The organism is Phyllobacterium sp. 1468 (genome assembly GCF_031455525.1).
In the GTDB taxonomy this organism is placed as follows: domain Bacteria; phylum Pseudomonadota; class Alphaproteobacteria; order Rhizobiales; family Rhizobiaceae; genus Phyllobacterium.
Window position 1 is genome coordinate 1 of sequence record NZ_JAVDSX010000010.1, and the last position, 57671, is coordinate 57671.

Consider the following 57671-nt stretch of genomic DNA (forward strand, 5'->3'; position numbering starts at 1 on the left):
CATTCATATTCAACTGACGGAAACGACAGGGCATTGCATCCTCCTGAAAACAAAGAGGGTTTAGTATCTGTTGCAGTTGAAAATAGAATGTGCCCACCAGCGCTTCGAAGATTGCATAATCCATATTATGGAACTAATTGATGCGCCTGCGCTACCAGGTCAAGACAACCTTGCCCGAACTGCCAGACCGCATCGCATCGAAGCCAGACTGGAAATCATCGATCGGCAGCCGGTGCGTGATGATGGGAGACAGATCGAGACCTCCTTGCACGAAGGCGATCATCTTGTACCAAGTCTCGAACATCTCGCGGCCATAGATGCCCTTCAGATTGAGCATCTTGAAGATCACCTTGTTCCAGTCGATCTCGAAACCTGTCGGTGCAATGCCAAGAATGGCAATCTTTCCCCCATTGTTCATCTTGTCGATCATGTCGCGAAAAGCTGGTGCTGCGCCGGACATTTCCAGCCCCACATCGAAACCCTCGGTCATGCCGATATCCTTCATGACGTCGGCGAGGTTTTGAGTCGACGCATCGACCACATGATCTATCCCGAGTTTGCGGGCGAGCGCCAGGCGCGCCGGATTGATATCGGTAATGACGACCTTGCGGGCTCCTGATCGTTTTGCAACCAGAGCGCCCATGATGCCGATGGGGCCCGCGCCGGTAACCAGCACATCTTCGCCAACGAGATCGAAACTCAGAGCCGTATGCACGGCGTTGCCAAAGGGGTCGAAGATCGCAGCTATCTCATCGGATATATCGTCCGGGATCGGTACGACATTGTCTTCCGGAATGCAGACATATTCGCCAAAGGAGCCGGGCCGGTGTACGCCGACACCGAGCGTGTTACGACAGAGATGCCCCCTGCCTGCACGGCAGTTGCGGCAAATGCCGCAGACGATATGGCCTTCGCCAGAGACGCGCTGCCCAACCTTGTATTTCGTCACGGCAGAGCCAATTTCGGCGATCTCGCCGCTGAACTCATGACCCACGACCATCGGCACAGGGATCGTGGCCTCAGCCCACTTGTCCCAGTTGTAGATATGCACGTCAGTGCCGCAAATGGCTGACTTTTTGACCCGTATCAGGACGTCGTTTGGACCGGGCTCCGGAACCGGAACGCGCTCCATCCAGATCCCGGGTTCCGCTTTCGCTTTGACCAGTGCCTTCATCATGTTCGACATGGTTGTATCCTATCTTATGATGCCGAGATCACGCCCGACTTCAGCAAAAACCTCGATCACGCGGGCGACATCTTCCGTGGTGTGGGCGGCGGACATCTGCGTGCGGATGCGAGCCTGGCCCTTTGGCACCACGGGGAAGGCGAAACCGATGACATAAACGCCCTTGTCCAGCATGCGCGAGGCCATTTCCTGCGCCAGCGTCGCTTCGCCAAGCATCACCGGTATGATAGGATGATTGGCGCCGGCCAGATTAAAGCCAAGCTTTGTCATATCGCGGCGAAAGTGCGCGGCGTTGGCGCTGAGGCGCGCGCGCAGGTCTGCGCCCTCGTCAATCAGATCGAACACTTTCAGCGATGCTGCCGCAATGACAGGCGCCAGCGTGTTTGAAAAAAGATAGGGCCGCGAGCGCTGACGCAGCCAGTCGATCACTTCGCTCTTGCCGGATGTATAGCCGCCCGAAGCCCCGCCCAGCGCCTTGCCCAACGTGCCGGTTATGATATCGATACGGCCCTCGACACCACAATGCTCGGCGGAGCCGCGGCCGTTTTTGCCGACAAAGCCCACGGCATGGCTGTCGTCCACCATGACCATGGCACCATATTTTTCGGCAAGATCGCAAACGCCCTGTAGATTGGCGATGATGCCGTCCATCGAAAACACGCCGTCGGTCGCAATCATCTTGAAGCGACTGCCTTCGGCTTTCTTCAACTCTTCCTCCAAGGCTGCCATGTCATTGTTGGCATAGCGGAAACGTTTGGCCTTGGAGAGACGCACGCCATCGATGATCGAGGCATGGTTGAGAACGTCGGAGATGATTGCGTCTTCTTCGCCGAGAAGTGTTTCGAACAGGCCACCGTTGGCGTCGAAACAGCTTGAATAAAGAATTGTGTCCTCCAAACCGAGGAAGCTCGAGATGCGGGCCTCAAGCTGCTTGTGTTCCTCCTGCGTGCCGCAGATGAAGCGCACCGAAGCCATGCCATAGCCGTAGCGGTCGAGTGCCGCCTTGCCCGCTGCGGCCAGTTCCTCGTTGTCGGCAAGTCCGAGATAATTGTTGGCACAGAAGTTAAGTACCTTCTCACCCGACTCCACAACGATCTGTCCGGCTTGTTTGGAGGTGATAACCCGTTCGGTTTTATAAAGCCCGGACTGTTTCAGCCCCTCGAGTTCGGAAGACAGGTGATCGATAAAGGGCTTGGACATGGCTTTTCCTGCTCTGCGCCTGATGACGGGGCAACTTTCGCAATGTCATGTCACGATCGGGCCAATGTCTCAAGCCCCGGCTCTAGAGTTGAACCAGATGTCCTGACGAAACCTCGGCATACTGGCGGATCGGAACTGCGAAATCCGGCGCCCGAACCGGGCTTTTGATCTCGTCATTGGATACAGGTCGCTTTAAACCTCGCCGCGAAGGATCTGGAACGGGCACGGCCGAAATCAGCTTTTTCGTATAGGGGTGCTGGGGATTTTCGAAGATCGCCGCGCGGGGCCCGATCTCGACGATTTCGCCGAGATACATTACGGCGATGCGGTGGCTGACCCGTTCGACCACGGCAATATCATGCGAGATGAACAAATAGGCGAGGTTCAGGCTAGCCTGCAGGTCGAGTAAAAGGTTGATGACCTGCGCCTTTATCGAGACATCGAGTGCCGACACGGATTCGTCGGCAACGATGATCTTCGGGTCGAGCGCCAATGCGCGGGCAATGCAGACACGCTGACGCTGGCCGCCGGAGAATTCATGCGGATAACGATTTGCCATTGCCGGTGTGAGGCCCACACGCTCCAATAGGTCGGCCACACGCTTGCGTGCTTCGGCACGAGTTCCAAGCTTGTGTTCCAGATACGGCTCTGCAATGGCAGCGCCTACGGTCATGCGCGGATTGAGGCTGGCGAACGGATCCTGGAATATCATCTGCATGGTCCGGCGCATGTCGCGCAACTGTTTCGGGTCCATGGTCAGAACGTCCTGGCCGTTGAGCAGGACTTCGCCTGCCTGCGCTTGAACGAGGCGCATTATCGAGCGTCCCGTCGTTGATTTTCCGCAGCCGGACTCGCCGACGAGCGAAAGGGTTTCGCCGGGCTGCAGAGTGAAGGACAGATTTTCGACGGCGTGCACCCGTCCCTCGAGCTGGCCGAACATGCCGGAATGGATGTTGAAACGCGTCGTAAGATTGCGCACGTCGAGAAGCGGCTGTGCTGCCGCTTGCACCGTGTCGGCCGCTTCGACCGGTGTATCGGATGTGCCTGTTGCGCGATCGACTACCGGAAATCGCAAAGGCCGCTCACGCCCTTTCATCGAGCCCAGAACCGGAACTGCTGACAGCAGCGAACGTGTGTAGGGATGCTGCGGCCGTGCGAAGATATCCTCGGTCTTGCCGGTCTCGACCGCCTCGCCATTGTACATGACCACGGTCCGGTCGGCGATCTCCGCCACTACACCCATATCGTGGGTGATAAAGAGGACAGAGGTGCCCTCCTCGTCCTGGAGCAGTTTGATAAGATCAAGTATCTGGCCCTGAATGGTCACGTCCAGAGCTGTCGTTGGTTCATCCGCGATAAGCAGTTTTGGCTTGCTCGCCAGCGCCATCGCAATCATCACACGCTGTCGCATCCCGCCCGAGAAGCGATGGGGATATTCATCGAATCGCGATTTCGCAGCAGGTATCCGCACCTTTTCGAGAAGCCGGATGGTTTCTGCCTTGGCCTCGGCACGCGATATGCTGTGATGGCAAAGTAATGCCTCGCTGATCTGTTGGCCCACCGTGAACAGCGGATTGAGGCTGGTCATGGGTTCCTGGAAGATCATCGCGACATCATTGCCACGGACGCCTCGCATCCGGTTATCCGGCAGGGCGAGAATGTCGTTTCCGCCCAACATGATTTTCCCTTCGATACGGCTCTTGTCCTTCTGCAGAAGCCGCATGATGGAAAGCGATGTGACGCTCTTGCCAGACCCGGACTCGCCCACGATCGCCACAGTCTCGCCGGGCGCAACGTCGAAGGAGACGTTGCGCACGACCGGCCGCCATTGTCCATCGGCCAGGAAAGATGTGGTCAGGTTCGAAACCGACAGAACGGGGGCGGCAGGCTTTTCCATGAGCTCTCCTCCAGTCAATCTGGCCAGCGCATCAAACCCGCGATACGGCGAGCATAACGTTCTTCGAACGGGCTTGCGATAATCTCGTTCGAGGCTCGCGCTTTATTCAGCTCCTCGTCGAGACGGCTCGCCACGATTTTCTCCTCGCCAGGATACAGGTTACATGGATCCATGTAGAAAAACCCATGCTCGGCTTCATGATCGCGCACGATGATCGGGCGTGCGCCTCTCGCCAGCGCGTCGGCAAGGTCCCACGCTGTGACATGCGCTTCTTGCGGGTTGACGGTCACCCGCAAACGGTCAAGCGGATTGTGGGTCGGATCCGGCTCGATCTCTGCACGAACGCCGGGCTTGCCCGACAGCGTCTGCTTCCACAAATTGAGATAACCGGTTTCCTTTTCGCGGATACCGGCATGGTCACGCTTCTCCCAGGCCTCAAGTGCCGCGATAGTGCCCAGGATGCTTTCCTTGCCGAGCTTCATGCCGCGGCCAATGCCCATATTCTGCAGGAACGCATTTCGAACCAGATCCTTGCGCCCGGCAACAATACCGCCTGTTGGTCCTCCGAGGAACTTATGCGACGAATAGAGCGCGATGTCGGCACCCTGCGCGAGGAAGATTTTCAGATCGTATTCGGAAGCAGCGTCGACGATGACCGGAACGCCGCGCGCGTGGCAAATCTCGGCAAACTTCTTCAAGGCGATCAGTCCATATTGGACCGTGTGGTGCGAGACCACGAAGACCGCGGCTGCCGTGCGCTCATTGATGGCACCGTCGAGATGGTACGGATAGCAGGATGTGGCCTGGCCGATGAGTACCGCCTTGGCGCCCGCAAGCCGGATGCCTTGATCAACTGGCGCACCGTAGCTGACGACGTGACCAGTCTGTATGATGACTTCGTCTTTCAGGCCGGTCGTGTCCGGCAGTCGCTCGATTGCGGCGAGATCGCTTCCGGTCATTGTCGCCGCCACGGCGAGACTGATTCCGGCCGAACAGGAAGCAGTGACAAAGCCCGCATCTCCACCGGTCAGACGTGCGATCACCGGGCTTGCCATCTTGTGCAGATCGTTGATTTCCACAAATTGCGGGAGTATGGCACTCATTGCGGCCACCGCCTCGGGCACCACGATCGACGCACCCAGCGATGTCATCGTCCCGGAAACATTGATCACGGGTCTTAGTCCAAGCGACTGGCGTATGTCGGGCTGCACGTGGGAGTCGGTCATGATATTCTCCTCGAAGAGTATTCCGTTTTCTTGGCATATATGCCGGTATAATGTAATAAAGGGTCGAAGGACTTTAGCGATCGTGCCAGGAGTTTGAGAGTGGACGCGAAGACATCAGACATGGACACCCCCGGCAATATTGCCCGCGAGGAAACGACCGCCCGTCGTTCGCGTGTCAGCGGTATCGATCGTGCTCTGCAGGTTCTTGACTATCTGTATGAAACGGGAAGTCCGGCTGGCGTTTACGCAATAGCCAAGGCTATTGGCGCGCCCCTTTCCACCGTCTATGTGATCATCGACGACCTCGTCGAGAAGAACCTTTTGTCCCGCAATGGCGATAACACTGTCTGGCTGGGCGCGCGGCTCTATCACTATGGACTTGCCTATGCGCGTTCGCTGGATTTTCTCAATGTCGCCAATCACGAGATGCACAATCTCAGCCGCGTTTCCGGCGAAACGGTACAGGTCTGCGGCCGCGACGGCGATCACATGATGGTGCTGGCGATGGCTGACGGCCCGGGGCATTTTCAGGTAACGTCCCGCGTCGGCACCCGCGTCCCGCTCAACTGGACTGCATCCGGCCGCCTGCTTGTTGGTCATCTCCCGGAACAGGAACGGCTGGACTTGTTCGAGCATTGTGCGAAGTCCTCTCCGACCGGGCGTGCGGTGATCGATCCGTCCGTTTTGTCCGAGTCGGCCAAACAAGCCTTGCAGGCACGTATTTCCATACAGGCGGGCGAATCCGACTATGCGGTTGCCTGCGTCGCCTCGCCCATCTGCGATGACAATGGCGCGTGTATTGCCACGATTTCCATTGTTCTGCCCGAACAGAAGATCACCGACAATCCCGATCGCTACACAGCCGAGGTCAAGGCTTCGGCGGAGCGGATCGAAACGGTAATGGGCTGGCGCAGTCATTCCTGACCTAATCCTTTAACGAGATGATCGCCTCGATTTCCACGGTGATATTGCCGGGCAACGAGCTGAAACCAACGGCTGAACGCGCATGGTTGCCTGCTTCACCAAAAACATTGATCAGCAGGTCCGAGCACCCGTTGATGACCGAGGGGTGATCGGCAAAATCCGGCACTGCATTGACCATGCCCAGAAGCTTCACCACACGTTTCACCCGCCGCAAATCTCCGAGCGCCGAATGCATGACCGCAAGCAGGTTGATGCCGGTCAGACGCGCATGCTTGTAAGCTTCGTCTACGCTCACATAGCCTCCGACCTTGCCGGTATGCATATAACCGTCGTCTTCGCGTGGCCCCTGCCCCGACAGATACAGCATATTGCCTTCCTGAATGTGGGTAACGAAATTCGCAATTGGGCTCGGTGCCGGGGGAAGAACTATGCCCAGCGCCTTGAGGCGATCATAAGGGGAAACGTCGGCATGGATTGCCGGACTTGATAGGTCACTCAAGGCGAATTCCTCAACGGTATGAATAAGGCGCGATGGCGCCGGATGTTTCAGGCTTGACGGGCTGGTGGCGGCTGGCGGCGATTGGTTCATTGCCGAGCACCGCCCAGCGTGGTTCGAACAGCTTGTCGAGCCGTGCTTCGTAACCCATCGAATCGATGACTGTGAGATCTGAATCGTCGAGTTCAAAGATGGTGAAATCCGCACGCGTTCCGACCGACAGGAGGTTCTCCGTCGGCAGATTGATCGCCGACGCGGGAGAGATTGTCACCGCTTCCACCACCTTTTCGAACGGCATGCCGACACTCAGGAGTTTAGACATCGTCGTGCCGAGGTCCCACACTGCGAAGTTCAAGCTGCGCAGATGAATATCGGTCGAGATCGAAAACGGTAGAAGTCCGCGCTGGATCGCGACTTCCGCCACACGGAACGAGAACGATGCGCCGCCGTGGCCGATGTCGAGACGTATCCCCTCACCTGCACAACGCGCTGCCAGTTCGAACAGATCATCGTCCTCGATGATGCTGCTACCGACCTTGCCGTTGAAGCAGTGTGTGATGATGTCTCCCGGGCCGAGGATTTCAAGGACCTCGTCATAGAGCGCCGGCGGTTCGCCGACATGCACCATCATCGGGATTTTCAGTATCTTGGCGAGCTTCTTGCCGACTTTGACCGGAGTGACACCCCAAGAGCCCGTGATCACATGGCTGGCACGCACCTTCAGCCCGACGATGTGGTCGCGGTTTTCATTGACGCAGGCAACAGTTCGATCGATGTCTATCGACTTCATGTCGCTGAGTTCGCTGACCCGGTTGCAGGCTACCAGCCCGATTGATCCGAGGTTCAGAAACGCCTTGATACGTTCACGCGCCGGATCAATGATGTATTCGCGAAATCCATGAAAATTAGCTTCACCCGCCGAGCCCGCATCAACGATGGTGGTAACACCCCGCTCGGCGCCGCATAGTTGCGGACGCACGGAAATATCCGTGCCGCCATGCCAGATATGCGTGTGTAGATCGACCCAGCCCGGGGAAATCCATGCGCCCTTGCCGTCAACACGCCGCACATCGCCATGAAAATTCAAAGAAGGACCAAACTCGGCGATGTTGCCGTCAGCATCGATCAGGATGTCGATGCTGGACGAAGGTGTATTCGGTCCGAACGAAACCGGTTTGACATTGGTCAGCAGCAAACGCCCTTCCATTGGAGAACCGGCGGTTGCAGAAGATGCAGGCATGATCAAAGATCCTTTCTGAGGCGGGGGTCGAGAAGGTCGCGGAAACCGTCGCCAACCATCTGCAGGGAAAGAACGGCAAGCACGATGGCAATGCCGGGGAACAGCGTCATCCAGTCAGCCTTGCCGATATATTGACGGCCGGACGCGATCATCGTGCCCCAGGTTGGCACTTCCGGGCTGACGCCAAGCCCGAGGAATGAGAGACCCGCTTCCGCCAGCATGGCATTGGCGAATAGGAATGTGCCCTGCACGAGAATCGGCGACAGGAGATTGCGCAGGATATGCCGCGTCATGATATGCGGCGTCGAGATTCCAAGCGATGTCGCCGCCTCCACATAGGGCAGCTCGCGAATGACCAAGGTCGAGGCGCGGACGATACGAGCGAGGCGCGGCGCATAGACGATACTGAGCGCGACAATGACCGTGGTCAGCGAGGGTCCGAGTGCCGCAACGAGCGCAATCGCCAACAGAATATCCGGAAAGGCCATCATCGCGTCGATAAGGCGGGTAATTGGTGCATCGAGCTTCTGGAAAAATCCGGCGAGGATGCCGAGGGTCACACCGATCAGTGATGCAAGCACCACCACGGCGAAACCGACCAGTAGCGACAATCGTGCCGAAAAGATCGTCCGCGAGAAGACGTCGCGGCCGAATTCATCCGTGCCGAAAAACCACTTCATGCTCGGCGGCTTCAGACGGTTAACGATGGACAATTTGCTCGGCGAATAGGGTGTGACCAAGGGTGCGAAGATCGCAAGGAGTACGAAGATAGCGAGAACGATGAGGCCGAACAGCACGGTCTTGCGCCGGATCAAGATCCGGAAAAACTTTGAACGCTCGCTTATCGGGGCGTTGGTTGCGATATCGGCCATCAGTAGCGCACCCTTGGGTCGACGACGAGGTAGAGCATATCGATGGCAAAGTTGATGAGGACGTAAAGTGCGGCGATGATCAGCAGCGCGCCTTGGATGACAGGATAGTCGCGCCGCAGAACCGCCGACACAACAAGACTGCCGACACCGGGAAGACCAAACACTGTCTCTGTGACGACAGCACCCGAGATGAGCACGGCAGCTGTGAGACCCAGTACGGTAAGGATCGGAATAAGCGCGTTTTTGAAGGCGTGTTTCAACACGACCCGGTGCTCGTCCACGCCCTTGGCGCGCGCTGTGCGAATATAGTCGTCGCCGAGTACATCCAGCATGGAGGCGCGGGTGAACCGCATAATAAGCGCGGATGAGACAATGCCGAGCGCGAATGCTGGCAGCACCAGATAGCCAAGCCGGTCCATCAACGATGTTCCAGGCCCGCCATACCCGGATACTGGAAACAGACCAAATCGTACGGCGAATATCTGCATCAAGATGAGTCCCAGCCAGAAACTCGGGATGCTTGCAGCGAGCATCGCTACCGCTGTTGCTGCCTGATCGAAAAATGACCCGCGCCGGTATGCGGCATAGATGCCGATCGGAATGGCAATGACGCTGGCGATCAGCAGCGAGAAAATTGTGAGAAAGAAGGTCGGTTCGGCGCGCTGGGCCAGCGCCTGCAGTACGGGCTGGTTGAGAAAGATGGACTGGCCGAGATCGCCCTTGAACAGATTGCCGATGAAATAGACATATTGCAGCAGTATGGATTGATCGAGCCCGAGTTGCTGACGCAGCGCTGCAATATCTGCCGCAGTTGCCTCCGGACCGAGCATCACGGCAGCTGGATCACCCGGCGTGACGCGTACGATGATGAAAACTATCGTCACCACCAGGAACATCACGATGATCATGCCGATAAAGCGTTGGAGTATGTAGCGAAGCATCCGGTCGGGTCGTTCTCTCTTGCGGTTCACTCAAGAATGGTCGCAGGCTGGGAAGCCCTGCCCGCGACCGTCGGGCCTGCGCTATTGCTTGAGCGACACGTTCCAGAAATAGGGCCATGGCGCCGGCGTGAAACCTTCCAGCTTTGGTGACTTGGCTGAGAGCGCATTGAAATCACCGATCTTGATGATGGGGACTTCGGCATAAATCACCTTCTGTACTTCGGCCCAAAGTGCGACGCGCTTCTTGGGATCGACTTCAGAGTTGAACGCATCGACCGCCGCCTTTCGGGCGGGCGTATCCCAATTGCCGGGCGCGCTGGTCGACATGGCACCGATCAGAGCCGGTTCCGGCAGGAAGGGACTGTGGCTGATATAAATATCCCAGAGTTTCGGGTCGGCACGTCGCTGGGTCAGCGTAGCCCAGTCAACTACCTGCATATCTACCTTGAAGCCCGCAGCCTTCAGATACTCGGCCGCAACCTGAGCCATCTTGTAGTGGAATTCATATTGGCGGCTGGTCAGGATGCGGATTGGCTCGCCATTATAGCCGGCCTTCTTCATCAGTTCGGCAGCCTTTTCCGGATCGGCGACATTATATGCGCCTTCCGTGCCCGCATCGGTCTTCCAGCTATAGCCATCAGGATACATCGACGGATTGAGCGAATAGAAATCCGTACTGCCGAAGGCCGCCGCCATCATGTCTTCCATGCTGAGCGAATCGCGAATTGCCAGTCTGATATCCTGGTTCTTGGTGATACCCATGCTGGTGTTCATGACGAAGACCGGCCAACCGAATGGCTTGAGCAATACGGCTTCAGTCGTTTTCTGGTCCTTCAGCCGATCGTAAGCTTCGACCGGCAGGCTGTCGACGTAGTCGAATTGACCCGAAACCGCGCCTTCGACACGGGTATTGGCATCCGGCACAGGAACAAAGCGGATTTCATCAAGATATTGATGACGAGTACCGCCATAGCCGTTTTCGTCGCCTTCAGGTGATTTATAACCGTCGAAACGTGCCAGCTGGATGTACTGGTCAGCCTTGCGCTCCTTCAGCATGTACGGCCCCGTGCCGACCGGGTCGGTCATAGGGTTTTGCTGCTTCTCGCTCGGGAGGATGATTGCGGCGGCATTGTTGAAAGCCAGCAGCGACACGAGCGGGGCATAAGGCGCGTTAAGGGTGATTTTGACTGTGGCGGGATCGACAGCTTCGATCGAACTGATCATCGAGGCCGTCTGCTTGCCGCGCGAGGCAACTTCCGTCCAGCGCTTTAACGACGCGACGACGTCGGTCGAATCCATATCCGTGCCGTCATGGAACTTGACGCCGGTGCGAAGTTTTATGGTGTAGACTTTGCCGTCGGTCGAAACTTCGGGAAGACTGGCAGCGAGAAGTGGTGTGACGTTCCAGTTTTTGTCGAACGTGTAGAGGGTCTCAAAAATGTGCTGCGAGACGATGCCAACAAGGTCCGCAGTCGAGGCCATGGCATCGAGCGTAGGCGGCTCGCCGATCGTGGCGACATTTATAACACCGCCTTTTGTCTGAGCGAAGGCGGAGGGGTTGAGAGCAATCAGCGCTGAACCAAGAAGGAGTGCAAGCTTCAGTGATTTCATAACAAGTTCCCTTTATTCCACAATAATGGATTATAGTGCTTTATAGTAGAATAAGAACAAATGCTGGCGAGACTGTCAATTTAAAAAACAAAAGGGCCGCGCGATGAAGCGCAGCCCTTGCATTAGTATAGAGAGTGGCTGGGCTAAATTATTCCCCCGCCGCCCGCGACACTTGCCGGTCGTTCTTTACCAACCAATTCGCGGTAACCACTCTTGCGATAGGTGGCAATAGGATCGATCGCTCCAGCCGACCGTCGACGAGCCTCGGCGAGGATTGGTTCGACATCGGTGCGGTAGGCCCTCTTCAAAGCGTCGGAAGCCATCAGCGCATCGTTCTCATCCTGATAGGCGCCCAAGGTCTCTCGATCAACGAGCAGCGCCTGGGCGTAGGCCCGGCGTATTTCATTGGCGCTTGAGATCAGGCTTTCGATCGGATCGGTAACATTGTGCGACTGGTCGATCATGTGTGCGGGGTGGAAGTTTTCTACGCCGCGATCTTCCGCATCGACAAGTTCATTGAAAACGAGGAACAGCCGATAGGGATCTATTGACCCGGCATCGAGATCGTCATCGCCATATTTGGAATCGTTGAAATGGAAGCCGCCAAGTTTCTTGAATTGGATCAGCCGCGAAACGATCATCTCGATATTGGTATTCGGGGCATGATGGCCAAGATCGACAAGACAGTAGGCTTTCGGCCCCAACGTCTGCGCGATGAGGTAGTTTGTCCCCCAATCCTGCACCACCGTCGAATAGAAAGCCGGCTCATACATCTTATGCTCGGAGAAGATGCGCCAATCATCCGGCAGCGCTTTATATATCTCCAACATTGATCCGAGATAACGCTCGAAGGCTTTGGCAAAGTTGCTCTGCCCCGGAAAATTGGAACCATCGCCAATCCATACGGTCAGGGCTTTCGAGCCAATCGCTGCGCCGATCTCGATACATTCGATGTTGTGGTCGATCGCCTGTGTCCGCGTCGCCGCATTCACATGGCTGAGCGATCCGTATTTATAGGAATGCGCCTGATCGGGCGCGTCGGAGAACGTGTTGGAATTCATCGCATCGAAACCAAGACCGTGCGCATCGGCATGGGCCTTCAGATGTTTGGGATCGGCTTTGTCCCATGGGATATGCAACGACACATTCGGTGTTGTCCGCGTCAGTTGCTGGATCACCGCGCAATCGTCGAGCTTGTCGAAGATGCCGCGCGGCTCGCCTATGCCAGGAAAGCGTGCAAAGCGTGTTCCGCCAGTGCCGACACCCCACGAGGGCACGGCGACGAAAAAGTCCGCGACCCTGTCGGTGATTGCATCGATGTTGATGTTGCGTCGCGCGAGATGAGCGCCCAGCGCCTCGTAGTCGCTCTTGTGTGCCGCGAGCAGCCGGTCGTTTTCGGCCGCAATCAGTTCACCGGAAATATGTAGCTCAGCCATGATGTCCTCCCGAGACCGACAGTGCTAGCGCGTAAAACTATGCGCGTTGCCCGCATCAACATTGATGATATTACCAGTCGATTTGGCCGATGCGTCCGAGGCAAGAAAATATATTGCTTCTGCGATGTCTTCCGGCAGCACATTGAGCTTCAACAGCGAACGCTTGCGATAGTGTTCCTCGAGCTCGTCAACCTGCAGATTGGACGAGGCGGCGCGCTGCTCCCGCCATTCGCCATTCCAGATTTTCGAGCCCCGCAGCACCGCGTCGGGATTAACCGTATTGACGCGAATGCCACCTTCAGCGCCTTCCAGCGCCAGACAGCGGGCAAGATGAATTTCTGCAGCCTTGGCCGCGCAATAGGCGCTCGCATTGGGCGATGCGGCCAGACCGTTCTTCGACGCGACGAAGACAACGTTGCCGCCAATCTTCTGCCTGCGGAACAGCCGGAATGCTTCGCGTGAGACGAGAAAATAGCCGGTTGCAAGAATATCGATATTGCGCGTCCACATGGAAAGCTCGGTCGTCTCGATCGGTGCGGAGGATGCTATGCCCGCATTGGAAACGAGAATGTCAACGCCGCCAAACTCCACGGAAGCTTCGGCGTAGCTGCCGATCACTCCCGTCTCGTCTGTCACGTTCAATTGAACACTGCGCACGGCATCCGCCGTATAGCGTTTGGCGAAATCGTCATGCGCCGTCTTCAGTGCTTCGGCATCAATGTCGGCGAGCACGACGCAGGCGCCCTCGCCCAAAAGCCGTTCCGCCGTCGCCCGGCCGATACCGCCTGCGCCACCGGTGACGAAAGCCACCCGGCCTGCCAAGGACTTGGGTTTCGGCATACGCTGAAGCTTGGCTTCTTCGAGCAGCCAGTACTCGATGTCGAAGGCTTCCCGTTCGGGCAGGCCCTGATACTCGGAGACCGATGAAGCGCCGCGCATGACGTTGATCGCGTTGACGTAAAACTCGCCCGCGATGCGCGCGGTCGCCTTATCCTTGGCGAAGGACAGCATGCCGACCCCGGGAATGAGGAAAATCACCGGGTTGGGATCGCGCATGGCCGGCGAATTGTCGTGCTTGCAGTTGTTGTAGTAGCGGGCATAGTCGGCGCGATATGCTTCCAGCGCGCTGTCGAGCGATACGACTACCGCATCCACGTCGGGTTGTGCCGGATCGAAGTCGAGTACGAGCGGCCGAATTTTCGTGCGCAGGAAATGGTCCGGACAGCTCGTGCCGAGGGCCGCCAGAGGGCGCAGGTTGCTCGAGTTGACGAATTCGAGCACGGCTGGTTGATCATCGAAATGACCAAGCTTGCGCTCCAAGAAGCCGATTTTCCCGCGGATTTCCGGCATCAGTTTCGCCGCAATGGCACGTCGTTCGGAGGGGCTCAGACTCTTGACAACCTCCCCGCCAAAGACCGCCTTTCCGGCCGTTTTCCGATCGAACCAGATGATCGCCTTGTTGATGATATCCAGCGTCAGTTCATAGCATTCCTTGGCGTCATTGGCCCAGGTGAAGAGACCGTGGCTTTCGAGCACGACACCTTTAGAATTTGGATGGGCAGCCACATAGGCGCCCAGATCGAGGCCGAGTTGGAAACCGGGTCGACGCCATGGCAGCCAACCGATTTCATCGCCGAAGATTTCCTGCGTCAGTTCGCGGGAGTTTTTCGACGCGGCAATGGCGATGATCGCATCGGGATGCATGTGATCGACATGTCTGAAAGGCACAAATCCGTGCAGCGGCGTATCGATGGAGGCGGCGCGGCCATTGAGGTTAAACGTGCAATGCGGCAGGAAGCCGACCATGCGATCCTCATCCTCGACGCCCTTGTAGAGGGACTTCAACGATTCCAGCTTTTCCATATAGAGCGTGGCAAAACCATCGAGCTTGATCGTACCGACGTCGCCGCCCGATCCCTTGACCCATAATACCTCGACGGGCTTTCCGGTCAGCGGATCGGTTTCGATCACTTTGGCGGATGTATTGCCCCCACCATAATTGGTGATGCGCTTGTCGGCACCCAGCAGATTGGAGCGGTAAAGCAGCTTGCCCGGCTCATCCAGGCCAGCGGCCTTTTGATCGTCCCAACGATTATCCAGAAGTTGGACCTTGTCTGCCATATTCGCCTCCCGAAAAGTCAATTGCCAGCGCAGGACAGATTGTCCGGCCGCTGCTATTTGCGCCTAGCTATGGAGCAGATCGCATTTTGTTGTCAATCACAAACGGTCAAATTCGGTCATAAACTTGCTATTGTGCAGTGCAATATGAAACTATTTGACTGAAGTTGATTGACACTGGCAATATTTTTGCGCCATAGATTGTCACAAGAGGAGAACAAGCATGCACGAGCGTGAGCGCCACCGCATCATTCTGAGCGCTGTTCAGGAAAAGCCGGTTATCACCATTCAGGACATCGCCGAACTGACGGAAGCGTCGGAAGCAACGATCCGTCGTGACATTGCCTCGCTCCATGTCAAAGGCAAGCTGCGCCGGGTGCGTGGCGGCGCCGAAGCTGTGCATCCACCGCAGCTGACACCCCTCGCCGGCCGGCACTTCCATGTTTCCGAATCGGAAAACGCCGACAAAAAGCGCGCCATCGCCCGCGAGGCGGTTGCGCTGTGTGAAGAAGGCGACGCCATTATCATCAATGGCGGCACAACAACATTCCAGATGGTGCATTTCCTTGCATCGCGGCGGTTGCAGGTGATGACCAATTCATTCGCCATTGCTGAGCATCTGGTGAAGAATTCCAAGAGTTCGGTAACCGTGCCCGGTGGGGCGATCTACCGCGAGCAAAGCATCATCCTTTCGCCCTTCGACAATGATGTGACGCGTAATTTCTACGGAAAACGCATGTTCATGGGCTCGCAGGGAGTCGGCCCTTTCGGGGTGATGGAGTCCGATGCGCTCATTATCCAAGGCGAGCAGAAACTGATCAATCAGGCCGATGAGCTCGTTCTGCTAGTCGATTCGACCAAGTTCGCTCGCCGCTCAAGCCTCATCCTCTGTCCGTTGCAGCGGGTTGCCACCATCATCACCGATGACGGCATTTCGGATTCGGACCGGAAAATGGTGGAGGACGCGGGCGTTAAACTCATCATCGCGAGCGTCAATCAGGAAAAATCAAGAAATTCCGTTTCCGTCGCGTGATCGAAACGGTGTCGACCAACAATATGGTTCAATCTCTGGGAGGACAGACAATGAAACTTTTGAAGAAACTCGCATTGGGTTCGGCATTCGCCTTTGCCATGCTCGCATCGCAGGCGTACGCCGCCGATACGGTCAAGATCGGGCTTGTCGTCAAATCGCTCGGCAATGGCTTCTTCGAAGCGGCCAACAAGGGCGCGCAGGAAGCTGCGAAAGAGCTCGGCGGTGTTGAGGTCATCTATACCGGTCCGACATCGACGACAGCGGAAGGCCAGATCGAGGTCATCAACGCGCTGATCGCACAGAACGTCAATGCAATCGCAATTTCCGCCAATGACCCCGACGCCGTCATTCCGGCGCTGAAAAAGGCCATGGCGCGCGGCATCAAGGTCATTTCGTGGGATTCCGCGGTTGCCAAGGATGGCCGCATCATGCACCTCAATCCATCGTCGAATGAATTGATCGGCAAGATGTGCCTGCAGCTCGCTGCCGATCATCTCAAGGACGGTAAGGGCGATTTCGCTATTCTTTCCGCGACGACAACCTCGACCAACCAGAATACCTGGATCGAGGAGATGAAGAAGCAACTGCCTAACTTCCCGGGCCTCAATCTCGTGACGACCGTCTATGGTGACGACCTGTCCGACAAGAGCTACCGCGAAGCACAAGGCCTGTTGACTTCGCAGCCGAACGTGAAAGTCATTGTCGCTCCGACGACGGTCGGCGTACTTGCCGCATCGCAGGCCGTGGCCGATGCCAAGAAGATCGGCGACGTCTATGTAACTGGCCTTGGCCTTCCTTCTGAAATGGCCGGCGCGATCAAGTCTGGAGCGACCAAGGAATTCGCCATCTGGAATCCGATAGACCTCGGCTATTCGGCAACCCAGATCGCCTACCGCCTCGTCAAGGGTGAGACGGACGGTGCTCCTGGTAGCGAAATTGAAGCTGGACGCATGGGCAAGATCAAGGTCGGCGACAATGGCGAAGCAGCCATGGCTGATCCGTTCGTTTACGACGCCAAGAACATCGATCAGTTCTCCAAGATCTTCTGATCCGGACGTATCGTAACCAGCCCGGCAGATTTTCTGCCGGGCGTTTTTTTCCTTCCGGTATATTTGATGAACAAGATTACCCTGCCTGAGCCAATGTCAGAGACGCCTCTCCTGGAGATGCGTGGCATCTCGAAGTCGTTTCCTGGGGTAAAGGCTTTGAACGAAGTCAACATCGCGTTGTTCCCGGGCCGGGTGACGGCGCTGATCGGCGAAAATGGTGCGGGGAAGTCTACGCTCGTCAAGATCCTTACCGGCATTTACGAGTCCGACGAGGGCGAAATCCAGGTCGACGGCAAGCCGGTAGTCTTTGCAAATGCGCAGGATGCAATCGATTTCGGTGTCACCGCTATCCATCAGGAGACTGTGCTTTTTGACGAATTGTCGGTCGCCGAGAATATCTTTCTCGGACATGCACCGAAAACCAGGCTCGGTTTGGTCGACTGGAAAGCGGTCAACGCGCGCGCGCTGGCCCTGCTTCATTCCCTCGAGAGCAATATCGATCCACGTGTGCGTCTGAAGGATCTCTCGATTGCCCAGCGCCATCTCGTGGCCATTGCCCGGGCGCTCTCGGTCGATGCGCGCATTGTCATCATGGATGAGCCGACCGCCGCGCTTTCACGCAAGGAGGTCGACGATCTGTTCCAGATCGTCAAGCGCCTGAAAGCCCAGGGTAAGGCCATCCTGTTCATCAGTCACAAATTCGATGAGGTCTACGAGATAGCCGATCATTATGCGGTCTTCCGCGATGGCAAGGCGGTTGGCAGCGGCGCCCTCGCAGGCGTTGGACAGGATGAGATCGTCAAACTCATGGTCGGCCGGTCTATTGAACATGCCTTCCCGAAAGTCGACATTCCTCTCGGCGAGACGGTGCTTTCGGTCGAAAACTACACACATCCGACCGAGTTTCGCGACATCAGCTTTGCCCTCAGGAAGGGCGAGATTTTCGGGATCTACGGTCTTGTCGGCGCAGGCCGTTCGGAGATCTGCCAATCGCTCTTTGGTGTCACAAAACCATCCTGCGGCACGCTTAAGCTGTCCGGCAAGGAGATCGTAATCGACTCCCCCAGCGATGCCATCAAAGCTGGTATCGTCTACGTACCTGAGGAACGCGGCCGCCATGGCGCGGTGTTGCAGCTCCCGATCTACCAGAACATTTCGCTGCCCTCGCTGACGCGCACCTCCCGTTCGGGTTTCTTGCGCGCTGCCGAGGAGTTCGCCCTTGCACGCAAGTATGCCGAGCGTTTCGACTTGCGCGCTGCCGCTCTTTCCGTGCCGGTAGGTACCTTGTCCGGGGGCAATCAACAGAAGGTCGTCATCGGCAAATGGCTGGCTACCCAGCCGAAGATACTCATCCTCGATGAACCGACCAAGGGCATAGACATTGGATCCAAGGCCGCAGTCCATGCCTTCATCAGCGAACTCGCCGGCGAAGGCCTCAGCATCATCATGGTCTCGTCGGAATTGCCGGAAATCCTCGGCATGTCGGATCGCGTCCTGGTGATGCGTGAAGGATTGTCGGCCGGTATCTTTGAGCGCTCGCACCTCAATGCCGAAACTCTGGTCCGCGCCGCTACAGGCAATGCGTAAAGGTTGAGTATGATCAGACAATTGTTCAAATTTCGCGAAATGCTGCTGGTGATCATTATCGCCATTTTGCTTGCCGTGTTTTCCAGCCGTTCGCCGGGCTTTGCCACGCCGGGCAACCTTGCGAACATCTTCAATGATACGTCGATCCTGATCATTCTTGCGCTTGGTCAGATGACGGTGATCCTGACGAAATCCATTGACCTTTCCGTTGCAGCCAATGTGGCCTTTACCGGCATGGCGGTCGGTATGTTGAACGCCGCCCACCCGGAACTGCCCCTCGTGCTGATCCTCGTTGTCGCTCTTTGCATCGGTGCCGTGCTCGGCGCAATCAACGGAATCTTCGTCTGGAAACTCAACATTCCCTCTATTGTCGTCACGCTCGGAACGCTGACGATCTATCGTGGCATGGCGTTCGTCCTGTCCGGTGGAGCCTGGGTGAACGCGCACCAGATGACAGCCCCCTTCCTGCAGACACCGCGCCAGCTCTTTCTCGGTCTGCCCCTTCTTGGCTGGACGGCCATCATGACCGTAGCGGTCATGTATCTCGTCATGTCACGCACGTTTCTCGGCCGGGCGATCTATGCCTCCGGCGGCAATCCGACGGCGGCTGTCTATGCCGGCATCGATGTCGGGCGTACGCGCTTTTTCGCGTTCGTCATCTCCGGAACGCTTGCTGGCCTCTGCGGCTATCTCTGGGTGTCGCGCTACGCGGTCGCCTATGTTGATATTGCGGCAGGCTTCGAGCTCGACACCGTCGCCGCCTGTGTCATTGGCGGTATCTCGACACTTGGAGGCATTGGTTCGGTTGCTGGCGCCGTACTCGGAGCGCTGTTTCTCGGCGTCATCAAGAACGCGCTGCCGGTCATCAACATTTCGCCCTTCGCGCAAATGGCGATTTCCGGCTCGGTTATCATTGCTGCCGTGATTTTCAATGCCCGTCAGGAACGGCGGCGTGGCCGTATCATCCTGCGCGATCGCGGCGCGTCCGAACAGATCGAGGTGGCAGCATGAGCGCGATACCTGAAAAGCGACTTATCCCCGACCGGCTTGGCACCTCGGCGACGCGGCTATTTGGAAGCTGGGAAGCGCTCCTCTTTGCTGTCGCCGTTCTGATCTTCATCGCTAATTCCCTCGCCTCGCCCTATTTCCTCAATGCGTGGAATCTGTCGGACGCCACGTTCAATTTTACTGAAAAGGCCATGGTGGCGTTTGCCATGGCACTGTTGATCATCTCCGGGGAGATCGACCTTTCAGTTGCGGCGATCATCGCGCTTGCTTCCACTGCAATGGGCGCCGCAGCGCAGGCGGGGATCGGTACGCCTGGTCTCGTTGCCATCGGGATTGGCGTCGGTGTCGGTTGCGGCGTTGTCAACGGCATTCTCGTTGCAGGACTTCGCCTGCCCTCCATCGTCGTCACGATCGGTACGATGAGCCTGTTCCGCGGCATCGCCTATATCGTGCTTGGCGACAAGGCCTATGGCGGCTATCCGGCCTCTTTCGCCTATTTCGGCCAAGGATATGTTTTCTGGGTATTTTCCTTCGAGTTCGTGCTTTTCGCCGTGCTGGCTGTCCTCTTTGCGGTTCTGCTGCATGCGACAAATTTCGGCCGCCGGATCTATGCCATCGGCAACAACGAATTTGCCGCGCGCTTCTCCGGTATTCGTGTCGAGCGCATCAAGTTCACGCTGTTCCTCCTGACCGGCCTGATGTCCGGCATCGCAGCCGTCTGCCTCACCTCACGCCTCGGCTCCACGCGGCCCTCGATCGCACAGGGCTGGGAGCTCGAGATCGTCACCATGGTCGTCCTTGGCGGCGTCTCGATCCTCGGCGGTGCCGGCACGATCGGCGGCGTGGTCATCGCAGCCTTCGTCATGGGACTGGTCACCTTCGGCCTTGGCCTTCTGAACGTTCCTGGCATTGTCATGTCGATCTTCATCGGGCTGCTTTTGATCGTCACCATTACGCTACCGGTCGTTATCCGTCAGTTCCGGCACAGGAAGCTCGGATGAGCGCGATGGAGAAATATGCTTTCACGATGATCCTTAATCCCGGCATGGAAGCCGAGTACAGGCGTCGTCACGACGAAATCTGGCCGGAACTCGTGGATCTCCTGCATGAGGCGGGCGTCGCCGATTATTCGATCCATCTCGACCACGCCACAAACACGCTGTTTGGCGTGTTAACCCGCTCCGTCGATCACACCATGCACAGCCTGCCCGATCATCCAGTGATGAAGAAATGGTGGGCTCATATGGCGGACATCATGGCCACCAATCCGGACAGGTCGCCGGTCCAGACAGACCTCGTATGTCTCTTCCATCTGCCATGAGCGACAGTCGCCGCATAGCCATCATGGATGTTGGCAAGACCAACGCCAAGGTTGTTATTGTCGACGCCGCGACGGGAACAGAAGTCGCCGCGCGCAGCACGCAGAACCGCGTCGCCAAGGATGGGCTCTATCCGCATTATGACATCGAAGCGCTATGGGCATTCTTCGTCGAAGCCCTGGCAATCTTTGCCCAATCGCCCGGCTTCGACGCAATTTCTGTCACCGCCCATGGTGCGGCAGCCGCATTGCTGGGTGAAAATGGTCTGGAGATGCCGGTTATCGACTATGAGCATATCTATCCTGACGGGGTGCGCGCAGCCTACGCAGCTTTGCGGCCGGATTTCGCCGAAACCCGCTCGCCGCTTCTGTCCGGCGGCCTCAATGTCGGTGCGCAAATCCACTATCAGAAGACGCAGTTTCCAGGACAGTACGCGAATGTCAGGACTATCCTGACCTACGCGCAATACTGGGTCTGGCGCCTGACTGGCATTGCCGTGAATGAAGTCACGTCGCTTGGCTGCCATACGGATCTGTGGAACCCGCAAGCGGGCGAATATTCCAGTCTTGTCGACACCCTGGAGCTTCGTCCCTTAATGGCGCCGATCCGCTCTGCTTTCGACCGGATTGGCGATCTGCGCGAGCCGCTCACCCGGGAGATCGGCGTAACCAAACCCATCCCGGTTCACTGCGGCATCCACGATTCCAACGCGTCTCTGCTGCCGCATCTGATCGCCCGCACGTCGCCGTTCTCGGTTGTCTCGACCGGAACCTGGGTGGTGTCTTTTGCGGTCGGCGGAAGGTTGGATCAGCTCGATCCAGCGCGGGATACGCTCGCAAATGTTGATGCCTACGGGAAGGCGGTGCCGTCGGCGCGATTCATGGGCGGACGCGAATTCGATCTTTTGACCGGTGGCGCTACCCTCGAACCCGATGCGGATACACTGAACCAGGTGATCGACGAGCAGTTCATGATCCTGCCGGGCATCGTGCAGGGATCAGGCCCCTACCCCGCGCACGATCCGATCCGGTTGAATGATGGGTCCCGATCGGCCGCCGAACTGAACGTTGCTGCCTCGCTATATTCAGCACTCATGACCAATACCTGTCTCGAGCTGATCGGTGCAGCTGGCCCGACGATTGTCGAAGGACCGTTTTCCCGCAACCGAACCTATCTTGCTGCGCTGCGGTCGTTGACCGGACGCGAAATCATCGCTTCACCCGACTCCACTGGCACCAGTCTTGGCGCTGCACTGCTTGCCGGTGCCAGGTCTCCGGTCAAACCAGTCTCGGACCACGTCGCGCCGTTGAACGCAGCCTTCGCCGTTTATGCACAGAACTGGCGGGATAATCTTCGGCGCAAATAGAAAAAGGCGGACCTGGTGTCGGCCCGCCTTTTACTTAAGCCAGTCTTATTCTTAGCTTGCGAGCGCCAGCGCGTCCTCGTCGGCGAAATCGCCGCTAAGCGCTTGTGCGAGTTTGCTGGTATCAAGCTCGCCTTCCCAGCGGGCAACAACGATTGTCGCTACTGCATTGCCGACGAGATTGGTAAGCGCGCGGCATTCCGACATGAAACGATCGATGCCGAGGATCAGCGCCATCCCGGCGACTGGAACCGCGGGAACAACCGACAGGGTTGCAGCGAGCGTGATGAAGCCTGCACCGGTGATGCCCGCAGCACCCTTGGAACTCAGCATGGCGACAAGCAGCAGCAATACCTGGTCCGTGAGCGTCAGATGCGTGTTCGTCGCTTGCGCTATGAACAGTGCAGCCAGGGTCATGTAGATATTCGTACCGTCGAGATTGAACGAATAGCCCGTTGGAATAACAAGACCGACCACGGACTTCTTGCAACCAGCCTTTTCCATCTTGGCCATCAGTGTGGGCAGGGCGGCTTCGGATGAACTCGTTCCAAGTACCAGCAGCAGCTCTTCCTTGATGTAGCGGATCAGTGCCAGGATGGAGAACCCGTTGTACCAGGCGACAGCGCCCAGAACGACGAGTACGAAAAGCACCGACGTCAGATAGAATGTACCGATGAGGAAGATCAGATTGGCAACCGATCCGATGCCGTATTTGCCGATGGTGAAGGCCATGGCGCCAAAGGCACCGATCGGTGCGGCCTTCATAAGGATCGCAACGAGCTTGAAAACCGGCGCTGAAAGCACCTGCAGAAAATTCGTAACCGGTTCCGCCCTCTCGCCGACCATGGCGAGTGAAAGGCCGAACAGAACCGAGAAGAACAGTACCTGCAGGATATCGCCCGAGGCAAAGGCACCAACGATTGTTGTCGGGATGATGTTCGTCAGGAAGCCGACGACGCTCTGTTCATGTGCCTGTTGCGTATAGGTCGCAACGGCGGCGGGATCGAGCGATGCAGGATCGATATTCATGCCGGCGCCCGGCTGAACGACATTGGCGACGATGAGGCCGACGTTCAGCGCAAGCGTAGAGAACGTCAGGAAATAAAGCATCGCCTTGCCGGCAACGCGGCCGACTTTTTTCAGATCACTCATGCCAGCGATGCCGGTGGTGACGGTCAGGAAGATGACCGGGGCAATGATCATCTTCACCAGTTTGATGAAAGCATCGCCAAGCGGCTTCATGCTGGTGCCAATATCGGGGTAGTAGTGGCCGAGCAGGATGCCGATGGTGATGGCAACAATCACCTGAAAATAAAGGTGGGCGTAAATCGGTGTTTTGCCGCGTGGCTGCGGCGCTGCGGTTATCGTCACAGGACTCATAACTTCCTCCATGGTGCGAGCCGCGTCTGGCGCAATAAGCCTGCCAGCCTCCTGGGCTCTCGTTACAGGGCGGACGGACCGTCCCCTCGTGGGAAGCGTTGCAAGCACCGTGCCAATTTGCGAGGTAAGTGTAAGTTATTGAAATGTAACCATATAAAATTCATAGCGGCAAATTTTCCGATGGAGGTTGTGCGGTTATTCACACGTGGCACTTGAGATTTGTGCGAATATCTGCACAAATGCAGCTCATGGAAAATCGGCTGATGATGCGCTCGGAAAGCAGTCTGCAGACGGGGATGACCAGTCTGCTCGTTAAGATTGTTTATGGGCTCCTCGCTGTATTTCTTATCGCAGGCGCGCTCTTTATTGCCGATGGTTATGGCCGTACGCGCGCCTATGAATCGCTCCACACCCGGGCGCGGAGTGCAGCCGAGCTCAATGCTGTCCTGCTGCGCACGGTGCTTGAGAAACAGCGGTCGTTGCCGTTCGTTCTGTCGCAGGACCGCGATGTGATCAGCGCGTTGACGACGCGCAGCGACAGCCTGTTGCAGCTGGTAAACCGCAAGCTTGAAAGCCTGATCAGCGGTACCCGCTCGTCGGTGATTTATCTTCTTAACGCTGATGGGTTGGCACTGGCTTCCAGCAATTGGCGCGAGCCGACGAGTTTCGTCGGCACCAACTACAGCTTTCGACCCTATTATACCCGCGCTGTCGCCGCCGGCAGCGCCGAGCATTACGCGCTCGGCACCGTCAGCAAGCGTCCAGGTCTCTATATTTCGAGACGCATCGACGGACCATCGGGAATGCTCGGCGTTATCGTCGTCAAAGTCGAGTTCGATGAACTCGAGGCCGATTGGCGCCGGAACAGTGATCCTTCTCTGGTTGTTGACCAACGCGGTATTGTGCTGATCACAAGCCTGCCCGAATGGCGGTTTATGACCGAGGGTCCTATCCTGGCCAGCCAAATGGGACCCATCCGCGAGAGTTTGCAATTCGGCGATGCGCCCCTCGCGCCGCTCGACATCACGCCTGCCTTGCCGCAAGGCCAGCCTGATATTGTCCAGGCGCGCTTGCCCGGTGCGGCGAAGGCTGAAGAATTCGTGCGCGTACAAACGCCGGTTCCCACCACGACCTGGAACCTCCAACTGCTGACCCCGGCGGCTTCCTCGGTATCAGAGGCAACGCGGACGGCGCAGTTGCTGGCGCTCATCGTTCTTGCGCCGCTGCTGGGGTTGACCGCTTTTTTCCTGCGCCGCCGCGGACTGGCACTGCGGCGTGCTCGCGAGCAGGAGGCGGCGCGGCTCGAACTCGAAAGGCGTGTTGCGGAGCGCACGGCAGATCTCAGCGCTGCTCATTCGGAACTCGTCATGCAGGTCGAGGAGCGCCAGAAGACAGAGGCCAAGCTGCAGACGGTGCAGCAGGACTTGGTGCAAGCGAACCGTCTGGCGATTCTCGGACAAGTCACGGCCGGTGTTGCCCATGAGATCAACCAGCCTGTCGCTGCCATTCGCTCCTACGCGGACAATGCCAAGACTTTTCTTGGCCGCAACCAGATCGATTCAGCCAGGGACAACTTGAAGGCGATTGCAGGGCTGACGGAGCGTATTGGTGGCATCACCGACGAACTGCGCACCTTCGCGCGCAAGGGAACGGGTGACGCGGGTCCCATCAGTGTCAGCGATGTGATCGAGGGTGCGTTGCTGCTGCTAGGCACCCGGTTCCGGCAGAGAGCCGGTCAGATCATTACGCAGACACCACCACCGGATATCAAGGTGTACGGCAATCGGATGCGTCTCGAACAGGTTTTGATCAATCTCATGCAGAATGCAGTGGAGGCAACGGAAGGCGGTCCAGCCAGCAGGATCAGCGTGGAAACCGAGGTGGACGACGGCGAGGTCCAGCTGATTGTTTCCGACAATGGGCCAGGTATTCCTGAACCAATCATGCAAGCGCTGTTCACACCTTTCAATACCTCCAAGGATCGCGGCCTCGGGCTCGGTCTGGTCATCTGCCACGATATCGTCGCGGATTATGGCGGGCGCATCGGCGTCAAAAGCAGCAGCGCCGGAACAACATTTACTGTTTACCTTCCAAGGGTACCTTGATCATGCAGCCCAGTGTCGCTTTCGTTGACGATGATGATGATCTGCGCAATGCCAATCGCCAGACCCTGGAACTCGCAGGTTTTACGGTGATGCCCTTTGCCGATGCGATGAGTGCCTTGCACTTTTTGACACCGGATTTTGCCGGGATTGTCGTCACCGACGTGCGCATGCCGAATATCGACGGTCTGGAATTGTTTCGCCGCCTGCACGCCATGGATCCCGATCTGCCCGTCATCCTCATCACCGGCCATGGCGACATCGACATGGCGGTCGAGGCGATACAGGAAGGCGCCTATGATTTCATTGCCAAGCCCTATCCGGCGGATCGCCTTGTCCAGAGCATCCTGCGAGCGGTTGAAAAGCGGCGGCTGGTGATGGAGAACCGCCAGCTGCGCCTCGCGCTCGAGACTTCCGATGACAATCTGCCGCTCATTGGCCAGACCCCTGTCATGCAGAACCTGCGCAAGACATTGCGCCACGTGGCCAATGCAGATGTCGACGTTTTAATTGCCGGTGAAACCGGTACCGGCAAGGAAATAGCGGCAAGCCTTTTGCATGAATGGAGCCGTCGCAGGCAGGGCAATTTCGTCGCGCTCAATTGCGGTGCGCTGCCGGAGACTGTGATCGAAAGCGAGCTATTCGGTCATGAAGCTGGTGCATTTACCGGAGCGCACAAAAAGCGTATCGGTCGCATTGAACATGCCAGTGGCGGTACACTGTTTCTCGACGAAATCGAAAGCATGCCGCTATCGACGCAGGTAAAATTGCTGCGCGTGCTTGAAACCCGCGAGATCACGCCGCTGGGCACCAATGAACATCGCCCGGTCGATCTGCGTGTCGTTGCAGCGGCGAAGGTAGATCTCGGGAGTCCGGAACAACGCGCTAATTTCCGCGAAGACCTTTATTATCGCTTGAACGTCGTTACCGTTTCAATCCCGCCTCTGCGCGAGCGCCGGGATGATATTCCGCTCCTGTTCACGCATTTCCTGCAGCGTGCTGCTGCACGCTTCAAAAGCGAGCCGCCGGAGATGACCGAAGCCTTACGATCGCGTCTGATGGAACATGACTGGTTAGGCAATGTGCGCGAGCTTTCGCATTTTGCTGAACGGGTCGCGCTCGGGTTGGGGGAGTTGGAAAACGAGAAACTCAGTCAGACGACCAACATTGTAAACCTGCCTGAGGCCATCGAGCGGCACGAGGCAAAATTGATCCGCGATGCCCTGCGCGCAAACCACGGCGATGTGCGCTCGACCCTCGAAACCCTTGGGATCCCGCGCAAGACCTTCTACGACAAATTGCAGCGTCACGGTATCGACCGTGCCGACTATGCGAAACAAAAGCCCGGCGACTAGGTCGTGAACGCCAGCTTTGCGGTGCACTCCGACACGGACAGCCGCTCGACTAGGGGGCATTCGAGCTTGGTGATCGGATAGCGCGTGCCCGATGAGCGCGCGACGCTGTCCAGTTGCTCGATTGCCCAGCGTCCCATGGCCCGGTGCGGCAAGACTGAAGTCGTCAATTGCGGATGAAGATGACGCGAGATTTCTTCGTCGTCATACCCGATGACGGAGATATCTTCGGGAATGCGCATCCCGGCCTCCTTCAGCGCTTCGTAACAGCCAATCGCCGTACGGTCGTTCTGGCAGAAAATGGCAGTGGGCCGGTCGTCCAGGGCCAGCAATTCTTTCGTTGCTGCATAGCCTGCACTTGCCGACCAGTCGCCCTCGATCACCAGCTCCGGGTCGAAAGGAATATCGGCCGTTGCCAAAGCGCGCCGGTATCCCTTGAGCCGGTCCTTCGCGGCTTCCATCCATGGTTCGCCGGTAATAGTGCCGATGCGCCGGTGGCCATGCTGGATCAGATGACGAGTCGAATGCTGGCCGCCCGCGATCTCGCTTGGTACGACAGCGGGAAAGGCATGGTCCGTCGTGTAGCAGTTGATGAGAACGACCGGAATGTCGAGTTCGTAAACCGCCGCCGGCAACACCACCTCGCGCGTAAAGATCGCCATATAGATCAGTGCCGAAATGCCGTGCTCGTGCAGGGCGCGGATCGTGCGGGGCTCCATCTCGGGGTCGTTGAGCGTCTGGGCGACCAGGATGACGTTGCCGGCATCCCACGAGGCCTGGCGCGCACCTTCGATAGCGACGATCGCTTCCGGACTGGTCGCAAGCTGATCGACGACAAAGCCGATCTTGCCGTCGATCGCCGGCGTCACGATATTCGCAGTGTCGAGATGGGCGAAACTCGGTGCAGCATAGCCCAGCGAGCGCGCTGCTTCTATCACCCGCTCGCGCGTTTCGGTCGCAAGCTTTATGCCCGGTGTCTTGTTGAGCACAAACGAGACGGTGGCCTGCGAACACCCTGCAAGGCGGGCAATGTCGGTCATCGTCACACGCTTGCTGACACGCTTTCGCCGCACAGCCAAACGCGTTTTAACCTTCCCAGTGGTCGAATTATCCACCGTATCACCCATTCGGAACGACGTTTCCAGCGGCCCGAAGACTGGCCAGAATCGATGAAGTTACGGGGAATATTACGAAGAGTTTGCCCCACTAATCAACATAAATAATTATTGACTAATTTTTATAAGTAGCGATGATCTTCGCAGTGGGATCGCCACAAGCTAATTTCTGGGAGGAAATTTTCAATGAGTATCACCCGTCGCACTCTGCTGTTTACTTCAGCTATTGGGCTAGCCGCTTCCTTGGTCGCTAGCGGCGCATTGGCTGATGCGCCGCCGCTGAAGAAGAAGGACACTTACAAAGTCGGCTTTGCGCAGACTGAAAGCAACAATCCATGGCGCCTGGCCCAGACTGCCAGCATGCAAGAAGAAGCCAAAAAGCGCGGCTGGCAATTGGTCTATACGGATGCCGCCAGCTCGGCCGCCAAGCAGGTCGCCGACGTCAACTCTATGATCGCCCAGGGCGTTGACCTGATTTTTCTCGCACCACGTGAGGAAAAGCCACTGATTCCTGCAATCAAGGCCGCCAAGAATGCCGGCATTCCGGTTATCCTGCTTGATCGCAACGTCGACGCTTCGCTGGCCAAGCCCGGCGAGGATTATGTAACCTTCATTGGTTCAAATTTCATCGAGGAAGGCCAGCGTGTTGCAGATTGGCTCGTCAAGAATGCCAATGGAAAGACCACGATCATCGAGCTTGAGGGCACGACCGGTTCTTCTCCGGCCAATGATCGCAAGAAGGGCTTTGACGACGTGATCGCCAAGCATTCGGACTTCAAGATTGTCGCCTCGCAGACCGGCGATTTCGCTCGCGACAAGGGCCGCCAGGTTGCCGAAACTCTGCTCCAGGCGCATCCCGATGCCAATGTTGTTTATGCCCACAATGACGAGATGGCCATCGGCGCAATTTCCGCAATCGAGGCTGCCGGCAAGGTACCGGGCAAGGACGTTCTCGTCCTGTCGATTGACGGCGGTAAAGAAGCCGTACAGGCAGTGGTCGATGGCAAGATCGCAGCCGTCGTCGAATGCAATCCACGTTTTGGACCGAAGGCGTTCGACACGGCCATTGCCTATGCTACGGGCGAGAAGATTCCGGATAAGATCATCAATCCCGATCAGTTCTACGATGCCAGCAATGCCAAGGAACTGCTGAGCACCGCCTATTGATTTTGTGGCTCTGCCAGCGCTCTTATAGGGCGCTGGCTTTTTGGGGCATCTGTATTGCTATGCCGGAGCCTTCCGATGCGTTCAGAATTGGCCTTTGAAATGAGCACCGATAGCCTTTTATCGATGACAGGAATCGACAAGCGCTTTGCCGGGATCCCTGCCCTGTCGGGCGCTTCTTTCGCTGTTGGACGCGGCGAAATTCATGCGCTGATTGGCCAGAACGGTGCGGGCAAATCGACGCTTATCAAGGTACTGACCGGCTATTACAAGCGCGACGCCGGTGACGTCGTGTTCGATGGCAAGCCATTCGAAGTCTCCTCGCCGCAACAGGCGCAGGCAAGCGGCATCAGCACCATCTACCAGGAAATCAACCTCGTACCCTATCGATCCATCACCGAGAATATATGCCTTGGCCGCGAGGCTCGCCGCTACGGCCTGCTTGATTGGAAGCGCATGCACCAGGAGGCTGAAGCGCTGCTGCAGCGCTTCAATGTGCGCGCCGATGTGCGCCGTCCTTTAATGGAATTCAATACCGCTACGCAGCAGATGGTGGCGATTGCGCGTGCCATCGGTTTTTCGGCAAAGCTCGTCATCATGGACGAACCCACCTCCTCGCTCGACGAGCGTGAAGTCGCTGTATTGTTCAATGTCATCCGGCAGTTGAAGCAGGAGGGTGTTTCGGTTGTTTTCGTCAGCCACAAGTTGGATGAGCTCTATGAGGTTTGCGACCGCGTCACCATTATGCGCGATGGCCGGACCGTAAAGACTGCGGCCATGAACGAGATCGACAAGATCGGCCTCGTCTCCGCAATGCTTGGGCGGGCCATCGAACGCGCCGAGGGCCATGCCACAGCGTTCAGCGATCGCGACGAAAAGAAAATCGGCAAGGTACTGCTGTCGGCCGAGAATCTTGCAATCAACCAGATCGTTCAGGACGTATCCTTCAATGTGCGCAGCGGAGAGATCGCCGGGTTTGCCGGACTTCTTGGCGCGGGGCGTACGGAAACGGCTCGACTGGTCTTTGGCATAGATCGTCCGCGCGCGGGCACAATGATATTCAACGGGCAGACGTTCGATCCGCAAAAGCCTTCCGATGCCATCGCTGCTGGTATGGGCTTCTGTACCGAAGATCGCAAAAGCGAGGGCATCGTCCCCGACATGAGTGTTGCCGAAAACATGATGCTGGCGCTGATGCCGAAGCTCAGCAAATCCGGTGTCATCGACGAGAAGGCGCAGCGCGATATCGTCGAGCGTTTCATCAGGCAACTCGGTATCAAATGCTCCGGGCCGGACCAGAAGGTGCGTGAGCTTTCCGGTGGCAACCAGCAGAAGGTTCTCCTCGGCCGCTGGCTGGCCATGAACCCGCGCCTGCTCATTCTCGACGAGCCGACGCGCGGCATCGATGTTGGAGCCAAGGGCGAGATTCAGGCGCTGATCAAGACTCTGGCTGATCAGGGGCTTGCGGTCCTGATGATCTCCTCGGAACTTGAAGAGGTGATTGAGGGCGCCGATCGTGTGTTCGTCCTGCGCGAAGGCATCAGCGTTGCTGAATTCGATCGCGATGAGGCAACCGAAGACGCCGTCATGTCGGCGATGGCTCACGGCAGCGCGCCGACCGTCGCGGAGGTTGCACCATGACCGACACGGCGCGGCAACAGCCTATATCTCGACCATTTGACGCGTTCGATTTCATGGCGCGTTACGGCACCCTGATAGCATTGGTTCTGCTGATCCTGTTCAATTTTGCTTTCACCCGCAACTTCGCCACGATGCAGACGCTCAATGTCAATCTTACGCAGGTTTGCACTATCGTCATCGTTGCCGTCGGCATGACGCTCGTCATCGCGACCGGCGGCATCGATCTTTCCGTCGGATCGCTCATGGCGATTTCCGGCGCGCTTGCACCGATGATCTTCCTCGGCAAGATTGTTCCCATCGACAATGTTGCTCTTGCCGTCGCGGCGGCCATGATCATCGCCGTGGGTGTTGCAGGCCTGTTTGGCCTCTTCAATGGCTGGCTCATCGCCAGGTTTCGCATTCAGCCGATCGTGGCGACGCTGGTTCTGTTCATTGCCGGCCGCGGCATTGCCCAGGTACTGACCAACGGCAATCTCCAGACATTCCGTGTTCCGCAATTCCAGTGGATCGGTCTCGGCCGCCTCTTCGGCATTCCAGTCCAGGTCGTGCTCATGGTGCTCCTGGTGATCGCTGCCGCATGGATGCTGAAGCGCACGGTTTTCGGCCGTCAGATCATCGCCATTGGCGGCAACGAGCGTGCGGCAGAGCTTTCCGGTATCGCTGTCTCCCGGGTGAAGCTCGTCGTTTATGCGATCAGCGGCCTTTGTGCCGGGATCGCGGGTCTCGTGGTGATCGCCATCAACTCCTCCAGCGACGCCAATCTGGTCGGTATGGGCATGGAACTCGATGCGATCGCGGCGGTTGCTGTCGGCGGCACGCTTTTGAGCGGCGGCAAAGCGACCATTATCGGCACGCTGCTCGGCGCGATGACGATCCAGCTCGTGCGGTACACACTCCTCGCCAATGGTGTGCCGGATGCTGCCGCCCTTGTCGTCAAGGCGGGCATCATCGTGCTCGCCGTCTGGATACAGCAACAGGGCCGGCGCGCATGACGAGACCTCGTTTGATTTCTTTGCTTGGCAGCTATGGTGTCGTCCTGGCGCTGTTGTTACTCGTCCTCTTTGGCTGGGCCCGCTATGATTATTTCCTCGGCTTTTTCAACATCACCAGCGTCCTGCGCTACAATTCGATGTTCGCGCTCGTGGCTCTCGGCATGTGCTTCGTCATCATGACCGGCGGTATTGATCTGTCCGTCGGCTCGACCGCTGCGCTTGGCAGCGTCGTCGCGGCACTTGCCAGTCCGCAAGGCGCCTGGATCGGCCTTGGAGCGGGGGTCGTCGCCGGGCTTTGTGTCGGCCTGATCAATGCAATTCTCGTCACGCGGTTGAAGATCATGCCGTTCGTCGCGACCCTCGCGATGATGCTGGCGGCAAGCGGTACCGCGCTTCTCCTCGCCGATAACCAGTCCGTGTCGGTATCCTATGAAAGCGGATTCACGTCGATCGGCCAGGACAATTTCCTCGGATTTCCCATTCCCGCCTGGATTGCGATCATCGCCTATGTGGTAGGCTGGGTCGTTTTGAATTTCACTAGTACCGGCCGCGGCGTGCTCGCCGTCGGCGGCAACGAAGATGCAACGCGGCTGATGGGCCTTCCCGCTGACCGCATCAAGTTTCTCGTCTATCTTGCGAGTGGTGGCCTTGCCGGGCTCGCCGGCGTAATCCTCGCGTCTCAATTCGGCGCAGGGCAGCCGATCGAGGGTGTCGGCTGGGAACTCTTCGCGATTGCCGCTGTGGTCGTTGGCGGAACACTGCTGACCGGCGGTGTCGGTTCAGTCGGGGCCACGCTTGCGGGTGTGCTGTTGCTTGGCATTCTCTTCAACGTACTGAACTTCGAAAATGGCAAGGGCTGGATCTCGCTCTCGGCCTACTGGCAATCGGTCATACGCGGGCTGTTCCTGCTCGTGGTCGTGATCTTGCAGGCAAAACTTTCCTCGCGCGGCAGCGTGGCTGTCAGGGATTATTGATGCGTGACACTATGCAACCGGAGCTATTCGGCATGTTTCAAGGCGAACCGGTATTCCAGGTGACGATCCGCTCACCCGCCGGGGCAGTTGCCAGAGTTTTGAGCTGGGGTGCCGTCATCAGGGATCTGCAAATTCCCTTGAGCGATGGGATCCTCCAGCGCGTCGTTCTGGGTTTCGATGGTTTTGACGACTACCCGGCCCTTTCACCCTATTTCGGTGCACTTGTCGGTCGTTACGCCAATCGTATAGCCGCTGGTCGTTTCCCGCTCGATGGAAAGACTGTTCGGCTCGACCTTAATGAAGACGGCGTTCAGACCCTGCACGGAGGCAGCGGCGGGGTTTCTCAGCGGCTGTGGACCGTTGCCGGCTGGAGCCAGTCTTCTGTCACCCTTTCAATCAATCTGCCCGATGGCGATCAGGGTTTCCCCGGCAATATGGATGTGCACTGCACCTACAGCCTCGATGACCTCACGCTTTGCGTTGAAGTCGAAGCGGTCACTGACGCGCCAACGGTCGCCAATTTTGCCCAGCACTCCTATTTCAATCTCGATGGGTCCAGTGATATTCGCGACCATCGCCTGCGGATACTCGCCGATGCCTATACGCCGGTTGACGGAAGCCTTATTCCCACCGGCGAAATCACCGGAATTGATGAAACGGCCTATGATTTTCGCCTGCCCCGTCGGATCGGCACGAGTGGCTCAACGCTCTACGATCATAATTTCGTTCTGAGTGAGCCAATCAGCGATGGCATGCGGTTTGCAGCCTCGCTCCTGGCCGGTAATGGCCTTGCCATGCAGGTGCACACGAGCGAGCCAGGCCTGCAATTCTATGACGGCGCAAAAATACCTGCCGTTACCGGGATGGGGGGCATGGATTATGGTCCACATGCCGGCCTCTGCCTGGAAGCGCAGCATTTCCCGGACAGTCCAAACCGGCCGCAGTTTCCGGGCACGATCCTTCGCCCCGGCGAGACGTATCGTCAGCGTACGGAGTTCCGCTTCCATAACGTCTAGAGCCTTTCGAAAGGCTCTAACTTGCCAACCACAATTTCCCGCCCTATGCCGGTCTGCAGCAAAGGAGGCATTGATGGCTACGAATGTTGCATTGACGGGATTGGCGCGGGACATGCAGGCGCGGGCGGATACGGGCCGTCCGATCCGCATCGGCCTGATCGGTTCGGGCGAGATGGGCACCGACATCGTCACGCGTGTGGCGCATATGCCCGGCATCGAGATCGGGGCGATCTCCGAACTCAATCTGCCCAATGCGATCAAGGCTGTCGACATCGCCTATCAGGAAGAAGGCCATTCGCACCAAGTGTCGAATGCGTCGGCGCTGACCACGGCGATGGAGGCGGGCAAGATCGCCGTCACGGACGATGCCGATCTGATCCTTGCCAACGAACTGATCGACGTGGTCATCGATGCGACCGGGGTGCCGGCGGTCGGCGCCGAGATCGGCCTGAAGGCGATGGAGCACGGCAAGCACCTGGTCATGATGAATGTCGAGGCGGACGTGACCATCGGCGCCTATCTGAAGAGCGAGGCCGACCGGCTCGGCGTCACCTATTCGCTCGGCGCCGGCGATGAGCCGTCCTCCTGCATGGAGCTGATTGAATTCGTCTCGGCCATGGGCCATCCGATCGTGGCTGCCGGCAAGGGCAAGAACAACCCGCTCAACATCGATGCGATCCCCGACGATTACGCGGAAGAAGCCAGACGCCGCCACATGAATGTGCGCATGCTGGTCGAATTCGTCGATGGCTCGAAGACCATGGTGGAGATGGCGGCGATCGCCAATGCCACCGGGCTCGTGCCGGACAAGCCGGGCATGCATGGTCCGGCGGCAACGCTCGACCAGTTATCCAAGGTGCTCGTGCCGGAAAAGGATGGCGGCGTGCTCTCGAAGGTTGGCGTCGTCGACTATTCGATCGGCAAGGGCGTGGCGCCCGGCGTCTTCGTCGTTGCCGACATGTCGCATCCGCGCATCTCGGAGCGCATGGAAGACCTGAAGATGGGCAAGGGTCCGTACTTTACCTTCCATAGGCCCTATCATCTGACCTCGCTCGAGGTGCCGCTGACCTGCGCGCGCGTGGTGCTTTACGGCAAGGCGGACATGGTGCCGCTGGCCAAACCGGTTGCCGAGGTCTGCGCCGTGGCCAAGAAGGATCTGAAGCCCGGCGACAAGCTCGATGCGATTGGCGAATATTGCTACCGCGCCTGGATCATGACGGCGGGCGAAGCGCGTGCTGCCGGCGCCATCCCCTGCGGCCTGTTGCAGGGCGGCAGCGTCACGCAAGCCATCAGGAAGGGTGAACTCATCACCAGCGCCAACGCCGCCCCCGCGCAAGGCTCGAAGATCGTCGAACTCAGAGCCCGCCAGGACAAACTAGTCTATGGGTGAGAATCACACTCTATAAGTTACTCGGCCGTCCGGCTCCAATTTCGGACGGCCTTTTGTTTCGCCTTCGTAACGAGGTGTCTATTTTGCTGTAAAAACAAGCCTTTAACTGCGTCTCACTTCTTTTCAAAACCGCAAATTTATCTGTGCAAAACTTCCTTCTCCTTGAAAAAGACGGGTTCGCCAACAATATTAACAAATGGTTAACGCTTGAGTCTTTGCTAGGAGCATGTAGTGCCGGCATATCAGGTCAAATTCGCTTATCTGACAAAGTATAAACAGACACGTCATCTGTTTCATCAGCTGGTCATCGCGGACGATGAGTCAAGTGCGTTGGCGCGCGGTCGCCAGATGATGAACAAGCGCTCTCCCAATGCGCGTATCGTGCATGAATCATGTGTGCTGCGCCCGGACAGTTCCGAGGTGGAAAGCGCAACGGCGCAAGGTTGGACCCTCAATGACAATTGGTGGTCCCGTCCCATCAAACCCGATGATGATCTTGTTGCAATCGCCAAGCATGGTTTCGCGCATAGCAACCACATCCACGCCAAATCCGCCATGGACTGTGTTGCTATCGATAAACGGGCTGCCTAGAGCCTTGAAAGGCTCTAAAGGTTAGTTCTCACGCTCCATAGTTCCGGGAACAGCACCACTTCCAGCATCTTGCGCAGGTAGTTGACGCCGGATGTTCCGCCGGTGCCGGTCTTGAATCCGATGATGCGCTCGACGGTCGTCACGTGGTTGAAGCGCCAACGGCGGAAATAATCTTCGAAGTCCACCAGTTTTTCTGCCAGTTCATAGAGCGGCCAGTGGCGTTCCGGGTTGCGATAGATCACCAGCCACGCGTCGCGCACACTGTTGTTCGGCTGATAGGGCAGCGAGCAGTCGCGCTCCAGCACCGGCTGGTCGATGAGGAAGCCCTTGCGCGCCAAAAGCCGGATAGACTGGTCATAAATGCTCGGCGCATGCAGAAATTTCTCAAGCCAGGCATGAATATCCGGCTTGTGCTCGTGCGGGCGCATCATTGCGGCATTCTTGTTGCCAGCGAGGAACTCGATCGCCCGGTACTGGAATGACTGGAACCCCGAAGACATGCCGAGCGCTTCGCGGAAGGTCGTATATTCGCTCGGCGTCATTGTTCTCAAGACGTCCCAGGCCGAATTCAACTGGTCGAGAATGCGCGACACCCGCGCCAGCATCTTGAAGGAGGGGGCGAGATCGTCTCTGGCGATGTGCTCGCAAACCGAAGTCAGCTCGTGAATAACGAGCCGCATCCAGATTTCGGAGGCCTGATGCTGCACGATGAACAACATCTCGTCATGGGCGGCGGAGAGCGGTGTCTGGGCCGTCAGTATCTTGTCGAGCCTCAGATAATCGCCATAGGACATGCGCCCTTCGAAGCCCATCTGCGCGCCGTCAGTTTCCGGATCATAGGGTGTCCGCATCACGTGACGGCTCCCCTCACCTGATATTCAGGTTGATCCCATACGCGCGTCGCGAGAATCTCCTTGAGAATCGCCGCGGCCTGCGCCACTTCCGCGAAGCTCAGGTAAAGCGGCGTCATGCCGAAGCGAATGATATCCGGCGCACGGAAATCGCCGATGACGCCGCGCGCAATCAACGCCTGCATGACGGCATAGCCATTGTCGCAGGAATAGGACACCTGACTGCCGCGCAGGTCGGAGTCTCGCGGCGTCACCAGTGTCAGTCCAAATTCCTCGGCAAACTCGCCGACTTCCTGAATGAAGAAATCGCAAAGCCCGACGGATTTCGCTCGTACGGCCTCCATGTCGACGTCGTCCCACAGCGACATGGCCTCGTCCATGGCTACCATCGCCAGCACTGGCGGTGTCCCGCACAGATATTGTTCGATGCCGCTCGAGGGAGCATAGACGGAATCGAAATCAAATGGCGCGCGATGGCCGAACCAGCCGGAAAGCGGCTGACGGAATCCGCCGTGATGTCGTGGATTGACATAAAGAAATGCCGGGGCGCCGGGCCCGCCATTGAGATATTTATAGCCGCAACCAATAGCGAAATCGGCCTGTGCACCTGTCAGGTCAACCGGCATGGCGCCGGCCGTATGCGCGAGATCCCAGATGACGAGGATACCCTTGTCATGCGCCGCCTTGGTCAACGCCGCCATGTCGTGACGATAGCCGTTGCGGTAGTTGACGTGGGTCAGCATCAGCACAGCCACGTCCTCATCGAGCATGTCCGGGATATCTTTGGCGGTATCGGCAAGAATTAGCCGGTGACCCTTGCCGATCTGCTTGGCCACACCTTGCGCGATATAAAGATCGGTCGGAAAATTATCGCGCTCGGAAACGATCTTGTGGCGTTCCTGATTGAGTTCGAGGGCGGCCGATAATACCTTGAACAGATTGATCGAGGTGCTGTCCGCCGCGACGACTGTTCGCTCCTCTGCGCCGATCAGCCTTGCGATTTTCTCGCCTACGCGCTGCGGCAGGTGCACCCAGTCAGCGGTATTCCAGCTTCGGATCAGCTGCTCACCCCATTCCTCGGCAATTGTTTTCGCCACCCGCTGCCTGACGGACTTGGGTAGGGCGCCGAGCGAATTGCCGTCGAGGTAGCACACACCCTCCGGCAGTTCGAATCTGTCGCGGTATGCGCGCAGTGGATCGGCCAGGTCAGCCTGTGCTGCATCGATCTTGATTGCGGTACTGTCCATTTCTTCTTTCTTGACAATGAATGTAGTGGCGTCAACTCACGGCTTTGCACAAGTCGCTTAACGGCTACAATTTACTTTGGTATGAACTTGTCAATATAACCAGACCCTGCTCGATAGTGGGGCATAAAAGGGAGAATAACAGAATGATCGGCGCAAACTATGCAGTGCGGACAGCGCTGGCTGCAGCACTTGGCTTGGGGCTTGGGCTTGGGGCCGCCTCGGCCGAAACCAAAATCGGCATCGCACAATTCGGCAAGCACCCGCAGCTGGACGAAACGGTCACCGCATTCAAGGCAGAACTGACCAAGCTTGGTGTAACGGATGCCGTCTATGACGAGTTGCAGGTGAATTTCGATGCGACGCTTATCCCGCAAATGGTCACCAAGCTCGTTTCCAGCAGTCCGAAGCTTATCCTGGCGATCACCACGCCGGTTGCCCAGGGCGCACGGCAGATCGTCGGGAATTCCGGCACGCCTGTGGTTTTTGCCGCTGTCACCGATCCGGTTGCGGCCAAGCTCACACCTTCGTGGGAAGCGGGCGATACCGGTATGACCGGCGCTTCCGATCTGCAGGACGTCAGCTCGGTGGTCAAGTTCATCAAGAAGCTGCTACCGGACGCCAAGCGCCTCGCCTATCTCTACAATCCCGGCGAAGACAATGACGTTGCCGTGCTGAAGTTGATCACGGAAGCTGCCAAAGCCGAAGGCCTGGAACTGGTTGAAGTCGGTCTCGACAATACCAATGATATTCCGATCCGCGTCAGCTCGCTCGCCGGCAAGGCCGATGTGATCTATGTTCCCGGCTCCAATCTCGTCCAGCCTGCGGTTCCTGCCGTGGCTGCCGCCGCACTCAACATCAATATCCCTATCGTCAATGCCTCGGCGCAAGCGGTCCGTGACGGCCTCGTCGCGGCGGCTTTCGAAGTCTCCTACACGAAGGTCGGCCAGAATGCGGCCAAGCTCGCATCGGAGATTATCGCCGGCAAGTCACCGGCAAGCCTTGCACCGATCAAACCGACCTATGAGGACCACACGGCGCTGATCAACGAGGCTGTCCTGGCAAAAACGGGTAAGAAAGTTCCCGATAGCCTCAAAGATTGTGAATGCTTCGTGAAATAAGCCTTCTTTTTTAGCCTGCAAACATATAGTTCCTGCGCAGCCAGCGCGGGAACGACTAAACGCAGGCTGTGCACCGGTTTGAGGGCTTACATATGACAACCGACATGCTGTCCGTGAAGGGCGGCACCAAGATTTTCTATCGCGGCACCCTTGACGAGCGGCGGGCGCTCGATGGCCTCGATGTCGCGCTGAAGCCCGGAGACTTTTGCATTGTCATCGGCAGCAATGGCGCTGGCAAGTCGAGTTTTCTCAATGCGGTCTCCGGCAAGCTGCCGCTCGATTCCGGCCGGATCACGATTGACGGACGGGATGTCACCCGGCTGAACGCCCATCGCCGTGCCCAGTTCATTGCCCGCGTGTTTCAGGATCCGATGATCGGCACCGCGCCGACCATGACCATCGGCGAAAACATGCTTCTGGCAGAATTGCGCGGCAAGCCTCGCGGCTTTTCCTATGGGCTCACCGCCGCCCGCCGGGCCAAATACAGCGAGCAATTGGCCGAACTCAATCTCGGGCTGGATAAACGTCTCGACATGCAAGTCGGCCTACTCTCCGGTGGCCAACGCCAATCCCTGTCTCTGGTCATGGCGGTGTCGACACGGCCGAAACTCCTGCTTCTGGACGAGCACACGGCGGCGCTCGATCCGCGGACGGCAAAGCTGGTGATGGATACGACCGTGCGGGCTGTGGAAGCTTTGCAACTGACGACACTTATGGTCACGCACAACATGGAGCATGCGATCAAGTACGGTAACAGGATCATCATGATGGACGCGGGCAAGGTTCTCGTGGAGATCGGTCAGGAAGAGAAGAACGGTATTACCGTTGCGGATCTCATCGAGCGGTTCCACACCAAATCTGACGCTATCGCGTTGCAGGGAGGTTGAGGCCATGGATGTATTCAACAGTTTCTACGGCCTGATCCCGGTCACCATCGCCCAAAGCCTCATCGTCTCCTTCGTGGTGCTCGGTGTCATGCTGCCTTTCCGCATCCTGAACTTTCCCGATCTGACCTCGGAAGGCGCCTTTCCGCTTGGCGGGTGCGTCTGCGGCACGCTGATTACGGCCGGCGTCAATCCATTTCTCGCCTGCTTCATTGCGCTGCTTTGCGGTTTCGCTGCCGGCTGCACCACCGCGTTCATCCATCTGCGTTTCAAGATCAACACGCTGCTCGCCGGCATCCTGGTCATGACAATGCTCTACAGCATCAATCTGCGCATCATGGGCCGCACCAATATTCCGCTGTTCACCTATGATACGGTCTTCACCCTCCTTGCCGGTTCCTCCGCCAATTTCCCGTGGACCAAGATCCTGATTGTCGGCTTGCTCGTTGCGCTGGTCCTCGGCGCCATGCTGTATTTCTTCATGTCCGAAAAGGGTACGGCGATGCGTGCAGTCGGGGCCAGCCCCGATATGGCCGAGGCACAGGGCATCGACGTCGGCACGGCAACAATTATCGGCGTCGGGGTTGCAAGCGCCCTTTCCGCGACAGGCGGCAGCATCATGGTACAGACGCAAGGTTTCGCAGACGTCAACATGGGCTTCGGCATACTCATCAACGGCCTTGCCGCGCTGATCATCGGCGAGGCCATCACAGGCCGCCAGACCATCCTGCGGCAGGTTTTGGCCCCTGTTGTCGGCTCGCTGGTGTACTACCAGCTGATCTCCTTCTGTCTGACGCTTGGTCTTGCCCCTGCGGATCTGAAATTTGCCACCGGCGCATTCGTCCTCCTGATGTTGGCTTTGCCGAATCTGCGCAGGTCCGGCGGCGGTATACAGATCAGGGAAAAAATTCGAGAGTAGACATAACCTGCTCGGAGAGCCAACCGGGGGAGACATGGGTACGACTGCAGCTATCGACTGGGACGACGCTTATTCGAACTTCGCGTATATTCCAGACGGCTTCGAATATCCGGCCAGATGGCTGGTGGAGGCCGCGCAATTTCGAGAGGAAATGCACGAAAGAGGCCTGCTCAAAGCTGACCTCGCCTATGGCCCGCATTCGCGCAACCGGTTCGATCTGTTCATGCCATCGGGCGACCTCAAGGGCCTCGTCGTCTTCGTGCACGGCGGGTACTGGATGGAAGATTTCGACAAGTCCGCGTGGTCGCATCTGGCAAAAGGCGCCCTGCCCCATGGTTTCGCCGTAGCTATTCCATCCTATGCGCTGTGTCCGGAGGTTCGCGTCAGCGATATCACCGTACAGGTGGGGCTCGCTATCACCCGCGCGGCCAGCGAAGTCGCGGGCCCCATCCACCTGGCGGGACATTCGGCAGGCGGACACCTCGTTGCCCGCATGGTGACGGTTACGTCACCGCTGAACCAGGCGATCCGGCACCGCATCCGCAAGACGGTGCCTATTTCAGCGATAGCCGATATGCGTCCGCTGATGAAGACCGAGATGAACGACACGCTGCATCTCGATGCGGTGGAAGCACGGCTGGAGAGCCCTGCCCTGCTCGAGCCGCAGGAAGGCATCGACGTGACCGCGTGGGTTGGCGCAGCGGAACGGCACGAATTTCTGCGGCAGACTGCCTTGCTCGCCAATATCTGGTCGGGGTTTGACTGCCGGGTGGATGCTGTCGAAGAAACTGGAAAGCACCACGCCAATGTCATTGAAGGATTGACCGGGCCGGATCATCCGCTGACACGCAAATTGTTATGTCTGTAGCTCGTCGCCCGGAATCAAAAAGCTGGCAGAGTTGGGATATCACTCTGACAGCTTTTTGGGTGCCGATTTATTAGGGGTAGTAGAATTTCAGGCGCTGAGGCGCTTGGAATCTTCCAGAATCATTGCGTTGCTCGGGAGACCAAGCGCATGCGCGATGCGTTCCAGTTTGTGCGGATCCGTGTTCTGGCCGCTTTCGATCGTTTCGATTTCTAGGGACGTCAGACCGCACGCAACGGCTAAATCCTCGATGGAATATCCGAATTGTTCGCGAAATGCTCTGACAATATTTGTACCATTGGCAAGCGCCGTGGAAATCGTTTCTGGCAATGAATAGTCGCCGGCGGTTTTGTTCATCGCTTTGCTCCTAACGTGAAAGGTTTAGTTAACAAATCGGAAGGCAGAACTTATACGTCCATCGTCGCGGATCAACCCCTTTATGTCACTTCACATAAAACGTGATCAGCAAACGGAGCAGGAGCCTGCCTTATTGTGGCACCAGATTTCCGTAAGATGTCAAAGATGCCGACCGTAAACTCGACCAATTACTGAAGAATATCAGTGGATTGTTACGCTACTGTGTCACTCGTAACTGGCTATATATAGGAGCGACGCGAGGAAAAATGAACCCTCTTTATCGAAAATATTCCACAGCCCTGTTTCTTTTGCTTGTAACATTCGCTCCGGTCCTCTCCGGCTGCGCCCGCGTCTATTATGGCAGCTTCCGCTATGACGCTACGTGTGTTGATCCCCGCTATCCGGGCGAGGGCCCGGTTTGCGTGGTCACGAAAACGAGGTAGACGCTGGCGAATACCGAGGTCCGCCAGCTCTGTTCATTCTCCAATCAGACCGCGACGTCGAACACAGCCTGGGTCTTCGCCTTGATTTCCTCGACCGTTACGCCGGGCGCAATCTCGACGAGCGTCATCTTGGGCTCGCCGCGCCGCTCCACCGTGAAAACGCCGAGGTCTGTGATCACCAGATCGGTGACGCGCTGTCCGGTCAACGGCAAAGTGCACTGCTCCAGGAGCTTTGCTTCGCCCTTGGCCTCGTGTTCCATGACGACGACGACTTTCTTGACGCCGGCGACAAGGTCCATCGCCCCGCCCATTCCCTTCACCATCTTCCCGGGGACCATCCAATTTGCGAGATCTCCATTGCGCGCGACCTGCATTGCGCCCAGGATTGAAAGATCGATATGACCGCCGCGGATCATGCCAAAACTGTCGGCACCGTTGAAATAGCTGGTCGTTGGCAGCTCCGTGATGGTCTGCTTGCCCGCATTGATCAAGTCGGCGTCTTCTTCGCCCTCATAGGGGAAAGGCCCCATGCCGAGCATGCCGTTTTCGCTCTGCAGCTGAACGCTCATTCCCGTCGGGATATAATTGGCAACGAGCGTCGGTATGCCGATGCCGAGATTGACGTAAAAACCGTCTTCAAGTTCTTGTGCGGCCCGCTCGGCCATCTGCTCGCGTGTCCAGGCCATTTCAGTTCACCTCACTTGCTGCGACAAGCCGCGGACGGGTCGTCCGTTGTTCGATATGTTTGGCGGGATTGGGCACATGCACGATCCGCTTGACGAAAATACCGGGTGTATGCACCTGGTCGCCATCGATTTTGCCCGCGTCGACCAGATGTTCGACTTCGGCCACGGTGAACCTCGATGCGGTCGCCATGATCGGATTGAAATTCCGCGCCGTCTTGCGGTAGACGAGGTTTCCTTCCGTATCGCCCTTGAAGGCATGGACGATGGAAAGGTCAGCAAACAGGCCGCGCTCCATCACGTAGGACTCGCCGTCGAATTCACGTACGTCCTTGCCCTCGGCGATGATGGTCCCTACGCCTGTTTTGGTGAAGAAGGCCGGGATACCCGCCCCCCCGGCGCGAATGCGTTCGGCGAGTGTTCCCTGCGGGTTGAATTCCAGTTCGAGTTCACCTGACAGGTACTGCTGGGCAAACAGTTTGTTTTCTCCGACATAGGACGAGATCATCTTGCGGATCTGCTTGGTCTCGAGCAGCACGCCAAGGCCGATGCCATCGACGCCTGCATTGTTGGAGATGACGGTCAAATCCTTGACGCCGGAATCGCGTATCGCGTAGATGAGCGCCTCGGGTATACCGCAGAGGCCGAACCCGCCGGCCATGATGGTCATGCCGTCGAACAGCACGCCGTCCAGCGCATCGCTGACGTTTGATTGAACTTTTTTCAAGAAAAATCTCCCATTTCTCTATCCTCTGCGTGAACCGTATGGCTTGTGCCGGCACTGCAGATAGTCGTATTAATACTGCATGGCAGCACCCCAGTTACCCAGTTCCGACATCCTGAATTCTGAAAGCGCAAAACACTTCCGGCTGACTGACTTGCCGGTGCCGATGGTCTATGCCACGCACCGTATCATACGTGATTGCAATTTCGAATTCGCTGAGACTTTTGGCTATGAACGTCACGAACTGATCGATCAGAGTTTCTCGAGGCTTTATCCGAAAATCAGGGATTTCGTCCGCACCGGAGAAATGTGGCGCACGAACTTTGCCGGAGGCAAGGTATATCACGACGAGCGCGTCATGCGGCGGCGTGACGGTTCGAGCTTCTGGTGCCGGGTGCGCGGGCGCAGCCGCAATCTGGCGGATCCCTTCGCCGAAGCGCTCTATTGCTTCGAGCCCATGAATAGAGCGATTGCCGGCAATGCCAGCCTGATTTCCGATCGGCAGAAACAGGTTCTGACACTGGTATCGCAAGGCAAGACCAATGCGCAGATCGCGCAGGAGATCGGCCTGTCGAAGCGGACCATCGAGGCACACCGCGCCCGTATCATGCGCAGCTATGGTCTACGCAACAGCGCCGAGCTGATCGCCTGGTTTTCGTCGCTGCGCTAGAGGGTTCCGAAAGATAGCCTCATAGCATTTCCAGCAGATTTGATGAGTTCAGGTCCTAGCGAGATCAAGACGATAGCGTGCGTGTCTGCGCTCGCCGGTTCTGGTCAAGCCTCCTTTGACAACCAGATCTGCCAGGTCCCTCGTTGCCGTTGCGCGTGAGGTTCCGGTGATGCTGATGTAGTTTTCGGCACTGAGACCGCCTTTGAAACCGTCGATCCCGGCGCGAAACATGCGCGCAATGACTTTTTCCTGACGCGGGTTGAGTTGCCCGCGCACCCGATCGTAAAACCTGGCTTTGACAATGTAAAATTCTACCCGCTTCAGTGTCGTGCGCTGTGCTTCCAGCACAGTCTCGGCAAAATAGACAAGCCACGCGGTAATCTCGTTGGTTTTGTTGCTGCGTTCGAGCATGTCGTAATAGGCCTTGCGTGCACGCTGAATGGTATAGGCCAGAGCGATGAGACTGGGCTGGCCGAGGTTCTGGGCGAGAGATTTTTCAGAGATTGCCCGGCCGATACGACCGTTGCCGTCTTCAAAAGGATGAATGCTTACGAAGTACAGATGCGCCAGCCCGGCCCGGGTCAGCGCAGGCAGAACCGTCTTCCCCTCAGGCGCCGTCCCATTGAACCAGCTTGCAAAGGTGTTCATCTCTTGCGGAATGCGTAACGATGGCGGTGCCTCGAAATGGATTGTCGGCTTGTCGGCGCGGCCTGATACGACCCGCATCGGCTCTTCATGCGTGCGATAACCTCCAATCTGGATGGCATTGCTCTCGCCAGTCATCAACATCTTGTGCCAGTTGAACAATGTATCATGTTGGATCGGGTCGGCGAATGTCCGGTACAGGTCGACCATCATCTCCGAGATGCCGCGCTCTGCAGCGGGAACATGTTGATTGCCGGCCGCCAAACCGAATTGTTGCCGAAGTGACGTTTGCAAGCTGTCGCGGTTGAGGAATTCTCCCTCGATCTCCGAGGTCTTCAACGCTTCGTCGCTGATCAGCTCGATCCGCAATGTGTCCCGGTCATCGGTATTGACATGGCGAAAAGCACCGAAAAACTCACCGGAATGCAGCAGAAACTGGCGCTCCAGTGATTCAAGCGCAGTTGCGTCATAGGTGAAATTGGGCCAATCAGCTTGCTGCCAGTTCCAGATCATGAGGGATACATTGCCTTTCTATAACTCACTTTGAATTACATTGTGAGCTATAGCAAGCCTTTCTATGCCTCATACCGTTTTGAGTATCGCCGAGAATCTTGGATCGAAAGTCCGCGCAATGGGCTCGGCGGCGGCGCCGAGTGCGGCGGACCATGGATCGGCAAGCCCTGCCTGCAATCGCGCTTCCGGGTAGCGGCGGGAGCGCTCGGCGATCGAGGGCAGCAACGGCTCGATCTTCTCGACAAGGCGATCGATAAGCGCTCTTGGCGCACCACCACAGAGAATGATCGTCTGCGGATCGAAGATTGATTCGAGAATTTGCACGGTCCGGCGCAAGCGCTCGGCGACACTGTCCATCCACTGATCGAGCTTTGGGCCGCCGCGAAGGATGGCATCGGTGATCATGGCGAAAAGCTCCGGCTCCGATGGATCGAAATCGAGCAATTTGCAAAGTGCCGCCATGGAGGCGTAATGCTCCAGGGGCTCGACGTCGAGACCGTCACCGGGCACCAGCGCAAGAATCATACCGATCTCTCCGGCGTTCGCATGTGCGCCGCCGTAGAGTTCCCCGTTGAGGATCAAGCCCGCCCCCAGACCATAGCCGAAGTAGATACAGATTGCGTGGTCGAGCCCATGTGCCGCGCCAAGCAATCGTTCGGCAGTTGCTGCGGCTGCAGCGTCGTTCTGCAACGCGACTTCGAGCCCCGTTCCTTCGGCAATCCTGTCCATGAGCGGGAAGTTTTGCCACGCAGTCATCATCCAGGGGTCGTCGTAGAGCGTGTTGATGCCAAATGGTCCCGGCATGGCAACGCCAAGACCGACGAGCCGCTTTTCAGCCTCCGGCGCCTGTGCCGTCAGCGCGTGGCGCGCCTTCCCGATCAGGTCGAGAATGACTACAACGCCTTGCGCCGGCCCGCCGGGAGGCAGCTTGGCTTCCATCTGGACCAGAACATCGCCGACGAGGTTGACGATGACGGTGCGCGTTACGTGGCGGTCGATCTGCAGGCCGATAGCAAAAGCGCCTTCCGGCACGAGCTGATAGGGCGTGGCAGGCTGGCCCCTCCCCTTGCGCACGCTTGCCTGTGATCGCACCAGACCGTCGCGTGCCAGCTCTTCGATGATATTGGAAACTGCCTGCGGCGTTAATCCCGTAGCGCGGGCAAGGTCGGCCCGCGACAGCGCACCATTGACGCGCAACGCATCGATCATGATGCGGCGGTTATGCGCACTGGCGCCGCCCAGATTGGTTCCGCTCTTTGCCCGTATCGATCGTATGCCGTCCATTCGTCATCCCTCTTGACACCAGAAGAATATTCATCAACTAATAAGTCAAGCGAATTGATTTAATAAAAAATCGATCAGGGGAATGTGAGCACTGGCTTGGCGAAACGTCACGTAAGGCTCTCGACTGCAACGACCAGGCGTCTGTCCATGACGGCCAGCGCTGCCAAACAGGAGGTAATGATGTTGAAATCCGTGACGAGCGCGCTTCTGGGCGCCACACTTCTGGGAGCGGCGTTGTCTTCGCCTGCCCATGCAGAAACCAAAATCAACGCACTGTTCATGGCGCAAGCCGCCTATAGCGAGGCCGATGTCCGCGCCATGACGGAAGCCTTCACCAAGGCAAATCCAGACGTGACGGTCAATCTTGAATTCGTTCCCTATGAAGGCTTGCACGACAAGACCGTCCTCGCCCAAGGATCGGGCGGCGGCTATGACGTCGTGCTCTTCGATGTGATCTGGCCTGCCGAATATGCAACCAACAAGGTCCTTGTGGATGTAACTGACAAGATTACGCCGGAAATGAAGTCGGGCGTGCTTCCGGGTGCCTGGACCACCGTTGAATATGAGGGCAAACGCTATGGCATGCCCTGGATTCTCGACACGAAATATCTGTTCTACAACAAGGAAATCCTGGAAAAGGCCGGCATCAAGACGCCGCCAAAGACCTGGGCCGAACTCGCCGAACAAGCCATGATCATCAAGGACAAAGGCTTGCTGGCAACGCCCATCGCGTGGAGCTGGTCTCAGGCTGAAGCCGCGATCTGCGATTACACCACGCTGGTCAGCGCCTACGGCGGCAGTTTCCTCAAGGACGGCAAGCCAGTTTTCCAGACGGGCGGAGGTCTCGACGCGCTCAACTACATGGTCGACAGCTATAAATCCGGAGTTACCAATCCAAACTCCAAGGAGTTCCTCGAAGAGGACGTGCGTCGCGTTTTCCAGAATGGCGAAGCGGCCTTCGCTCTTAACTGGACCTACATGTACAACATGGCCAATGACCCGAAGGACAGCAAGGTTGCCGGCAAGGTCGGTGTCGTGCCTGCACCCGGTGTTGAAGGCAAGAGCACCGTATCTGCAGTCAACGGATCAATGGGCCTCGGCATCACCTCGACCAGCAAGCATCCCGACGAGGCATGGAAATACATTACATTCATGACGTCTCAGGCAACGCAGAACCAGTACGCCAAGCTTAGCCTGCCGATCTGGGCCTCTTCCTATGATGATCCAGCCGTCTCCAAGAATCAGGAGGAATTGATCGCGGCGGCCAAAGTCAGTCTTGCTGCGATGTATCCGCGTCCGACGACACAGAAATATCAGGAACTTTCGACAGGACTACAGCAGGCAATTCAGGAAGCTCTTCTGGGACAAGCCGCGCCGGAAGATGCATTGAAGACTGCTGTAGAGAACAGCGGTCTCTGATAGAACGATGAAGGCGGCGGGTCGTCCTTCCGCCTTCATTTTTCCCAATGATTGATTTTGTGGCAGGCTTCATTTCATGACGAGCACCTGGATCACCACCCGCGCATGGCTCCTGATGCTGCCGCTTCTCATCGTCATGGTTGCGATTATCGGTTGGCCGCTCGTTGATACGGTGCGGCTATCCTTCACCGACGCCAAGCTCGTCGGTACCGAGGGCAGTTTCGTTGGCATCGATAACTATGTGAAGATCCTTTCCGGTTCGAATTTTCAGCGCACGCTGATCACTACCTTCTGGTTTGCCGTCCTCTCCGTAGCGGCAGAGATGGTTATTGGCGTCCTTGCAGCTTTGCTCCTCAACCAGCAATTTTACGGCCGTTCCATCCTGCGCGCGCTGATGATCCTGCCCTGGGCGCTGCCGACCGTGGTCAATGCCACGCTATGGCGGCTGATCTATAATCCCGAATATGGCGCGCTCAACGCGATGCTGATGCAGTTCGGCCTTATCGACGCCTATCGGTCCTGGCTGGGCGAGCCTGGCACTGCCCTCGCCTCGCTTATCGTGGCCGATTGCTGGAAGAATTTTCCACTGGTGGCGCTGATTGCGCTGGCCGCCCTGCAGGCGGTGCCGCGCGATATCACCGCCGCGTCCATGGTCGATGGAGCCGGTGCCTGGTCGCGTTTTCGCTTCGTCATCATGCCTTACCTCGCCGGGCCCTTGATGGTGGCGCTTGTCTTGCGAACCATTGAAGCGTTCAAGGTCTTCGACATCATCTGGGTCATGACGCGCGGCGGTCCGGCCAACAGCACACGCACATTGTCCATCCTCGTCTACCAGGAGGCGTTTTCTTTCCAGCGAGCGGGTTCCGGGGCGTCCCTTGCTTTGATCGTGACACTCCTCGTGACCGTGCTAGCCGTCGCCTATGCCGCCCTGATCCGCAAAAGCGCGGGAGTGTCGTAAATGGAGCGCCGCAGCCTCACCGCAACCATCCTGGTGCATTTGGCAGCCCTGGTTCTTCTCGTTGTGATCCTGACGCCTGTCGTGTGGTTGTTCGTCATGAGCATTTCCTCGACGCCGGATCTTATCGCCAAGCCTCTGCACTGGTGGCCCGATACCGTCGATCTGTCCCGCTACGGTGTCTTGCTTTCTTCAGTCGCGAACAGCGCCGGCGAGGCCTTCGTCGCATCGCTGTTCAACAGCATCAAGGTGGCCGGTATGGCGACTGTGGCGGCGCTTATCGTAGCTGTCCCCTCCGCTTGGGCCGTATCGCGCACGCCATCGGTCGGCTGGTCGCTCTATGCAGTTATTTCCACCTACATGCTGCCTCCGGTAGCCTTGGCCGTGCCGCTCTACATGACACTCTCCTGGGCAGGCCTCCTCAACAATGTCTTCGGTCTGGCACTGGTTTACCTTACAATCCTCGCGCCGTTCACCACATGGCTGATGAAATCGGGCTTCGATTCGATCCCGCACGAGATTGAGAGCGCTGCAACCATGGACGGTGCCCGGCTCGATCAGATCCTGCGGCTCATCACCTTGCCGCTTGCAGCACCCGTCATGGCGACGGCTGCACTGTTCGCGTTCCTGCTTGCCTGGGACGAATTCTTCTATGCCCTGTTGTTCACTTCGGACCAGCGGGCCAAAACCTTGACCGTTGCGATCGCTGATCTCGCTGGCGGACGCGTCTCGGATTATGGATTGATTGCCACAGCGGGTGTTCTTGCCGCCCTCCCCCCGCTGCTCGCTGGTCTCTTCATGCAGCGTGCCCTGATCGCGGGCCTGACAAGCGGCGGCGTCAAAGGATGAGCATGTCTTCGCAATGAACAAACCTATCGGTCTTATCGCCATCGAGAAAGAAATGGCGCGGCAGAATGCCGATGCGATTTCCTCCTTCGAGGCGGCTGCTCCACTTGCTGTGACCATCGCCCGATCCCTGCGTAAGACCGGGCGTCTGCTGCTGCTCGGCATGGGCGGTTCGCATGCGGTTGGCCGCGCGGTCGAGCCGCTGTATCGCAGCCTTGGCATCGATGCCGTGGCACTGCCGCTGTCGGAACAACTCGGCCAGCCGGTTCCATTAGTCGGCAAAACAATTCTTGTGACCTCCCAGTCGGGTGAAAGCGCAGAAATCCTGCGCTGGTTTGCCGAAGCCGGCGTGCCGGCTGATACTTTCGGCCTGACGCTCGAAGGCGGGTCCACCCTTGCCCGCACCGTGCCGTCGCTTGTCGGTTCCGGCGGCACCGAGAATGCCTTTGCGGCAACGCGCAGTCTGACTGTCAGTTTTGCCCTGCATCTGGCAGTTCTCAGTGCGCTTGGCGAGGATCCGGCCGAAGCGCTCGCCATCTTGAATACCGACAGCAAGCCGAATGTTGACGCTGCCGTAGCCGCATTGTCGGACGTATCGGCTGTCGTAACCTCCGGCCGCCGCATGCAGGGTGTCGCGGAGGGGATTGCGCTCGGCCTCACGGAACTCTCGCGCATCCCGTGCTTCTCGCTCGAAGGCGGGCAACTGCGTCACGGTCCCATGGAAATGCTCGGACCGAAGGTCGGTGTCGTCCTCTTCCGTGCCAAGGATGCAACGTCCGAATTGGTCGCCCGCATGGCGGCTTCCGCTCTGGAAGCTGGGTCACCGGTTGTGGTGATCGATGCATCCGGAGAGGCTCCGCTCAAAGGTACCGCTACGATCGATGTCGGTGTTGCCAGCGGCATAGCGGCCGTTTTCGCGCTCCTGCCTGCGGCCCAGCATTTCATGCTTGGTTTTGCCGGCGCGCGCGTTGCCGATCTCGGCACGCCTATACGCTCGACCAAGATCACGCGGGACGAGTGAGAGCGATGCAGCCACTCGCCGTCATCGGAAACGTCAATGTCGATTTGATCCTCGGTCCGGCCGATCCATGGCCGACCCCCGGAACCGAGATCATGGTGGACTACGACGAATTGCGCGTCGGCGGTTCGGCCGGCAATGCCGCGCTGACCTGGGACGGCCTCGGTCTCGATTTCCAGATCGCCGCCAATGTCGGCAATGACCAGTTCGGCGAATGGCTGCGGCAGGGTTTCGGCAAGCATTCGGCGCGCTGGCCAGTTGCACCCATGGGCACGACACTGTCCGTCGGCATTACCCACCCGAATGGCGAGCGCACTTTCTTTACGACGCGCGGTCACATCGCGGCATTGTCCTGGCTCGACGTCATCACAACACTCGACACCGAGCGGCTGAAAGGCGGCACCGCCATCCTTTGCGGCTGCTTCCTGACCGACGCCCTCGTTGCACAATATGACGAATTGTTCGATTGGGCCGATGGCAATGATATCCGCATTGCGCTCGATACCGGCTGGCCGATTGACGGCTGGACGGAGGCCAACCGCATCAAGGCGCGCAGGTGGCTCGCACGCTGCCACATCGCCCTGTTCAATGAGGTCGAAACGACGCGCCTCGCCAACAGCGTCGAGCCGGCCGAAGCCGCGCACAGGCTCAAGGCCTTGATGCCGGGGGATGCCATCGTTGTCGTCAAGCGGGGACCCGACGGTGCCTTGGCAGTCGGCGCCGATGACAGGCTTGTGTCGGTTAGTGCTCCCCTGGTTGAGGTTGCCGATACGATCGGCGCCGGCGACGTGTTCAACGCCGCCTTCCTCGCCGCGCTGGCAAACGATCAAACGCTCACGAAAAGTCTTGCGGCGGGTGTACGCGTTGCGTCCAAGGCCATCTCGACGAATCCGCGCCGCTATGATGGAGCGGATCTGCAAACAGCACCGGAGGAAGCTCTATGAGTGCGCTCGAGCTGATCAATGTCCGCAAGCGTTATGGCACCGTCGAGACGCTCAAGGGCATCGACCTGTCGCTTGCGAGCGGCGAGTTCCTCGTCCTGCTCGGTCCCTCCGGCTGCGGCAAGTCCACATTGCTCAATATAATTGCGGGCCTTGCCGAAGCGACCCAAGGGGACGTGCGCATCGGTGATCGCTCGGTGACAGGAGTGCATCCCAAGGATCGCGACATCGCCATGGTGTTCCAATCCTATGCGCTTTATCCAAACATGTCCGTGGCGCGAAACATCGGTTTCGGCCTTGAGATGCGCAACATACCTGCGGCCGAACGCGCCGGGGCCGTGCAAAAGGCGGCAAAAATCCTGCAGATCGAAAATCTCCTTGGCCGCAAGCCATCCGAGCTGTCCGGAGGACAGCGGCAGCGCGTCGCCATCGGCCGGGCATTGGTGCGCGATCCGCAGGTCTTTCTGTTCGACGAGCCGCTTTCCAATCTCGATGCGAAACTGCGTATGGAAATGCGAACTGAGTTGAAGCGCCTGCACCAGATGCTAGGCACCACGATCGTGTATGTAACGCATGACCAGATCGAGGCAATGACGCTTGCAACCCGCATCGCCGTCATGCGCGACGGTCAGATCGAGCAGCTCGCCACTCCGGATGAGATCTACAATCGCCCTGCCACCCGCTACGTTGCGAGCTTCGTCGGTTCGCCGCCGATGAACATGCTGGAGGCTACGGTCGCCGACGGCGTCGCTCATGTTGATGGCTCGCTCAGCGGCATCCCCCTCCCCCCTCAATTTCGGGAAAATGCGGCAAGCACCCGCGATGTGATCATCGGTATACGTCCCGAGAGCCTGACGCTGGCGTCATCGGAGGATACTGGTCTTGCCATCGAGGCGAAGGTCGAAGTGGTCGAACTGACCGGCCCGGAACTGGTCGTTACCTCGGCGATTGGCAGTCAGCGCCTGACGGCGAGCTTGCCCCCACGGTCGCAAATGGTAGTGGGTGCGTTGCAACGCTTCAACATCGATGCGAGTGCTTTGCACATCTTCGACAAGGCGACGGGCAAGCGCGTCTAGCAAATTTTGTCTATTCGATAGACAAAACTTGCTCTGTTTTTAGGCCGCCAAGCTCGGACGCGTCAAAACATAAGCGGCGCAGGCGATGAAAAAGACTGCCACCACCCCTCCGAGCAGGGGTGACGGGCGGGCAACATACATGAAAGTGGCGTAGCCCAATGTCATGCCGCCGCAAGCAATCCATTTTACGCGTTTTGGCACTGCTCCGTGCTCGCGCCATTGCACCAGTGTCGGCCCGAACACCGGATGCTCGAGCAGCCACTTTTCAAATCGCGGCGACGAGCGGCTGAAACACCAGGCGGCGATGATGAGAAAGATCGTCGTCGGCATAACGGGTAACAGCACACCAATGAAACCGAGTGCCACCATCACCCATCCAAGCACGAAATAGAAAGTCCGTTTGGTGCCGTTCATCCCGCTCGATTCCTGATAACCTTGGAACGGTTTACATGGCCGGATGCAGAATGTCAGCCCGTGGCCTTCAAAGGCCGAGATGACCTTTGAGGCCGGGCACTGAATCCAGAAGCTGATCGACAAGTTTTGGGTCGGCGTATTCCTTGGCATGGGCCAGCACTGCAGCTCCGGCTTCCTGGATTTGTTCGACAGTCAGTCCACTCTCCTTGAGTGCGGCCACACCATTGATGAGTGCGCCGACCTTTTCTCCCGCCACACCCCCAAGCATGCTGGTCACGCTCGACAGGAAGCCACCCGACTGGGCCCCGCTTGCCATGACATCGAAATTTTGGGCAAGTTCGGTAGCTCCAGGGATCTTCGCGAATATGGTTGCTGCTTGTTCTGGAGCCTCATGTTGGAGCACTGAGAGAACCGTGCCCGCCGCCTTCTCAGCCGCTTGCGGATCGAGGTTGGCTTGCGTGGCAATCGAATCGACTAGATCCTGAATGGGCATGGCTTTCTCCTGATGTGTGGCTACGGCACAGTCATGAATAGGATAGATGAAGCCTCGATGACGGCAGGGCTCCAGTTAAAACGCCCGGACTGGATGCCCGGGCGCGGTTCAGGTGCATCTTTTAAACGGCAGGGCCGATACTATTCGGACTTGAGGCGCGTGTTGCAGGCGCTCCAGTATTGTGGCCAGGTCATGCCGCGGGTCTTGTTGCTTGCCTTGGCCTGCTGCCACTGATCGCCGCATTCGCTGATGCGTGCCCGGAAAGCGACCTGAGCGGGGGATAGAGGCTTGCCATCGGCGGAAGTGCCTGCCTTGGCGACCTGTGTCTTCGTTGTTTTGCTCGTGGCAGCCTTGGTGGGTGCCGGTTCGTCAGGAACGGTCGCATCCGAATTGTCCGATTTCAGGCTGTCGCTGCAGGCAGAAAGGAACTGCGGCCACTTCTGGCCATTGAGCGTGCCCGCTGTTTTGGCAGCCTGGTACTGTGTGCTGCATTCCTTGGTGACGGCTTTTGCCGACATCCCACCGCTGGTGGTTGCAGTCGCCGTTTGCGTCGTCTTGGCGGGTTTTGTGGCGGTGTCCTTTGCCGTCTTTTTGGCAGGTGTCTTTTCGGCGGGCGCAGCTGCAGCGGCGCCATCGTCGGTCTTCAGCTTCGCGCTGCAAGCTGACAGAAAGTCCGGCCATTTCTGGCCTTTGAGCGTACCAGCCTCCTTGGCAGCTTGATATTGTGTGCTGCACGTCTTGGTGACGGATTGTGCCGATGCCGGGAACGTGAGAAATGCCAGGCCAGCGCCGGCTATCACCGTCGCGGCGAGTATGTTGTAACGAAACTGGTTCATCGTGATCTTCCTTGCGATAGTGTACGCGTTTCCCCCGGGGACGCACCATGCGTTCCGGTTGGCAATGCCGTGACGCGCCCGTCCCTTTGGATAAAATGTCGAGTAGAGGCATTCCTGCGAAGCCATCGCTTCGAAAGTTGCACCTGGATTGTGTGAAAATGTCTTGGGTTTAGCAATTCTGCAGGTGAATGACGCATCAGGTTAACCCATGTCAGCGATCGACGGCCTTGCCAAGGTCAGAATGCCGCGTTCATCTTTTGATTGCAAGCACGGATATAACGCTACCGTAAGTTCAGACCGGGGGGTTGGATGCTGGAAGATCATAGGGGTAGAGCGTAGGTCTGCTTCACGATCTGACTTGGCACGTCGGTTTTGACATTCTGAATTCCATTTTTCCGCGTCAGGTGCGCGGCCTGGAAGCGCCGGTAGCCATCCAGATCGGCTGCGGTCACCCGCAGCAAGGCGTCACTCTCCCCCAGCATGATGTAGCACTCCATTACTTGGGGGAGCTTCTTCATGGCATCCATGAAATGATCGATCGTTTCGGCATCCTGGGCCGTCAGCCAGACCCGGGCGAACATCGACAGACTGAGGCCAATCTTCGAGGCGTTGAGAACCGCCACATAGCGAGCGATAATCCCGGCCTCCTCCAGCAGCTTGACCCGCCGCAGGCAGGGCGAGGGTGACAAACCGACCTCTTTGGCAAGCTCCACATTCTGCAACCGTCCATCGCGTTGCAGGGCGCGAAGGATACGCCGGTCTATATCATCCAATTTTGCTGGCATGCGATGCTAACTTTCTGGCTCATGAAGACTTCAATGCTAAATCTAGACCTTAAAATGGTATCTTCGCAACCAAATTGCGAAACCCCTGTCCTATGATTCCAAACATGGAAACTGGAACCATGATTTTCTTCACCGCAACCGTGCTGCCCTTGATCTGCACGCCCGGCCCCGACATGCTCTTCGTGGCGTCACGAGCTTTGTTGGGTGGAGCGTCCGCTGGTTTGCGGGCGACCGCAGGCATCTGCCTTGGGTATATGATTCATTCAGGGCTCGCCGCCGTCGGGGTTGCCGCTATAATAGCCGCCTCCCCGATGCTGTTCCAGGCGTTGCGCTGGCTGGGTGTCGCGTATCTCATCTATCTGGGGTTGCAGCTTATGCGATCTGCGGTGAAGGCTGGGAAGATCACCCTTTCGGTCACACCGGCCAATGGCCAGCTCTGGCGGGGATTTCTGACCGCGTTCCTCAATCCCAAAGGCATGATGATCTATTTTGCGATCCTGCCGCAATTCATGCAGCAGGGCAGAAGCATTCCTCCTCAAGCGCTGGTGCTGTCTGCGATCTTCATCGCCCTTTGCGGGATCGTCTATGCGAGCATGAGTCTGGGGATCGCCGCAGTCGGAAGAAATGGCGGCTTCAGCGATTGCCGCCGCAGATGGGTAGAAGGAACAGCAGGCGCATTGTTGCTCATGGCCGCTGGTCGATTGGCGGCAAACTAACGGGTGATTTGGGATCTGCGCAGCTTTGCCGTTGTTGTCTTGATCAAAGAAAAAGCTTGAGACGTATCGCGTTGATAACTCATCAATTATACTTCGCAACGGAAGCCAATGTCGGGATAGCTTCCGTCTGATGGACTGCAGAATTGCGGCTTGGATATTGTGGGAGAATGAAGGAGCGCGATGATCTCGTGAGCATCTGATCTGCAAACGATGTCACGAAAGGGCCGTATCTGTCAACGCGCTTTTCGGAAGTTTGAACCAACCCCCCTGCCCTTCGCGTCCAAGCTCGGCAAAGCCAGGATAAGCTGGGCTGGTTGTTGTGCAAGAATCATGGAAATGGAATGAAAACCCCAATAAATGAGGTGAGTTTGGCGTGATATGGAACGATATCAGGCCCGCGGAACCGGACTGATCTGTTTTTGGCATGTGTGCGGATTGTCGCCGTAAAAGTTCTCAGCTGAGAACTTTCAGATTGACGCTTCCGGCTTGCAGTTGGAGATCTATCATGTTCCCAAAGTTCTCAGCTGAGAACTCCATCATCTTACCCCTACCGCATTGGCTGCCGTGACGTCGGTCCTGATTGGCGGTGCGCCCAAGGTGGATATAATGGCTATGGCCAATCTACCGTGCTCGGTGACCTGATTGCATTGGAACCGATGCCCTCGATCGTAGGCAAACTACTCGAGGGCGGATAGCGTCTCCCACGCGATGTCGCCAAGCGCATTGAGGGGGAGGTCACAAACGAC

At 57.7% G+C, this 57671-nt stretch carries 53 protein-coding genes; 29 read left to right on the forward strand and 24 right to left on the reverse strand.

All coding sequences use genetic code 11. The annotated features are described in order from the left end of the window. Window positions 1-151: 151 nt before the first annotated feature. From tdh to J2X72_RS21340, 4 genes are all read right to left on the reverse strand, one after another. A complete protein-coding gene (gene tdh / locus J2X72_RS21325; RefSeq protein ID WP_210005631.1) occupies window positions 152-1186 on the reverse strand; it encodes an L-threonine 3-dehydrogenase in 1035 nt (344 codons plus the stop codon). Between the two features lie 9 nt (window positions 1187-1195). Beyond that, on the reverse strand, window positions 1196-2386 hold the full coding sequence (locus tag J2X72_RS21330) for a glycine C-acetyltransferase (protein WP_210005630.1): 1191 nt from the start codon (window positions 2384-2386) through the stop codon (window positions 1196-1198). A gap of 82 nt (window positions 2387-2468) precedes the next feature. Continuing rightward, on the reverse strand, window positions 2469-4283 hold the full coding sequence (locus tag J2X72_RS21335; RefSeq protein ID WP_210005626.1) for an ABC transporter ATP-binding protein: 1815 nt from the start codon (window positions 4281-4283) through the stop codon (window positions 2469-2471). A 14-nt stretch (window positions 4284-4297) separates the two neighbouring features. Further along, window positions 4298-5494, reverse strand: coding sequence for an aminotransferase class V-fold PLP-dependent enzyme (locus J2X72_RS21340; protein ID WP_310075504.1), 1197 nt, complete (start codon window positions 5492-5494; stop codon window positions 4298-4300). Between the two features lie 135 nt (window positions 5495-5629). Between J2X72_RS21340 and J2X72_RS21345 the strand changes: the two genes are divergently transcribed. Further along, on the forward strand, window positions 5630-6433 hold the full coding sequence (locus tag J2X72_RS21345) for an IclR family transcriptional regulator (RefSeq protein WP_310075507.1): 804 nt from the start codon (window positions 5630-5632) through the stop codon (window positions 6431-6433). Between the two features lies 1 nt (window position 6434). Here the strand turns inward: J2X72_RS21345 and J2X72_RS21350 are convergent, their stop codons facing one another. From J2X72_RS21350 to J2X72_RS21380, 7 genes are all read right to left on the reverse strand, one after another. Further along, window positions 6435-6932 carry a RidA family protein gene (locus J2X72_RS21350; RefSeq protein WP_310075249.1) on the reverse strand — a complete coding sequence of 166 codons (498 nt, stop codon included), beginning with the start codon at window positions 6930-6932 and terminating at the stop codon, window positions 6435-6437. Window positions 6933-6942: 10 nt separating this feature from the next. After that, the gene (locus J2X72_RS21355; RefSeq protein WP_310075251.1) at window positions 6943-8169 is read right to left on the reverse strand and encodes an amidohydrolase/deacetylase family metallohydrolase; all 1227 of its coding nucleotides are present in this window, start codon (window positions 8167-8169) and stop codon (window positions 6943-6945) included. A gap of 2 nt (window positions 8170-8171) precedes the next feature. Beyond that, window positions 8172-9041 carry an ABC transporter permease gene (locus J2X72_RS21360; protein WP_210005615.1) on the reverse strand — a complete coding sequence of 290 codons (870 nt, stop codon included), beginning with the start codon at window positions 9039-9041 and terminating at the stop codon, window positions 8172-8174. After that, window positions 9041-9982: an ABC transporter permease gene (locus J2X72_RS21365; RefSeq protein WP_310075253.1), complete on the reverse strand. Its 942-nt coding sequence runs from the start codon at window positions 9980-9982 to the stop codon at window positions 9041-9043. Before J2X72_RS21365 ends, J2X72_RS21360 begins: the two co-directional genes overlap by 1 nt. 81 nt (window positions 9983-10063) lie before the next feature. Further along, window positions 10064-11593 carry an ABC transporter substrate-binding protein gene (locus J2X72_RS21370; protein WP_310075255.1) on the reverse strand — a complete coding sequence of 510 codons (1530 nt, stop codon included), beginning with the start codon at window positions 11591-11593 and terminating at the stop codon, window positions 10064-10066. A gap of 143 nt (window positions 11594-11736) precedes the next feature. Beyond that, the gene (gene rhaI, locus J2X72_RS21375) at window positions 11737-13029 is read right to left on the reverse strand and encodes an L-rhamnose catabolism isomerase (RefSeq protein ID WP_310075257.1); all 1293 of its coding nucleotides are present in this window, start codon (window positions 13027-13029) and stop codon (window positions 11737-11739) included. 24 nt (window positions 13030-13053) lie between these two features. Then, complete coding sequence (locus J2X72_RS21380) at window positions 13054-15150, reverse strand: bifunctional rhamnulose-1-phosphate aldolase/short-chain dehydrogenase (RefSeq protein ID WP_310075259.1); 2097 nt, start codon at window positions 15148-15150, stop codon at window positions 13054-13056. Between the two features lie 220 nt (window positions 15151-15370). Between J2X72_RS21380 and J2X72_RS21385 the strand changes: the two genes are divergently transcribed. From J2X72_RS21385 to J2X72_RS21415, 7 genes are all read left to right on the forward strand, one after another. After that, the gene (locus J2X72_RS21385) at window positions 15371-16180 is read left to right on the forward strand and encodes a DeoR/GlpR family DNA-binding transcription regulator (protein WP_210005606.1); all 810 of its coding nucleotides are present in this window, start codon (window positions 15371-15373) and stop codon (window positions 16178-16180) included. Between the two features lie 50 nt (window positions 16181-16230). Next, window positions 16231-17229 (forward strand): rhamnose ABC transporter substrate-binding protein, encoded by a 999-nt coding sequence (gene rhaS / locus J2X72_RS21390; protein ID WP_210005605.1) that lies wholly within the window; start codon window positions 16231-16233, stop codon window positions 17227-17229. A gap of 66 nt (window positions 17230-17295) precedes the next feature. Then, entirely contained in the window at window positions 17296-18816 is a 1521-nt protein-coding gene (locus J2X72_RS21395) for a sugar ABC transporter ATP-binding protein (protein ID WP_210005604.1), read from the forward strand. Window positions 18817-18825: 9 nt separating this feature from the next. After that, window positions 18826-19827, forward strand: coding sequence for an ABC transporter permease (locus J2X72_RS21400; protein WP_405044755.1), 1002 nt, complete (start codon window positions 18826-18828; stop codon window positions 19825-19827). After that, a complete protein-coding gene (locus J2X72_RS21405) occupies window positions 19824-20825 on the forward strand; it encodes an ABC transporter permease (RefSeq protein ID WP_310075264.1) in 1002 nt (333 codons plus the stop codon). The genes J2X72_RS21400 and J2X72_RS21405 overlap by 4 nt, the downstream gene beginning before the upstream one ends. A 5-nt stretch (window positions 20826-20830) precedes the next feature. Further along, the gene (gene rhaM / locus J2X72_RS21410; protein WP_405044761.1) at window positions 20831-21145 is read left to right on the forward strand and encodes an L-rhamnose mutarotase; all 315 of its coding nucleotides are present in this window, start codon (window positions 20831-20833) and stop codon (window positions 21143-21145) included. After that, entirely contained in the window at window positions 21124-22509 is a 1386-nt protein-coding gene (locus J2X72_RS21415) for an FGGY-family carbohydrate kinase (RefSeq protein ID WP_310075267.1), read from the forward strand. The genes rhaM and J2X72_RS21415 overlap by 22 nt, the downstream gene beginning before the upstream one ends. Window positions 22510-22560: 51 nt before the next feature. Here J2X72_RS21415 and J2X72_RS21420 read toward each other — a convergent pair whose 3' ends face one another. After that, on the reverse strand, window positions 22561-23886 hold the full coding sequence (locus J2X72_RS21420) for a dicarboxylate/amino acid:cation symporter (RefSeq protein WP_310075270.1): 1326 nt from the start codon (window positions 23884-23886) through the stop codon (window positions 22561-22563). A gap of 263 nt (window positions 23887-24149) precedes the next feature. On the opposite strand from J2X72_RS21420, the gene J2X72_RS21425 reads away from it, so the two are divergent. After that, window positions 24150-25991, forward strand: coding sequence for an ATP-binding protein (locus J2X72_RS21425; protein ID WP_310075273.1), 1842 nt, complete (start codon window positions 24150-24152; stop codon window positions 25989-25991). A gap of 2 nt (window positions 25992-25993) precedes the next feature. After that, window positions 25994-27343 (forward strand): sigma-54 dependent transcriptional regulator, encoded by a 1350-nt coding sequence (locus J2X72_RS21430; RefSeq protein ID WP_310075276.1) that lies wholly within the window; start codon window positions 25994-25996, stop codon window positions 27341-27343. Here the strand turns inward: J2X72_RS21430 and J2X72_RS21435 are convergent. Beyond that, the gene (locus tag J2X72_RS21435) at window positions 27340-28467 is read right to left on the reverse strand and encodes a LacI family DNA-binding transcriptional regulator (RefSeq protein ID WP_210005596.1); all 1128 of its coding nucleotides are present in this window, start codon (window positions 28465-28467) and stop codon (window positions 27340-27342) included. The genes J2X72_RS21430 and J2X72_RS21435 overlap by 4 nt on opposite strands. Before the next feature lie 174 nt (window positions 28468-28641). On the opposite strand from J2X72_RS21435, the gene J2X72_RS21440 reads away from it, so the two are divergent. The 7 genes from J2X72_RS21440 (at window position 28642) to J2X72_RS21470 (ending at window position 36223) form a co-directional block, all read left to right on the forward strand. Next, entirely contained in the window at window positions 28642-29622 is a 981-nt protein-coding gene (locus tag J2X72_RS21440) for an ABC transporter substrate-binding protein (protein WP_210005595.1), read from the forward strand. A gap of 75 nt (window positions 29623-29697) precedes the next feature. Beyond that, window positions 29698-31260, forward strand: coding sequence for a sugar ABC transporter ATP-binding protein (locus J2X72_RS21445; protein WP_310075279.1), 1563 nt, complete (start codon window positions 29698-29700; stop codon window positions 31258-31260). Continuing rightward, window positions 31257-32252 (forward strand): ABC transporter permease, encoded by a 996-nt coding sequence (locus tag J2X72_RS21450; protein ID WP_210005594.1) that lies wholly within the window; start codon window positions 31257-31259, stop codon window positions 32250-32252. Before J2X72_RS21445 ends, J2X72_RS21450 begins: the two co-directional genes overlap by 4 nt. Next, window positions 32249-33226 (forward strand): ABC transporter permease, encoded by a 978-nt coding sequence (locus J2X72_RS21455; protein ID WP_210005593.1) that lies wholly within the window; start codon window positions 32249-32251, stop codon window positions 33224-33226. Before J2X72_RS21450 ends, J2X72_RS21455 begins: the two co-directional genes overlap by 4 nt. Continuing rightward, a complete protein-coding gene (locus tag J2X72_RS21460) occupies window positions 33226-34242 on the forward strand; it encodes an aldose epimerase family protein (RefSeq protein WP_310075283.1) in 1017 nt (338 codons plus the stop codon). The genes J2X72_RS21455 and J2X72_RS21460 overlap by 1 nt, the downstream gene beginning before the upstream one ends. Before the next feature lie 73 nt (window positions 34243-34315). Continuing rightward, on the forward strand, window positions 34316-35632 hold the full coding sequence (locus J2X72_RS21465; RefSeq protein WP_310075285.1) for an NAD(P)H-dependent oxidoreductase: 1317 nt from the start codon (window positions 34316-34318) through the stop codon (window positions 35630-35632). Between the two features lie 231 nt (window positions 35633-35863). Further along, complete coding sequence (locus tag J2X72_RS21470; protein ID WP_210005321.1) at window positions 35864-36223, forward strand: hypothetical protein; 360 nt, start codon at window positions 35864-35866, stop codon at window positions 36221-36223. 14 nt (window positions 36224-36237) lie between these two features. Here J2X72_RS21470 and kynA read toward each other — a convergent pair whose 3' ends face one another. Continuing rightward, a complete protein-coding gene (gene kynA, locus J2X72_RS21475) occupies window positions 36238-37074 on the reverse strand; it encodes a tryptophan 2,3-dioxygenase (protein WP_210005324.1) in 837 nt (278 codons plus the stop codon). Then, window positions 37074-38321 (reverse strand): kynureninase, encoded by a 1248-nt coding sequence (gene kynU / locus J2X72_RS21480; RefSeq protein WP_310075290.1) that lies wholly within the window; start codon window positions 38319-38321, stop codon window positions 37074-37076. Before kynU ends, kynA begins: the two co-directional genes overlap by 1 nt. Before the next feature lie 143 nt (window positions 38322-38464). Here kynU and J2X72_RS21485 point away from each other — a divergent pair, with 143 nt between their 5' ends. The 4 genes from J2X72_RS21485 (at window position 38465) to J2X72_RS21500 (ending at window position 42110) form a co-directional block, all read left to right on the forward strand. Further along, window positions 38465-39439 (forward strand): ABC transporter substrate-binding protein, encoded by a 975-nt coding sequence (locus J2X72_RS21485; protein ID WP_210005327.1) that lies wholly within the window; start codon window positions 38465-38467, stop codon window positions 39437-39439. A gap of 104 nt (window positions 39440-39543) precedes the next feature. Beyond that, entirely contained in the window at window positions 39544-40326 is a 783-nt protein-coding gene (locus J2X72_RS21490) for an ABC transporter ATP-binding protein (RefSeq protein WP_210005517.1), read from the forward strand. A 4-nt stretch (window positions 40327-40330) separates the two neighbouring features. Next, window positions 40331-41242, forward strand: coding sequence for an ABC transporter permease (locus J2X72_RS21495; RefSeq protein WP_210005328.1), 912 nt, complete (start codon window positions 40331-40333; stop codon window positions 41240-41242). A gap of 34 nt (window positions 41243-41276) precedes the next feature. Then, a complete protein-coding gene (locus tag J2X72_RS21500; RefSeq protein WP_310075294.1) occupies window positions 41277-42110 on the forward strand; it encodes an alpha/beta hydrolase in 834 nt (277 codons plus the stop codon). Between the two features lie 87 nt (window positions 42111-42197). Here J2X72_RS21500 and J2X72_RS21505 read toward each other — a convergent pair whose 3' ends face one another. From J2X72_RS21505 to J2X72_RS21515, 3 genes are all read right to left on the reverse strand, one after another. Then, window positions 42198-42464: a helix-turn-helix domain-containing protein gene (locus tag J2X72_RS21505; RefSeq protein WP_112532543.1), complete on the reverse strand. Its 267-nt coding sequence runs from the start codon at window positions 42462-42464 to the stop codon at window positions 42198-42200. A gap of 487 nt (window positions 42465-42951) precedes the next feature. Further along, on the reverse strand, window positions 42952-43593 hold the full coding sequence (locus J2X72_RS21510) for a 3-oxoacid CoA-transferase subunit B (protein WP_210005331.1): 642 nt from the start codon (window positions 43591-43593) through the stop codon (window positions 42952-42954). Between the two features lies 1 nt (window position 43594). After that, complete coding sequence (locus J2X72_RS21515) at window positions 43595-44317, reverse strand: CoA transferase subunit A (RefSeq protein ID WP_310075298.1); 723 nt, start codon at window positions 44315-44317, stop codon at window positions 43595-43597. Between the two features lie 79 nt (window positions 44318-44396). Between J2X72_RS21515 and J2X72_RS21520 the strand changes: the two genes are divergently transcribed. Then, window positions 44397-44984: a PAS and helix-turn-helix domain-containing protein gene (locus tag J2X72_RS21520; RefSeq protein ID WP_310075301.1), complete on the forward strand. Its 588-nt coding sequence runs from the start codon at window positions 44397-44399 to the stop codon at window positions 44982-44984. A gap of 48 nt (window positions 44985-45032) precedes the next feature. On the opposite strand, the gene J2X72_RS21525 is transcribed toward J2X72_RS21520, so the two are convergent. Together J2X72_RS21525 and J2X72_RS21530 are read right to left on the reverse strand one after the other, a co-directional pair. Beyond that, window positions 45033-46142 carry a Fic family protein gene (locus J2X72_RS21525; RefSeq protein ID WP_310075304.1) on the reverse strand — a complete coding sequence of 370 codons (1110 nt, stop codon included), beginning with the start codon at window positions 46140-46142 and terminating at the stop codon, window positions 45033-45035. Window positions 46143-46211: 69 nt separating this feature from the next. Beyond that, window positions 46212-47426 carry an ROK family transcriptional regulator gene (locus tag J2X72_RS21530; protein WP_210005348.1) on the reverse strand — a complete coding sequence of 405 codons (1215 nt, stop codon included), beginning with the start codon at window positions 47424-47426 and terminating at the stop codon, window positions 46212-46214. A 180-nt stretch (window positions 47427-47606) separates the two neighbouring features. Here J2X72_RS21530 and J2X72_RS21535 point away from each other — a divergent pair, with 180 nt between their 5' ends. The 6 genes from J2X72_RS21535 (at window position 47607) to J2X72_RS21560 (ending at window position 53681) form a co-directional block, all read left to right on the forward strand. Then, complete coding sequence (locus J2X72_RS21535; RefSeq protein ID WP_310075512.1) at window positions 47607-48845, forward strand: extracellular solute-binding protein; 1239 nt, start codon at window positions 47607-47609, stop codon at window positions 48843-48845. A 76-nt stretch (window positions 48846-48921) separates the two neighbouring features. After that, complete coding sequence (locus tag J2X72_RS21540) at window positions 48922-49803, forward strand: carbohydrate ABC transporter permease (protein ID WP_210005350.1); 882 nt, start codon at window positions 48922-48924, stop codon at window positions 49801-49803. After that, window positions 49804-50649, forward strand: coding sequence for a carbohydrate ABC transporter permease (locus J2X72_RS21545; protein WP_310075309.1), 846 nt, complete (start codon window positions 49804-49806; stop codon window positions 50647-50649). A 13-nt stretch (window positions 50650-50662) separates the two neighbouring features. After that, the gene (locus J2X72_RS21550) at window positions 50663-51667 is read left to right on the forward strand and encodes an SIS domain-containing protein (protein WP_310075312.1); all 1005 of its coding nucleotides are present in this window, start codon (window positions 50663-50665) and stop codon (window positions 51665-51667) included. 5 nt (window positions 51668-51672) lie between these two features. Continuing rightward, window positions 51673-52608 (forward strand): carbohydrate kinase family protein, encoded by a 936-nt coding sequence (locus tag J2X72_RS21555; RefSeq protein ID WP_310075314.1) that lies wholly within the window; start codon window positions 51673-51675, stop codon window positions 52606-52608. After that, window positions 52605-53681 carry a sn-glycerol-3-phosphate ABC transporter ATP-binding protein UgpC gene (locus tag J2X72_RS21560; RefSeq protein ID WP_310075317.1) on the forward strand — a complete coding sequence of 359 codons (1077 nt, stop codon included), beginning with the start codon at window positions 52605-52607 and terminating at the stop codon, window positions 53679-53681. Before J2X72_RS21555 ends, J2X72_RS21560 begins: the two co-directional genes overlap by 4 nt. Before the next feature lie 39 nt (window positions 53682-53720). Here J2X72_RS21560 and J2X72_RS21565 read toward each other — a convergent pair whose 3' ends face one another. The 4 genes from J2X72_RS21565 to J2X72_RS21580 all read right to left on the reverse strand — a co-directional run bounded on the left by J2X72_RS21565 (window position 53721) and on the right by J2X72_RS21580 (window position 56209). Next, window positions 53721-54095, reverse strand: a complete 375-nt coding sequence (locus tag J2X72_RS21565; protein ID WP_310075320.1) for a YbaN family protein — start codon at window positions 54093-54095, stop codon at window positions 53721-53723. Between the two features lie 67 nt (window positions 54096-54162). After that, complete coding sequence (locus J2X72_RS21570) at window positions 54163-54588, reverse strand: hypothetical protein (protein WP_210005367.1); 426 nt, start codon at window positions 54586-54588, stop codon at window positions 54163-54165. Between the two features lie 140 nt (window positions 54589-54728). Beyond that, complete coding sequence (locus J2X72_RS21575; RefSeq protein WP_210005368.1) at window positions 54729-55424, reverse strand: hypothetical protein; 696 nt, start codon at window positions 55422-55424, stop codon at window positions 54729-54731. A 320-nt stretch (window positions 55425-55744) separates the two neighbouring features. Next, window positions 55745-56209, reverse strand: a complete 465-nt coding sequence (locus J2X72_RS21580) for an Lrp/AsnC family transcriptional regulator (protein ID WP_310075324.1) — start codon at window positions 56207-56209, stop codon at window positions 55745-55747. A 119-nt stretch (window positions 56210-56328) separates the two neighbouring features. Between J2X72_RS21580 and J2X72_RS21585 the strand changes: the two genes are divergently transcribed. After that, window positions 56329-56925, forward strand: coding sequence for a LysE family translocator (locus tag J2X72_RS21585; RefSeq protein ID WP_310075327.1), 597 nt, complete (start codon window positions 56329-56331; stop codon window positions 56923-56925). Window positions 56926-57671: the final 746 nt, after the last annotated feature.

Excerpts from the sequence above, each read along its gene's own strand:
- tdh (WP_210005631.1), bottom strand. The coding sequence starts at position 1,186 with ATGTCGAACATGATGAAGGCACTGGTCAAAGCGAAAGCGGAACCCGGG.
- J2X72_RS21330 (WP_210005630.1), bottom strand. The coding sequence starts at position 2,386 with ATGTCCAAGCCCTTTATCGATCACCTGTCTTCCGAACTCGAGGGGCTG.
- J2X72_RS21335 (WP_210005626.1), bottom strand. The coding sequence starts at position 4,283 with ATGGAAAAGCCTGCCGCCCCCGTTCTGTCGGTTTCGAACCTGACCACA.
- J2X72_RS21345 (WP_310075507.1), top strand. The coding sequence starts at position 5,630 with ATGGACACCCCCGGCAATATTGCCCGCGAGGAAACGACCGCCCGTCGT.
- J2X72_RS21355 (WP_310075251.1), bottom strand. The coding sequence starts at position 8,169 with ATGCCTGCATCTTCTGCAACCGCCGGTTCTCCAATGGAAGGGCGTTTG.
- J2X72_RS21360 (WP_210005615.1), bottom strand. The coding sequence starts at position 9,041 with ATGGCCGATATCGCAACCAACGCCCCGATAAGCGAGCGTTCAAAGTTT.
- J2X72_RS21365 (WP_310075253.1), bottom strand. The coding sequence starts at position 9,982 with ATGCTTCGCTACATACTCCAACGCTTTATCGGCATGATCATCGTGATG.
- J2X72_RS21370 (WP_310075255.1), bottom strand. The coding sequence starts at position 11,593 with ATGAAATCACTGAAGCTTGCACTCCTTCTTGGTTCAGCGCTGATTGCT.
- rhaI (WP_310075257.1), bottom strand. The coding sequence starts at position 13,029 with ATGGCTGAGCTACATATTTCCGGTGAACTGATTGCGGCCGAAAACGAC.
- J2X72_RS21380 (WP_310075259.1), bottom strand. The coding sequence starts at position 15,150 with ATGGCAGACAAGGTCCAACTTCTGGATAATCGTTGGGACGATCAAAAG.
- J2X72_RS21385 (WP_210005606.1), top strand. The coding sequence starts at position 15,371 with ATGCACGAGCGTGAGCGCCACCGCATCATTCTGAGCGCTGTTCAGGAA.
- rhaS (WP_210005605.1), top strand. The coding sequence starts at position 16,231 with ATGAAACTTTTGAAGAAACTCGCATTGGGTTCGGCATTCGCCTTTGCC.
- J2X72_RS21395 (WP_210005604.1), top strand. The coding sequence starts at position 17,296 with ATGAACAAGATTACCCTGCCTGAGCCAATGTCAGAGACGCCTCTCCTG.
- J2X72_RS21400 (WP_405044755.1), top strand. The coding sequence starts at position 18,826 with ATGATCAGACAATTGTTCAAATTTCGCGAAATGCTGCTGGTGATCATT.
- J2X72_RS21405 (WP_310075264.1), top strand. The coding sequence starts at position 19,824 with ATGAGCGCGATACCTGAAAAGCGACTTATCCCCGACCGGCTTGGCACC.
- rhaM (WP_405044761.1), top strand. The coding sequence starts at position 20,831 with ATGGAGAAATATGCTTTCACGATGATCCTTAATCCCGGCATGGAAGCC.
- J2X72_RS21415 (WP_310075267.1), top strand. The coding sequence starts at position 21,124 with ATGTCTCTTCCATCTGCCATGAGCGACAGTCGCCGCATAGCCATCATG.
- J2X72_RS21420 (WP_310075270.1), bottom strand. The coding sequence starts at position 23,886 with ATGAGTCCTGTGACGATAACCGCAGCGCCGCAGCCACGCGGCAAAACA.
- J2X72_RS21425 (WP_310075273.1), top strand. The coding sequence starts at position 24,150 with ATGATGCGCTCGGAAAGCAGTCTGCAGACGGGGATGACCAGTCTGCTC.
- J2X72_RS21430 (WP_310075276.1), top strand. The coding sequence starts at position 25,994 with ATGCAGCCCAGTGTCGCTTTCGTTGACGATGATGATGATCTGCGCAAT.
- J2X72_RS21435 (WP_210005596.1), bottom strand. The coding sequence starts at position 28,467 with ATGGGTGATACGGTGGATAATTCGACCACTGGGAAGGTTAAAACGCGT.
- J2X72_RS21440 (WP_210005595.1), top strand. The coding sequence starts at position 28,642 with ATGAGTATCACCCGTCGCACTCTGCTGTTTACTTCAGCTATTGGGCTA.
- J2X72_RS21445 (WP_310075279.1), top strand. The coding sequence starts at position 29,698 with ATGCGTTCAGAATTGGCCTTTGAAATGAGCACCGATAGCCTTTTATCG.
- J2X72_RS21450 (WP_210005594.1), top strand. The coding sequence starts at position 31,257 with ATGACCGACACGGCGCGGCAACAGCCTATATCTCGACCATTTGACGCG.
- J2X72_RS21455 (WP_210005593.1), top strand. The coding sequence starts at position 32,249 with ATGACGAGACCTCGTTTGATTTCTTTGCTTGGCAGCTATGGTGTCGTC.
- J2X72_RS21460 (WP_310075283.1), top strand. The coding sequence starts at position 33,226 with ATGCGTGACACTATGCAACCGGAGCTATTCGGCATGTTTCAAGGCGAA.
- J2X72_RS21465 (WP_310075285.1), top strand. The coding sequence starts at position 34,316 with ATGGCTACGAATGTTGCATTGACGGGATTGGCGCGGGACATGCAGGCG.
- kynA (WP_210005324.1), bottom strand. The coding sequence starts at position 37,074 with ATGCGGACACCCTATGATCCGGAAACTGACGGCGCGCAGATGGGCTTC.
- kynU (WP_310075290.1), bottom strand. The coding sequence starts at position 38,321 with ATGGACAGTACCGCAATCAAGATCGATGCAGCACAGGCTGACCTGGCC.
- J2X72_RS21485 (WP_210005327.1), top strand. The coding sequence starts at position 38,465 with ATGATCGGCGCAAACTATGCAGTGCGGACAGCGCTGGCTGCAGCACTT.
- J2X72_RS21490 (WP_210005517.1), top strand. The coding sequence starts at position 39,544 with ATGCTGTCCGTGAAGGGCGGCACCAAGATTTTCTATCGCGGCACCCTT.
- J2X72_RS21495 (WP_210005328.1), top strand. The coding sequence starts at position 40,331 with ATGGATGTATTCAACAGTTTCTACGGCCTGATCCCGGTCACCATCGCC.
- J2X72_RS21500 (WP_310075294.1), top strand. The coding sequence starts at position 41,277 with ATGGGTACGACTGCAGCTATCGACTGGGACGACGCTTATTCGAACTTC.
- J2X72_RS21505 (WP_112532543.1), bottom strand. The coding sequence starts at position 42,464 with ATGAACAAAACCGCCGGCGACTATTCATTGCCAGAAACGATTTCCACG.
- J2X72_RS21510 (WP_210005331.1), bottom strand. The coding sequence starts at position 43,593 with ATGGCCTGGACACGCGAGCAGATGGCCGAGCGGGCCGCACAAGAACTT.
- J2X72_RS21520 (WP_310075301.1), top strand. The coding sequence starts at position 44,397 with ATGGCAGCACCCCAGTTACCCAGTTCCGACATCCTGAATTCTGAAAGC.
- J2X72_RS21525 (WP_310075304.1), bottom strand. The coding sequence starts at position 46,142 with ATGATCTGGAACTGGCAGCAAGCTGATTGGCCCAATTTCACCTATGAC.
- J2X72_RS21530 (WP_210005348.1), bottom strand. The coding sequence starts at position 47,426 with ATGGACGGCATACGATCGATACGGGCAAAGAGCGGAACCAATCTGGGC.
- J2X72_RS21535 (WP_310075512.1), top strand. The coding sequence starts at position 47,607 with ATGTTGAAATCCGTGACGAGCGCGCTTCTGGGCGCCACACTTCTGGGA.
- J2X72_RS21540 (WP_210005350.1), top strand. The coding sequence starts at position 48,922 with ATGACGAGCACCTGGATCACCACCCGCGCATGGCTCCTGATGCTGCCG.
- J2X72_RS21545 (WP_310075309.1), top strand. The coding sequence starts at position 49,804 with ATGGAGCGCCGCAGCCTCACCGCAACCATCCTGGTGCATTTGGCAGCC.
- J2X72_RS21550 (WP_310075312.1), top strand. The coding sequence starts at position 50,663 with ATGAACAAACCTATCGGTCTTATCGCCATCGAGAAAGAAATGGCGCGG.
- J2X72_RS21555 (WP_310075314.1), top strand. The coding sequence starts at position 51,673 with ATGCAGCCACTCGCCGTCATCGGAAACGTCAATGTCGATTTGATCCTC.
- J2X72_RS21560 (WP_310075317.1), top strand. The coding sequence starts at position 52,605 with ATGAGTGCGCTCGAGCTGATCAATGTCCGCAAGCGTTATGGCACCGTC.
- J2X72_RS21565 (WP_310075320.1), bottom strand. The coding sequence starts at position 54,095 with ATGAACGGCACCAAACGGACTTTCTATTTCGTGCTTGGATGGGTGATG.
- J2X72_RS21570 (WP_210005367.1), bottom strand. The coding sequence starts at position 54,588 with ATGCCCATTCAGGATCTAGTCGATTCGATTGCCACGCAAGCCAACCTC.
- J2X72_RS21575 (WP_210005368.1), bottom strand. The coding sequence starts at position 55,424 with ATGAACCAGTTTCGTTACAACATACTCGCCGCGACGGTGATAGCCGGC.
- J2X72_RS21580 (WP_310075324.1), bottom strand. The coding sequence starts at position 56,209 with ATGCCAGCAAAATTGGATGATATAGACCGGCGTATCCTTCGCGCCCTG.
- J2X72_RS21585 (WP_310075327.1), top strand. The coding sequence starts at position 56,329 with ATGATTTTCTTCACCGCAACCGTGCTGCCCTTGATCTGCACGCCCGGC.